This is a genomic window from Dyadobacter pollutisoli (assembly GCF_026625565.1).
Lineage (GTDB): Bacteria > Bacteroidota > Bacteroidia > Cytophagales > Spirosomataceae > Dyadobacter > Dyadobacter pollutisoli.
Genome location: NZ_CP112998.1, coordinates 2,655,390 through 2,713,060, shown reverse-complemented (window position 1 = coordinate 2,713,060; position 57,671 = coordinate 2,655,390). Strand labels below are relative to the sequence as shown.

Annotated in this window: 51 protein-coding genes (2 of these 51 cut by a window edge); 31 read left to right on the top strand and 20 right to left on the bottom strand. The window is 46.3% G+C overall.

Features of this window, described 5'->3' with window-relative positions; all coding sequences use genetic code 11:
• The 3 genes in view from ON006_RS11180 to ON006_RS11170 are tightly spaced (at most 29 nt apart) and all read left to right on the top strand, a layout consistent with a single transcriptional unit that may run on beyond the window.
• Positions 1-931, top strand: the 3' portion of a protein-coding gene (locus tag ON006_RS11180) for a glycosyltransferase (protein ID WP_244819866.1). 389 nt of this gene lie to the left of the window's left edge; only the last 931 of its 1,320 coding nucleotides appear in the window; its start codon lies off the left edge, out of view; the stop codon is at positions 929-931.
• Positions 932-960: 29 nt separating this feature from the next.
• Positions 961-2,853 (top strand): sensor histidine kinase, encoded by a 1,893-nt coding sequence (locus tag ON006_RS11175; RefSeq protein ID WP_244819865.1) that lies wholly within the window; start codon positions 961-963, stop codon positions 2,851-2,853.
• A gap of 2 nt (positions 2,854-2,855) precedes the next feature.
• The gene (locus ON006_RS11170; RefSeq protein ID WP_244819864.1) at positions 2,856-3,494 is read left to right on the top strand and encodes a response regulator; all 639 of its coding nucleotides are present in this window, start codon (positions 2,856-2,858) and stop codon (positions 3,492-3,494) included.
• 3 nt (positions 3,495-3,497) lie between these two features.
• On the opposite strand, the gene ON006_RS11165 is transcribed toward ON006_RS11170, so the two are convergent.
• The 13 genes from ON006_RS11165 to ON006_RS11105 form a co-directional block, all read right to left on the bottom strand.
• On the bottom strand, positions 3,498-4,442 hold the full coding sequence (locus tag ON006_RS11165) for an L-histidine N(alpha)-methyltransferase (protein ID WP_244819863.1): 945 nt from the start codon (positions 4,440-4,442) through the stop codon (positions 3,498-3,500).
• Positions 4,443-4,457: 15 nt separating this feature from the next.
• Positions 4,458-5,615 carry an ergothioneine biosynthesis protein EgtB gene (egtB, locus tag ON006_RS11160; RefSeq protein WP_244819862.1) on the bottom strand — a complete coding sequence of 386 codons (1,158 nt, stop codon included), beginning with the start codon at positions 5,613-5,615 and terminating at the stop codon, positions 4,458-4,460.
• Entirely contained in the window at positions 5,596-7,173 is a 1,578-nt protein-coding gene (locus tag ON006_RS11155) for an ABC transporter permease/substrate-binding protein (RefSeq protein ID WP_244819861.1), read from the bottom strand. The genes egtB and ON006_RS11155 overlap by 20 nt, the downstream gene beginning before the upstream one ends.
• Entirely contained in the window at positions 7,173-8,129 is a 957-nt protein-coding gene (locus ON006_RS11150; protein ID WP_244819860.1) for an ABC transporter ATP-binding protein, read from the bottom strand. Before ON006_RS11150 ends, ON006_RS11155 begins: the two co-directional genes overlap by 1 nt.
• Before the next feature lie 112 nt (positions 8,130-8,241).
• Positions 8,242-9,624: a mercuric reductase gene (locus ON006_RS11145; RefSeq protein ID WP_244819859.1), complete on the bottom strand. Its 1,383-nt coding sequence runs from the start codon at positions 9,622-9,624 to the stop codon at positions 8,242-8,244.
• A gap of 129 nt (positions 9,625-9,753) precedes the next feature.
• Positions 9,754-10,680 carry a bifunctional riboflavin kinase/FAD synthetase gene (locus tag ON006_RS11140; RefSeq protein WP_244819858.1) on the bottom strand — a complete coding sequence of 309 codons (927 nt, stop codon included), beginning with the start codon at positions 10,678-10,680 and terminating at the stop codon, positions 9,754-9,756.
• Positions 10,677-11,378, bottom strand: a complete 702-nt coding sequence (gene truB, locus ON006_RS11135) for a tRNA pseudouridine(55) synthase TruB (RefSeq protein WP_244819857.1) — start codon at positions 11,376-11,378, stop codon at positions 10,677-10,679. Before truB ends, ON006_RS11140 begins: the two co-directional genes overlap by 4 nt.
• A 34-nt stretch (positions 11,379-11,412) precedes the next feature.
• Positions 11,413-12,192, bottom strand: a complete 780-nt coding sequence (locus tag ON006_RS11130; RefSeq protein ID WP_244819856.1) for an undecaprenyl-diphosphate phosphatase — start codon at positions 12,190-12,192, stop codon at positions 11,413-11,415.
• A complete protein-coding gene (locus ON006_RS11125) occupies positions 12,189-12,404 on the bottom strand; it encodes a DUF3098 domain-containing protein (protein ID WP_244819855.1) in 216 nt (71 codons plus the stop codon). The genes ON006_RS11130 and ON006_RS11125 overlap by 4 nt, the downstream gene beginning before the upstream one ends.
• A 55-nt stretch (positions 12,405-12,459) precedes the next feature.
• On the bottom strand, positions 12,460-13,338 hold the full coding sequence (locus ON006_RS11120) for a cell division protein FtsX (protein ID WP_244819854.1): 879 nt from the start codon (positions 13,336-13,338) through the stop codon (positions 12,460-12,462).
• 131 nt (positions 13,339-13,469) lie between these two features.
• Positions 13,470-14,066, bottom strand: a complete 597-nt coding sequence (locus ON006_RS11115; RefSeq protein WP_244819853.1) for a bifunctional nuclease domain-containing protein — start codon at positions 14,064-14,066, stop codon at positions 13,470-13,472.
• 288 nt (positions 14,067-14,354) lie between these two features.
• Positions 14,355-15,329: an electron transfer flavoprotein subunit alpha/FixB family protein gene (locus ON006_RS11110; RefSeq protein WP_244819852.1), complete on the bottom strand. Its 975-nt coding sequence runs from the start codon at positions 15,327-15,329 to the stop codon at positions 14,355-14,357.
• 41 nt (positions 15,330-15,370) lie between these two features.
• Positions 15,371-16,108, bottom strand: a complete 738-nt coding sequence (locus ON006_RS11105; RefSeq protein WP_244819851.1) for an electron transfer flavoprotein subunit beta/FixA family protein — start codon at positions 16,106-16,108, stop codon at positions 15,371-15,373.
• A 94-nt stretch (positions 16,109-16,202) separates the two neighbouring features.
• Here ON006_RS11105 and ON006_RS11100 point away from each other — a divergent pair, with 94 nt between their 5' ends.
• Complete coding sequence (locus tag ON006_RS11100; protein ID WP_244819850.1) at positions 16,203-16,529, top strand: tetratricopeptide repeat protein; 327 nt, start codon at positions 16,203-16,205, stop codon at positions 16,527-16,529.
• Positions 16,530-16,704: 175 nt separating this feature from the next.
• Positions 16,705-17,061: a hypothetical protein gene (locus ON006_RS11095; RefSeq protein ID WP_244819849.1), complete on the top strand. Its 357-nt coding sequence runs from the start codon at positions 16,705-16,707 to the stop codon at positions 17,059-17,061.
• Between the two features lie 361 nt (positions 17,062-17,422).
• On the opposite strand, the gene ON006_RS11090 is transcribed toward ON006_RS11095, so the two are convergent.
• Positions 17,423-18,727 carry a Gfo/Idh/MocA family protein gene (locus ON006_RS11090; RefSeq protein WP_244819848.1) on the bottom strand — a complete coding sequence of 435 codons (1,305 nt, stop codon included), beginning with the start codon at positions 18,725-18,727 and terminating at the stop codon, positions 17,423-17,425.
• A gap of 43 nt (positions 18,728-18,770) precedes the next feature.
• On the bottom strand, positions 18,771-20,069 hold the full coding sequence (locus tag ON006_RS11085) for an acetylxylan esterase (protein ID WP_244819847.1): 1,299 nt from the start codon (positions 20,067-20,069) through the stop codon (positions 18,771-18,773).
• Between the two features lie 163 nt (positions 20,070-20,232).
• Here ON006_RS11085 and rluF point away from each other — a divergent pair, with 163 nt between their 5' ends.
• Genes rluF through ON006_RS11070 form a run of 3 tightly spaced genes read left to right on the top strand, consistent with a single transcriptional unit; the run spans position 20,233 to position 22,953 of the window.
• Positions 20,233-20,979 (top strand): 23S rRNA pseudouridine(2604) synthase RluF, encoded by a 747-nt coding sequence (gene rluF, locus ON006_RS11080; protein WP_244819846.1) that lies wholly within the window; start codon positions 20,233-20,235, stop codon positions 20,977-20,979.
• An 11-nt stretch (positions 20,980-20,990) separates the two neighbouring features.
• The gene (locus ON006_RS11075) at positions 20,991-22,238 is read left to right on the top strand and encodes a serine hydrolase (RefSeq protein WP_244819845.1); all 1,248 of its coding nucleotides are present in this window, start codon (positions 20,991-20,993) and stop codon (positions 22,236-22,238) included.
• A gap of 10 nt (positions 22,239-22,248) precedes the next feature.
• Entirely contained in the window at positions 22,249-22,953 is a 705-nt protein-coding gene (locus ON006_RS11070) for a hypothetical protein (RefSeq protein WP_244819844.1), read from the top strand.
• 34 nt (positions 22,954-22,987) lie between these two features.
• Here the strand turns inward: ON006_RS11070 and ON006_RS11065 are convergent, their stop codons facing one another.
• From ON006_RS11065 to ON006_RS11045, 5 genes are all read right to left on the bottom strand, one after another.
• Complete coding sequence (locus ON006_RS11065) at positions 22,988-23,710, bottom strand: LCIB family protein (protein ID WP_244819843.1); 723 nt, start codon at positions 23,708-23,710, stop codon at positions 22,988-22,990.
• Positions 23,711-23,715: 5 nt separating this feature from the next.
• A complete protein-coding gene (locus tag ON006_RS11060) occupies positions 23,716-24,699 on the bottom strand; it encodes a bestrophin family protein (RefSeq protein WP_244819842.1) in 984 nt (327 codons plus the stop codon).
• Positions 24,700-24,834: 135 nt separating this feature from the next.
• Positions 24,835-25,608 (bottom strand): LytR/AlgR family response regulator transcription factor, encoded by a 774-nt coding sequence (locus tag ON006_RS11055; protein ID WP_244819841.1) that lies wholly within the window; start codon positions 25,606-25,608, stop codon positions 24,835-24,837.
• Complete coding sequence (locus ON006_RS11050) at positions 25,605-26,651, bottom strand: sensor histidine kinase (protein WP_244819840.1); 1,047 nt, start codon at positions 26,649-26,651, stop codon at positions 25,605-25,607. Before ON006_RS11050 ends, ON006_RS11055 begins: the two co-directional genes overlap by 4 nt.
• Entirely contained in the window at positions 26,648-27,613 is a 966-nt protein-coding gene (locus ON006_RS11045; RefSeq protein ID WP_244819839.1) for a GAF domain-containing protein, read from the bottom strand. The genes ON006_RS11050 and ON006_RS11045 overlap by 4 nt, the downstream gene beginning before the upstream one ends.
• 613 nt (positions 27,614-28,226) lie before the next feature.
• Between ON006_RS11045 and ON006_RS11040 the strand changes: the two genes are divergently transcribed.
• The 23 genes from ON006_RS11040 to ON006_RS10930 all read left to right on the top strand — a co-directional run.
• Positions 28,227-29,090, top strand: coding sequence for an ester cyclase (locus ON006_RS11040; RefSeq protein ID WP_244819838.1), 864 nt, complete (start codon positions 28,227-28,229; stop codon positions 29,088-29,090).
• A 15-nt stretch (positions 29,091-29,105) separates the two neighbouring features.
• On the top strand, positions 29,106-29,516 hold the full coding sequence (locus ON006_RS11035) for an ester cyclase (protein WP_244819837.1): 411 nt from the start codon (positions 29,106-29,108) through the stop codon (positions 29,514-29,516).
• A gap of 12 nt (positions 29,517-29,528) precedes the next feature.
• Positions 29,529-30,686, top strand: coding sequence for a nuclear transport factor 2 family protein (locus tag ON006_RS11030; RefSeq protein ID WP_244819836.1), 1,158 nt, complete (start codon positions 29,529-29,531; stop codon positions 30,684-30,686).
• A gap of 112 nt (positions 30,687-30,798) precedes the next feature.
• The gene (locus ON006_RS11025) at positions 30,799-31,236 is read left to right on the top strand and encodes an ester cyclase (protein WP_244819835.1); all 438 of its coding nucleotides are present in this window, start codon (positions 30,799-30,801) and stop codon (positions 31,234-31,236) included.
• Positions 31,237-31,302: 66 nt separating this feature from the next.
• A complete protein-coding gene (locus ON006_RS11020) occupies positions 31,303-32,130 on the top strand; it encodes a type 1 glutamine amidotransferase domain-containing protein (RefSeq protein ID WP_244819834.1) in 828 nt (275 codons plus the stop codon).
• Entirely contained in the window at positions 32,120-33,829 is a 1,710-nt protein-coding gene (locus tag ON006_RS11015) for a thiamine pyrophosphate-binding protein (RefSeq protein ID WP_244819833.1), read from the top strand. Before ON006_RS11020 ends, ON006_RS11015 begins: the two co-directional genes overlap by 11 nt.
• A 27-nt stretch (positions 33,830-33,856) precedes the next feature.
• Entirely contained in the window at positions 33,857-35,392 is a 1,536-nt protein-coding gene (locus ON006_RS11010; protein WP_244819832.1) for a GMC family oxidoreductase, read from the top strand.
• A 46-nt stretch (positions 35,393-35,438) separates the two neighbouring features.
• On the top strand, positions 35,439-35,864 hold the full coding sequence (locus ON006_RS11005; RefSeq protein WP_244819831.1) for a hypothetical protein: 426 nt from the start codon (positions 35,439-35,441) through the stop codon (positions 35,862-35,864).
• Between the two features lie 38 nt (positions 35,865-35,902).
• A complete protein-coding gene (locus ON006_RS11000) occupies positions 35,903-36,295 on the top strand; it encodes a nuclear transport factor 2 family protein (protein ID WP_244819830.1) in 393 nt (130 codons plus the stop codon).
• Positions 36,296-36,326: 31 nt separating this feature from the next.
• Positions 36,327-36,896: a DJ-1/PfpI family protein gene (locus tag ON006_RS10995; RefSeq protein WP_244819829.1), complete on the top strand. Its 570-nt coding sequence runs from the start codon at positions 36,327-36,329 to the stop codon at positions 36,894-36,896.
• 11 nt (positions 36,897-36,907) lie between these two features.
• A complete protein-coding gene (locus ON006_RS10990; protein ID WP_244819828.1) occupies positions 36,908-37,327 on the top strand; it encodes a VOC family protein in 420 nt (139 codons plus the stop codon).
• 42 nt (positions 37,328-37,369) lie between these two features.
• Positions 37,370-39,193, top strand: coding sequence for an AGE family epimerase/isomerase (locus tag ON006_RS10985; protein ID WP_244819827.1), 1,824 nt, complete (start codon positions 37,370-37,372; stop codon positions 39,191-39,193).
• 125 nt (positions 39,194-39,318) lie between these two features.
• Complete coding sequence (locus ON006_RS10980; RefSeq protein ID WP_244819826.1) at positions 39,319-39,657, top strand: STAS domain-containing protein; 339 nt, start codon at positions 39,319-39,321, stop codon at positions 39,655-39,657.
• A gap of 3 nt (positions 39,658-39,660) precedes the next feature.
• A complete protein-coding gene (glgX, locus tag ON006_RS10975) occupies positions 39,661-41,781 on the top strand; it encodes a glycogen debranching protein GlgX (RefSeq protein ID WP_244819825.1) in 2,121 nt (706 codons plus the stop codon).
• A 248-nt stretch (positions 41,782-42,029) separates the two neighbouring features.
• Positions 42,030-42,350 (top strand): anti-sigma factor antagonist, encoded by a 321-nt coding sequence (locus ON006_RS10970; protein ID WP_244819824.1) that lies wholly within the window; start codon positions 42,030-42,032, stop codon positions 42,348-42,350.
• Positions 42,351-42,358: 8 nt separating this feature from the next.
• Positions 42,359-42,787, top strand: coding sequence for an ATP-binding protein (locus tag ON006_RS10965; RefSeq protein ID WP_244819823.1), 429 nt, complete (start codon positions 42,359-42,361; stop codon positions 42,785-42,787).
• A 5-nt stretch (positions 42,788-42,792) separates the two neighbouring features.
• The gene (locus ON006_RS10960) at positions 42,793-45,930 is read left to right on the top strand and encodes an nSTAND1 domain-containing NTPase (RefSeq protein WP_244819822.1); all 3,138 of its coding nucleotides are present in this window, start codon (positions 42,793-42,795) and stop codon (positions 45,928-45,930) included.
• Positions 45,931-45,945: 15 nt separating this feature from the next.
• Positions 45,946-48,624 carry a TonB-dependent receptor plug domain-containing protein gene (locus ON006_RS10955; RefSeq protein ID WP_244819821.1) on the top strand — a complete coding sequence of 893 codons (2,679 nt, stop codon included), beginning with the start codon at positions 45,946-45,948 and terminating at the stop codon, positions 48,622-48,624.
• Between the two features lie 25 nt (positions 48,625-48,649).
• Positions 48,650-49,477, top strand: coding sequence for a class I SAM-dependent methyltransferase (locus ON006_RS10950; protein WP_244819820.1), 828 nt, complete (start codon positions 48,650-48,652; stop codon positions 49,475-49,477).
• 4 nt (positions 49,478-49,481) lie between these two features.
• Positions 49,482-52,019 carry a hypothetical protein gene (locus ON006_RS10945; RefSeq protein ID WP_244819819.1) on the top strand — a complete coding sequence of 846 codons (2,538 nt, stop codon included), beginning with the start codon at positions 49,482-49,484 and terminating at the stop codon, positions 52,017-52,019.
• Positions 52,016-55,717 (top strand): sensor histidine kinase, encoded by a 3,702-nt coding sequence (locus ON006_RS10940; RefSeq protein ID WP_244819818.1) that lies wholly within the window; start codon positions 52,016-52,018, stop codon positions 55,715-55,717. Before ON006_RS10945 ends, ON006_RS10940 begins: the two co-directional genes overlap by 4 nt.
• Positions 55,718-55,756: 39 nt before the next feature.
• Entirely contained in the window at positions 55,757-56,587 is an 831-nt protein-coding gene (locus ON006_RS10935; RefSeq protein WP_244819817.1) for a sensor histidine kinase, read from the top strand.
• A 41-nt stretch (positions 56,588-56,628) separates the two neighbouring features.
• Positions 56,629-57,671 carry the 5' portion of a PP2C family protein-serine/threonine phosphatase gene (locus ON006_RS10930; RefSeq protein ID WP_244819816.1) on the top strand. It continues 139 nt past the right edge of the window, so only the first 1,043 of its 1,182 coding nucleotides appear in the window; the start codon lies at positions 56,629-56,631; its stop codon lies beyond the right edge, outside the window.

Below are 57,671 nucleotides of genomic sequence, written 5' to 3'. Positions count from 1 at the left end.
TAAAAAGGTCGTTGCAATTGGCGTGTTTCCGCTCACAGAAAACTCGAAAGATCTCCCTCCGGCAGGCCTGGGCATGACACCGTCCGATACATTTTTTGGAAGAAGAAAACAGGACTTCCTGCGGATGTTCGCCGATCGGGTTTTGTTTCGGGAGTCAGCGGCGATATTCAGGGAAATGTTCCGGAAATACGGTATCCAGCCTGCTAAGGGCAATGTTTTCGATGTCTTGGGAAAAAAATCGGACCTGTTACTTCAAAGCGGTACGCCTGGGTTTGAATACAAGCGAAGCGATCTGAGCTCTCATATCCGGTATGTTGGTGCTCTGCTTCCTTATTCCGGAAAGCAAATGCCGCTTCCCGACCTGGGCGATAAACTGAATGCCTACGAAAAAGTGATCCTGGTTACGCAGGGGACATTGGAAAAAGATCCGGAAAAAATCATAGTACCGACGCTGAAAGCATTCAAAAACAGCAAACATCTCGTGATCGCCACTACGGGCGGCTCGCAAACAGCCGAACTGCAAAAGCGGTTTCCTGAGGATAATATCGTGATCCGTGACTTTATTCCTTTTAATGATATTATGCCGCATTGCCACGTCTACGTCACCAATGGAGGCTACGGGGGTGTGATGCTGGGCATTGAGAACAAGTTGCCGCTGGTGGTGGCCGGTATTCATGAAGGGAAGAACGAAATCAATGCAAGAGTCGACTATTTTGGCCTGGGTATTGATCTTAAAACAGAATTTCCAAGCCCGGAACAGATCAGTAACAGTGTTCAAAAAGTGCTGTCCAATAGTGCTTTCAGTAACAATGTCAAAAAGCTAAGCATGGAGTTTAAAGATTATAACCCGCAGCAGCTTTGTGAAAAATATATCAATGAACTATTAAATATACCAGCCCAAGGGCCTGACGTGTATTCTGAATATCTTTGAACCACCTACCTCAACAGTTGTTTCTGACAATGAAAAAGTATTGTTACCTGCTTGTGTTTCTGCTGGTTAATTCACTGGGATTAAAGGCAGGTACCATTGCTTTGAAAGACGTGCATGTTTCTTACGACCTTGCCAAAGACATGAAGCTACTGGTGGACGAACCAGGTTCGCTGACATTCCACGATGTATTGAAACGTACGGCAGATTTTAAGAAAATGGAGCAGCCGGTGCTGAACTTCGGGCCTTCGGATGTGGCGGTATGGCTGAGGTTTGTCATTCGCAATGATGCGGGAAAGGAATGGTTCTTGCACATTGGGGCACCGTTTCTGACTGAGATAGACCTTTACAAAACGGACGGAAAGGGTGGTTTTATAAAGTCAGAAATGAGTTCGGCCAGGCCATTTGCCGAAAGGCCTGTTTTGACTACACAGATGATACTACCGCTGAATGCGGCTGGCGGGGAAACAGTGGTGTACTACCTGAGGGTCAGGAGCAATGCGGTGTTGCGCGTTCCGCTGGAAGTAGCTACGATGCAATATCTTTTCGAACAAAGCCAGTCGGTGGATATCTGGAACGGGATGTATTTCGGCCTTATTCTGGCGCTAGTACTTTATAACCTGTTCGTTTTCATCTCGTTGAGAGAGCGTGCGTACCTGTTCTACGTTTTTTACGTTTTTTTCATTGCATTGAACATTGCTTATACCAAAGGTTATTTTCTTCAATTTGTCGTTCCCGGGTTTCCGCAAGCCAATCACTCCAATTTCACCGGCTCGCTTGCCTGTATTTTTCTTCTGCTTTTCGCCAGAACATTTTTGGACACCGGCTTGCGTGTCCGGCATTCATGGAAAATTGAAAACGTGCTATTTTTGCTATGCATTATTTGCATAGCTATATCCCTGAACGGACAAAGACTTGAAGGCTTTGTCCTGATTTGGGTGATATCGTTGCTGGTGATCATATACATTTTGATTGCCAGCACAATCGTGGTGCTTAAAGGATTCCGGCCGGCCAGGTTTTTTAGATTTGGTCCCGGAATTATATCTGAGGAAATGCGTCAATGCGGCTTTAAACCGGCCAGGATTTTTCTATTCGGTTTTTTTATTCTTTCTGCCGGAATCATCATTTATGCATTAAAAGACCAGGCAATTCTCCCCCAGAACTGGTTTACCGAGAATGCTTACATTTTGGGATCAGCCCTGGAAGCCATTATCCTTTCTTATGCATTGGCCAAGAAGCTGCATATTTATAAAAGGGAAAAAGAGGAAAGTCAGCTGGAAGCCCTGGCACAGGCGACTTTGTTTTCTCACCAGCTGATTGAGTCTCAGGAAAATGAAAGAAAAAGAGTGGCCGCCGAACTGCATGATAGCTTGGGACAAAGCCTGGGAATGGTCAAAAACAAGGTACTGATGCTCAAAAGGGATATGGAAAAGCCATTGGCCAAGGAAAAGCACGTTACCGATCTTGAAAAAATGGTAGGGGAGAACATTCAGGAAGTACGTAACATTTCTTATAACCTGAGGCCGCTGCATCTTGATCTTTTGGGCATTACCCAATCGGTAAACAGTCTGCTGGAAGATGTGATGGAGTCGGGGACACTGTATATTGTTACCGACATTGAATTGTTTGACAACCTGCTGTCTAAGTCCAATGAGATCAATGTGTTCCGTATCATTCAGGAATGTTTTAATAATATTGTGAAACATGCACAGGCCACCGAGGCGCGGATCAGTATCAGAAGGGAGCAAAACGAACTGAAAATTACCATTGCTGACAACGGCATCGGGATGCAGCAAGCCGGGCGGGGAAAGAACGGTTTCGGATTGCTAGGCATACGGGAAAGGCTTAACATTCTGAACGGGTACATGGAAATTACGTGCAACCAGCCACACGGCACCATTTTGAATTTTACAATTTTAATTTGATCATGGAAATCAAAATACTGACCGCGGACGATCATCCGATTTTTTTGAAAGGGCTGAAAGAAACGATCGAAACTGATCCGGATTTTAAGGTGACAAAAAGTGCTCAAAACGGGCAGGAAGCATTATTGGCGTTCCAAACGCATTCATTTGACGTGGTCATTCTCGACATTGATATGCCCAAAATGAGTGGTCTCGAAGCGGCTGAAAAGATTCTGCAGATCAAACCCGAGTTTCCTGTGATCATGCTGACGATGCACAAAGAAAAGGCGCCGTTTATGAAGTCACTGGAAATTGGCGTTCTGGGCTATGTTTTGAAAGAAAACGCGGTTTCTGATATCATTCATGCCATTTACAAAGTAATGGAAGGAGAATCGTACCTGAGCCCTGAAATATCGTCCTATCTGCTCAAAAAGGCAACCGCTACCAACAAGCAAGTAAGTACTGACTTGCTGGACCAGCTTACGCCAGCCGAAAAGCAGATTGTCAAAATGATCGCCGAATATAAATCGAGCAAGGAAATCGCTGACGAACTATTTATCAGTGAAAAAACGGTCTTCAATCACAGGACGAATATTGCCAAAAAGCTGAACCTGAACGGTAAAAACAGCCTGTTGCGTTTCGCGCTGGGTAGTGTCCGCTAGCCGCTAAGCTTTTTCCCAGAGGCTGTCCGTGAAATAATGCTTGCAGTCCAGAAAATGCTCTACTACTTGGAAACCATTATTCCGGGCCGTAGTTTCGATCTCGGTTAATGTGTACTTTTTCGAAAGCTCCGTCCAGATCAGTTCGTTTTGTTGAAATGTATAACATTTATCCATTCGCTGAACGTGTACTTTCTGTGGTACCAAACTGACAAGGTAGCTCCGTACTTCGCCGTTCATCGGGTTATAATGGGAGTAAAAGTCAAACTGATTTGTCTTGAAATTGCCTCCGAGCTCGCGGTTGATACGGTGTAACAGATTGATATTGAATTTCTTGGTAATGCCTTTCGGATCGTCGTAGGCGCAGCGTATGGTAGCAGGATTTTTTTGGAGATCGAAACCTGTCAGCAGCTTGTCGCCAGGGCGCATACTTTCGTTGAACCGGGTTAGCAAGTCATTGACCTCATTTACTTCATAGTTACCGATGTTACCGCCCAGAAACAAGTACAGGCTCGGTGTGTGTGCTGCGGACAGCTCCTCGATCATTGAAAAGTAGTTTCCGATCTTAGAATTGATCTTCAATCCGGGCAGATGGTGGAGCATGTTTGTTTCCAGTTCCTCTATCGCCTTTTTGGAAATATCAATGGGCACATAGGAGAAGTCAGTTCCACTGCTAATCAGCTTTTTAAGCAACTGACGCGTCTTAATGCCGTCTCCCGCACCAAATTCGACGATATTGAACGGTTCCTGAAAATGCAGCCGATCGATAATGCGTTCCCCCTGCAAAGACAAAATCTCGAATTCGCAGGCAGTAGGGTAGTACTCAGGCATTTTCATGATATCCTGAAAAATACCGCTGCCGATATCGTCGTAAAAATATTTGGAAGAAATATGCTTCAAAGGAGCGGAAAGGCCTCTGTGAACATCTTTTGCGAAGGTATTGTCTGACATAATGATTGAATCAAGTTACTTCACCAGCCTGATGCCAGTGTACTGCCAACGTTCGTGCGTGTGAAAAAAGTTACGATAAGTCCTTCGGCTGTGCTCCGGCGATGTGGCGACTGACGCGCCACGCAGCACCATTTGGTTGATCATGAATTTGCCATTGTACTCACCCACAGCCCCTTCTGCCTTGGAAAAGCCCGGGTAGGGAAGGTAGGCGCTGTTGGTCCATTCCCAGCGAGCGCCCCAATCCAGGTTCACGGAAGCAATTTCCCACTCCGCCTCGGTAGGTAGCCGCATGCCTTTCCACTGTGCAAAAGCCGAAGCCTCAAAGAAGCTGATATGGCTCAATATTGCCTTAGGATTGACCTTTTGCAGTCCGGCAAGGGTATAATAGTGCCACTCACCGTTTATTTTATGCCAGTACATTGGTGACTGAACAGTGTTAGCATTCACCCACGACCAGCCCTCGTCGAGCCACAGATTGAAATTCTGGTAGCCGCCCGAATTCATAAATTCAATGTATTCTTTATTGATAACCAGTGACTTACTGATCTCAAAATCGTGCAGATAAACCTTGTGACGGCCCAGTTCATTGTCAAAACAGAAACCTTCTCCGGCAAAACCGATGTCGTAAACACCTTCTGGAATTTTGACAAAACCTGTTTCAGTATTTGTCCCGTCAACAAGATTATGGTCAGATTTATAAACCGGAAACAATGGATTGTGGCCCAGAATGTACTTAATGTCCGTCACCAGTAATTCCTGATGTTGCTGCTCGTGATGGAGTCCCAATTCTATCAGTGATAATGCCGCGTCGTCCAGCTCACTTTCAAGCAAATCGTTCATGCAGGCGTCCACATGTTGGCGGTATGCGTACACAGCTTTTGTGGTCGGGCGTGTAACATTTCCCCTGTCTGTACGCAGGGTGCGCTCGCCTACATTGTTGTAATAGCTATTGAACAAATAATTGAAATCCGGGTCAAAAACCTGATAATTTTCAATGAGGTTTTTTAATATAAATGTTTCAAAAAACCAGGTTGAATGCGCCAGGTGCCACTTTGGAGGACTTACAAATGGAACGGGTTGAGGGACATAGTCTTCTGTTTCAAGCGGTGCGCAAATATGTTCGGAATATTTTCTAACACTGTTATATGCTTCCCTAATGCTGGTGGTTTTCATTAGATGAATATCGTTTTAAATCGGAAATGGTTTTAATGTTCAAGGATTGTGCCTGTTCTTTCCGCATCATTAATGCGTAGGCATTATTAAAGCCGATGGGTTTCAGCCATGCAAGCCCGTATTGTTTCGAAAATTCGTTTTTGACATATTCAAACACCCGGTCGCGGTCGCCCGAAAGTTCAATAAGCTGCTTTTTGGTTGGTTTCAGAATAACCAGCAAACCTGTTCCCGTGTATTCCGGGTACATATCAATTTCATTATTTGTCAATGCGTCAAAGCATATTTTGGTGCCTCCCAGGCCTGTTCGCGTCAGCACTTTCAGTTCGGTATTACCCTCGATCAGCTCTTTGTACATATTGATCAGAATGTACTGTTCTGCAAATATTTTAGAACCTAACCGAACTGTTCCTTTGTTCCCGCCGAGTGGTTTTTTGTAAAGTTTTTGCTCTACCAAAAAATCATGTGCAACCTTTTCGGGCACTTGTTTGAGATAGTCCACACGATAATTCAGCTCCGTCATCACGGAGTCGTTGATCCTGCCGGAAAGCTGTTCGAGTACAGGTTGCAGCTCAGGATATTTTATCAAAACCTCTTTTCTGATCAATGGAGAGGCATAGTAAGGCGGAAAAATGTGCTTGTCGTCTTCCAGCGTCAGCAAGTCGTAAGCTTTGAGGCGTCCGTCGGTGCTATATCCGCTGATCACGTCCAGTTTTTTCTCAAATGCGGCCTTGTACATCACGGCATCACTGATCACCACCGTTGGAATGTCCAATTTGTATTGCGATTTGAGGCCCAGGTATCCATCTTCCCGCCCCATAAACTCAGGGGTAAAGCCTCCCAGCATGTTTTGCGCCGAACGCGGGATAATGTAAAAGGAAGACAATGTCAGAAGAATAACTGCGAGTACCGCTGGCATTTTTCGCATTTGCCTTACATTGGTCTTTTGTATCAATGACAGCAAAAAATCCAGCAGAATGGCGAGCAATGCTGCCGGGATCGCCCCGGCGAGTATCATATTGGTGTTGTTAAGTGCTATACCACCGAAAATGAATTCCCCGAGACCGCCAGCAGCAATGTAAGCAGCCAGCGTCGCCACACCCACATTGATCACCGTCGCCGTCCGAATTCCGGCCAGAATCACCGGCATGGCCAGCGGGAGTTCAACACTGAAAAGCACCTGCCATTTGCTCATCCCCATTCCCCGCGCCGACTCGGTAATGGCCGCATCGACGCCCGTAATGCCGGTGTAAGTGTTGCGGATGATAGGCAGCAAAGCATATAAAAACAACGCAGTAATCGCCGGGAGTGGGCCTATTCCGAGCAATGGGATCATAAAACCCAATAATGCAATGCTGGGTATCGTCTGTAAAATTCCGGCAAAACCGAGTACCAGCCAGGCCGCTTTTTTCTTCTGCGCAATCCAGATTCCAAGTGGTAAACCGATGATCACAGCCACGAGCAGGGAAATGCAGGTGAGGCCAATGTGCGAAACCGTCTGGTCCCACAGCTTGTCCGACTGCTGCATCATAAACTCCCACAAGCTCTGTTGTGCTTCCATTAACGACGGTTTTGAATATGGTTAAAAGCAGTTTCGATCACCGCTAGTGTGACTATTTTTTGCTCTGACAATCCGAGATCGCCAACAACGAGTTGCTGCGACTGCTTTTCCGACAATATTTCCATCGCTCCCCAAAGACTTTCATCGCTGGTAATGTCAGCTTTCGAAGCATTAGGAGCGCCAGAAAGCTGGTTCCAGATGGTTTTCAAACTCAATGATTTCAATTGCAGCAACAACCTCTGATCTTTAAAAAATGACCTCGCGAAGTCATTCTCCGGGTTAAATATCAAAGCCTCCGGCGTACCCGATTGAACGATTTGCCCCTTATCCATTAAACAGACGTGATCTCCAAGCTCAAAGGCTTCCTGTACATCATGTGTTACGAGTACGATGGTTTTACTTTTCAGCTCAGGCAACTGCTTGAATTCTTTTCGTATACCCGAGCGCGTGACGGGATCCAGTGCGCCGAAAGGCTCGTCCATTAACAGTACCGGCGGATCGGCAATAAGTGCCCTGGCTAGTGAAACGCGTTGTTTTTGTCCGCCGCTGAGCTCATCGGGATACTTGTTGCCAAACTCATTGAATGGCAATTTCAGCTGGTCTAGCAGTTCGCCCGACCTTTGCAGGATCTTGTCCTTTTTCCACCCTAGTAGCTTCGGAACTACCGCTAGATTTTGAGCAACGGTGAAATGCGGGAACAGGCCGTTGTTTTGCGAAACGTAGCCAATGGTACGTCTGAGGATCTCCGGCTGTTCTTGAAAAATATTTTTACCGTCAATGGTAATGTTGCCCGAAGTGGCGTCAATTAATCGGTTCAGCATTTTCAATGTCGTGGTCTTTCCACAGCCGCTGGTACCTAGGAGCACCATTGTTTCACCTTGTTTTACTTCAAAAGAAATGTTTTTAACCGCCTGAATGTCATTAAAATGTTTGCTGATTTGGTCGGCTATGATCATGATTTTTGGTGGCAGCTGGAAAGTTCAGGAAATGCAGTGATGAACTGCACCTTCTGTTTGTACATAAAATAAGCCGAATTCGATCCATTTATAATCAAAAATGATCGGTTCTTTATTCATCAAGCGTCATAAAAAGGTTATTCAGTGATTCCGCATAAGTGGGATGCGCGAACACGCCATCGCGAATTTTGTCATAGGTAATGCCGCCCATCATGGCCATTTGAAGGATCGCCGCGATTTCACCACCTTGCTCGGCAAGCACCGCGGCGCCCAGGATTTTTTTACTTTTGGCGTCTACAATGACCTTCATCAGCCCCCTTTCGTCACCGGTTTCAATGGACCTGGCGACACTGTCGTTTTTCAATGTCGCTACCTTGAAGTCCAGTCCTTGTTTTTTAGCTTCTTGCTCCGTTATTCCCACACGCCCCAGTTGAGGATCGATGAACATGCAGTAGGGAACGAGCCGGTTGGTAATGGTAGCTTTTCCCTTCCGAATGATATTTTCCTCCAAAATCCGGTAATCGTCAAACGATATATGCGTGAATGCCGGACCGCCTTTGACGTCTCCAAGTACATAAATGTCCTTCGCGGTGGTTTCCAGCTTGTCATTGGCTTTGATAAACCCTTTTTCGTCCGTTTCCACACCCGTTACTTTAAGATTCAGGGCATCGGTTTGAGGTGCGCGCCCCGTTGCTACCAGCATATGGGAACATTCGATTGTGGTCTTTTTATCACCTGACTCAATATTAGCAACGATGTGATTTCCTGTTTTTTCAACTTTAACTGCTTTACTGCCAGTCAACATTTCAATTCTTTCCTCTTTCAAAATATTGGCGACCTCTTCGGCAATATCTTTGTCTTCCTTTTTCAGAATCCTTTCCGAAGCTTCCAGTATCGTCACTTTGCTGCCGAATCTTCGGAACATTTGCCCGAATTCCAGACCAATATAGCCGCTTCCCAGTATCAGCAGGTGTTCCGGGATTTCACTAAGTTCCATGATCGACGTGGAAGTGAGGTACTCGATATTGTCGATGCCTTCAATTTCAGGAATGCGCGGTTTTAACCCGGTATTGATGAAGAATTGATCTGCGGAAAGTACCAGCGGTTTTCCATCGTTTAATGCAATGGTGATTTCCTTTTCAGCTGAAAAACTCGCAGAACCGTAATATAGATCGAGATTGGCAGTTTCATTAATCCCCTTTTCGACATTCTTCCGCATGGACTGCACAATGTCGTTTTTCCTTTTGAGAATGGTTTTAAAATCAATGGTCGTCTTTTCGGAAACAACACCCAGCTTCTTGTTGTGACCTACCGACCAGGCGGCTTTGGCGGATGCTACCATTGCTTTGGTAGGTGAGCAGCCATCGTTCACGCAGGTGCCGCCAACCCAGCGTTGCTCAATCAATGCTGTTTTCAGGCCAGATTGAGCCAGTTTTTTGGAAAGGGGAGTACCTGCCTGGCCGGAGCCAATGACAATCGCATCATAATGTTTCATAAAAGTATTTTCAGTGTGACGAATGCACGAAGACCGTGAAAGTTACGTATAGCCGGTAACAATAAAAGCGTGCCTATCGAGACACGCTTTTATTTCAAAATCCTGATGTAGCCTTTCGGCCCTAGTATTTTATGAGAAGTAATTCAGCGAAGCTGCTTTATCTATGTTAATCTGCTTGACGAGCATATCCAGACTGTCAAATTTTTGTTCCGGGCGCAGGTAATGCAGCAGTTCCAATTTGAGGTCTTCGCCGTAAATTTCCTGATTAAAATCAAACAAATGTGCCTCAATTGTCCGCATGGTACCGTCCACGGTCGGGCGTACGCCAATGTTCAGCATTCCTTTGTACGTTACATCCTGGTGGGTGGCATGAATGACGTAGACGCCATTCATCGGAACCAACTTATAAGATTCGTGCAAATGCAGGTTGGCTGTGGGGAATCCAATAGTGCGTCCAAGCTGTTTGCCTTTCACTACCGTTCCCGACAGGGTATAGTAGCGTCCCAACAGTTCATTCGCTTCATGAATATGTCCGGTCACCAGAGATTTGCGGATTCTTGACGAACTGATTGCCATGTTTTCAATGTCTTCGCGGGGAATTTCTTCCACTTCAAAACCATAGGCAGAGCAGTTCTTTTGAAGGAATTCAAAACTGCCTTCCCGGTTTCGTCCAAAACGATGGTCGTAGCCGATCACCAGTTTTTTGGTGCCGATTTTGTCAACGAGGATCTGCTGAATGAATTCGTCTGACGAAAGTTCTGAGAAAGCGCGGGTGAAAGGGACGATCGCCAGATGCTGAATGCCAAGCTGGGCAAAAAGTTCTATTTTTTCGTCGATCGTGGAAAGTAGCTGCAATCCCTGGCTGTCGTCCGAAACTACCATGCGCGGGTGAGGCCAGAAAGTAAGCACCACGGATTCTCCTCCCGACTGCTCACTAATCTCTTTCAGACGGGAAAGTATTTTTTTATGTCCAAGATGCACCCCGTCAAAAGTACCGCTTGTTACGACGCCATATTCCAGCTTATCAAAGGAATCAAGGCTATGATAAATATTCATTCGTCCACTTCTAACTTCAACTCGACTCTTTTTTGATGAATGAAATCGGTCAGATCCCATGCATTTTTCAGTTCAAAGGCTCCGATCCTCGTCCTGCACAGCGCACTCATATAGGCGCCACTGCCGGCCAACTGACCAAAATCCCGAACCATACTGCGAATATAAGTACCTTTTGAACAAATGATCCTAAAATCAATGGAAGGAAAGTTGGTGGCATCAATTTCAAAAAGTGAAACGGTAACATTCCTTTTTTTGATTTCAACCTCTTCGCCACGTCTCGCTTTTTTGTAAAGACGCTCACCGTCAACACGTACCGCAGAATAAATAGGAGGAACCTGCTCTATATTTCCAACCAGTTTGAGCCGTGCTTCTTCGAGCACTTCGGGCGTAACGTGGTCGGTGGGATATTCGGCGTCGAATTCAGTTTCCAGGTCAATGGACGGTGTCGTTTTACCCAAAACCATGGTGCCGGTATATTCTTTTTCCTGCGCCTGGTAACTATCGATCTGTTTGGTTTTCTTACCGGTACACAGGATCAGCAGGCCGGTAGCGAGTGGATCAAGTGTTCCCGCGTGGCCGATTTTCTTGAACTTGCAAGCTCTTTTCAGCTTGTTGGCCACATCAAATGAAGTCCAGGTCAAAGGCTTGTCGATTAAAATGACTTCGCCTTCGTCTGGTATGTTGTTTTCGTTATTCAAATTCTTGGTGAAAATAAATGGTCAGGCAAGTGGCTTAAACAATGTCCAGCTTGTATCCTGAGGCCAGCAGTCCCAACAATACCAGTCCCAGAATGATACGGTAGTAACCGAACACCTTGAAACCGTATTTGGTCAGAAAGCTGATGAAAAATTTAATGGCCAGCATCGCTACTACAAATGCGACCAGGTTCCCGATCAAAAGCACTTTAATGTCCTCTGCCTGAATGGTGTCATAAGTTTTGAGGAGCTTGTACCCGCCCGCAGCAGCCATAGTAGGCACCGCCAGGAAGAAAGAAAACTCAGCAGCCTGCTTGCGTGACAATCCCTGCAACATTCCTCCGATGATCGTGGAAGCGGATCTGGAAACGCCGGGTATCATGGCAATACATTGAAAAAAACCGATTTTCAATGCATCGAAGTATGATATTTCGCGTTCGCGGGTATTGTCGTTGGCAATGCGGTCTATAAAAACGAGGATAATGCCGCCAACCAATAATGATATGGCTACGACCACGACGTTTTCAAGCATAGAGTCGATAAAATCGTTGAGCAGAAAACCAATAATAGCTGCGGGAAGAAAAGCAACAGCTAGTTTGAAATAAAAATCGGTTGTCTGAAAGAAACGTTTCCAGTAAAGTACCAGTACGGAAAGAATAGCGCCGAACTGAATGTTAACGGTAAACATTTTGGTGAACTCCAAATGACTGATCCCCATGAAGGAGGAAGCAATGATCATGTGGCCGGTGGAAGAAACTGGTAAAAACTCTGTAATCCCTTCAACAATTGCTAAAATAATCGCCTGCCAGATACTCATGAATTAGCGGGTTTACGTAGAATAGCCCAAAACTCAATGATAAAGCCCGTTATTGTCACAAGAGGGCCAAGGGTCAGACCTAAGAAACCAAAACCAAATTCAGCACTGTCGAAGGTCATAATTAAAAAGCCTGCGAGAATAACTGCAATACCGATCAGCATCGTGGTATAGTTCGATGTCGCAAATGGGAGTTCGTTTTTCGTGTTACTCATGTCTTTTGTGGTTTCTTTTATTGTATCGAATAGTCAAAAGGAAATGAAAAATCAATCAGTACAGGTCGTCCAGCGCCATTCTCAGGTAACGGGCCAATGATTGGTAGGTACTGGCGACTCCTATTAAAATGCCAAGTGAAAGTACGGTCAGGACCAGGATTACGATCTTGTCGTATTCCTGCAGCATCGCAAGGCCTTCTACATTACGAACAGCAAGTTGTTGCAACCCGATGAGCATAATGCCTGCCAGTACGCCGCCTACCAGCCCCTGGATCGCACCGCGCATTACATACGGACGCTGGATAAAACCATTGGTAGCACCCACCAGCTGCATACTGCGGATCAGGAACCGCTGCGAATAGATCGCCAGCTTAATAGTATTGTTAACCAGCAAGACGATGATAATGAGCATGATCAATGCGAAGCTGGCCAGTACCACGTATATTTTGGTGACGTTTTTATTAATGTTGTCAGCCAGGTCTTCCTGGTACACGACTTCGTAAACGCCTTTAATCTGTTCGAGCTCTTTTTTGATCAGCTGTAACTTGGCCTCCTCGAAATACTCTTCCTGGATTTTGACACGATAACTGTCGCGCAATGGATTTTCACCGAGGAATGTGGCAAAATCCTCTTTGGTACCTTCGATAAATTCTTTGGCAGCCTCTTCTTTGGAGACAAATGTGATCGGCTTAACGTCCGTTGCAGTCAGCACAAACGGTTTAACCTTAATGATATTCAGAATGGAATCCTGTCCGGCCTTGGTTTCTTCTTTGTTCAGAAAAACCCGGACTTCAATGTTCTGGCGAATAATAGAAACCAGTTTTTTCGATTGTATTACCAGCAATCCGCAAAATCCAATCAGAAATAACGCAGCCGTGAGGCTCATTACGATCATGGCATTGGGGTAACTTCCAATCTTCTTTTTTTTAGGCATAGCAGCGTAAGATTTCGCTTGTCGTTTTGTTCAGCTTTCGAAGTTAACGAACAATGGCAAAAATAAGGATTTAAATTTCAAAAGAGCCGAAATCAGGCTATCCTTAACTATTTTTAACTTAATGAGCTCGATTAGTTCCGTCTGCCCATCTCATCACGGATCTTGGCAGCCTTTTCGTAGTCTTCTTTTGCGAGTGCATCGTCGAGCATTCTTTGCAGCTCGTCGAAGGTAAGGTCGCGCAGCTGATCTTTGGAAGAGCCGGAAGTTTTCAACGTTTCGCGCACTGCATCCTCGTCTTCGTCCTCTTCCTCGGTTAATGAGCTTGAAACGATCCCTGCCTCAGATAAAATCGCCTCGTAGGTAAATATAGGAATGTCAAACCTTAGTCCGATAGCGATGGCGTCGGAAGGGCGGGCATCAATTTCTACTTCTCTGAGACTGTCTGTGCAGACGATCTTGGCGTAAAAAATGCCTTCTTTGAGATCAGAAATGACGATTTCTTTTAATGTATAATTCATCCCGTCAGCAAATGACTTGAACAGGTCATGCGTCATAGGGCGGTTAGGGACGATATTTTCGATCTGAACAGCGATAGCCTGCGCTTCAAACACACCTATAATGATAGGCAGGCGGCGGTTGCCCAATTCTTCTCCGAGAACCAGCGCAAAAGAGCCGGCCTGGGATTGGCTTGGGGATAGCCCCAGGATTTCTAACTTAATTTTTTTCACGTTTAAACTAAATGCGCAAGTATTGTTAACAGTTGTGGTGAATTATGCCTGAATAAGTAGTTATTCTTATGAGTAGGTGACTTTGCCTTGCCGATCCGGATTAGCGGGTCGAAGTTGCAAAAATAAATAACCCGTACTGCATAAAAAAATGCTGTACGGGTGGAAAGGAATCTTAATAACAGTTACGAGTGAAACTGACCGGGTTAAACATCTGATTTCTAAGGATGTTTTTTGACAAACCGTACGGGAAATATTCCGATTAATTTGGAAAACGGCTGTTTTACGAGGTTATTTCAATTTTTTCGCTGCTTCTGTTAATTTCGGCAAGACCTCAAAAACATCTCCAACAATTCCATAATCCGCTGCTTTGAAAAATGGAGCTTCGGGATCTTTATTAATCACTACGATACATTTTGAGCCATTCACACCAGCCAAATGCTGAATAGCACCGGAAATCCCGCAGGCAATGTACAGGCTCGGCGCAACTTTGATGCCCGTTTGCCCGATATGTTCATGATGCGGACGCCAATCCAGGTCGGAAACTGGTTTCGAACATCCCGTTGCGGCACCAAGCGCCTTCGCCAGGTCGAGTAGCGGCTGCCAGTGTTCGGGACCTTTCATACCTCGCCCGCCGGAAACAATGATCTCAGCCTCAGTCAATGATAATTCTGAATCAGCTTTTTCAACATTCTGTACGGTGGCTTTGAAGTCCGAATCACGCAATTGTGGCGAGAAACTTTTGACAGTGGCGGCTGTGCCTGTCAGCTGGGATTCGTCTATTTCAATGGCATTCTTTTTGACCACCAATATTTTAACGTCCGATTTGATTTCGGCTGTCGCGAACGCTTTTCCGGTAAATATGCTCCTTGTAACCTTGAACGCGCCATTGGTGTCAGGCAATGCGGTCACACCAGAAACTACCCCGGCTTTCAACTTCGCCGCCGCGCGGGCAGCCATCGCGTCTCCCAACCCCGATTTACTGAGAATGATCACTTTGCTACCTTCCTGCTGCGCCGCCTGAACGAGCGCGTCGGCATAGGCCAGGCCATTTTCGTGGGACAGTTTTTCGTCAGCCGCGTGCAACACGTTTACTGCGCCATAGCTTCCGGCCTTTTCAAGCTCAGCAGTTTCTGCCTTTCCGACAGCCAGCACGGTTGCTTTTTCGCCTAGTTGTTCTGCGACTCTTGCTCCGTAAGCAACCGCTTCCAGAGATGTCTTTTTGATTGAACCATTATCGAGTTCTACATATATCAGGACCGACATATTTCTAATGTTTTAATGTTTTTGAAAGGATGAAGTGCAGTTTACAGGACCTTGGCCTCGGTTTGCAATAGCCTGATCAGCATCTCTGCCTCACCGGCCGGTATCATTTTGCAGGCACCTTTGGGGGCTGGCAATGAATACTTTTCAGGGACCGTCATGGTTTCAACGCTTACCGGCTCTGTCACATTCAAAGGCTTGGTACGGGCCGTCATGATTCCGCGCATGTTTGGGATTTTCCATTCGGATATCGGCTCCTGGCAGCCTAGCACGAGTGGAAGCGGGGCTTTCAGGATTTCCTTTCCGCCGTCAATTTCCCGGCTGATCGTAGCCGTGCCGCCGTCGATATCCAGCTTCATCACCGGCGAGTAGGAGGGAATGCCCAGCATTTCACCCACCAGTCCATGCACTACACCACTATTATAGTCGATGGATTCGCGGCCCATCAGTATCAGGTCATAATTATTTTGCGAGGCGATATGGGCGATCTGGGTAGCTACAAAATAGGAATCCAGCGGATCGGCATTCACGCGGATCGCATCGTCGGCGCCGATTGCCAGCGCTTTACGGATCTGCGGATCGGCATCGGCTTCGCCAACATGCAATACGGTCAACGTCCCGCCCGACTGTTCTTTCAATTCTACGCCCCGTGCTAGCGCATAGTCGTCATAAGGTCCTATAATATATTGAACACCGTTTTTATTGAGCTTGGTGTCATTGTCGGTGAAGGTTATCTTGGCGGTTGTATCCGGTACATTAGTTATACAAACGAGTATTTTCATGAGCATTTAGTAATGAATCTTAACTTTTATGAGAATAACTTTGTCCGGGCAAATTAGGGAAATCTTAAATAGTATGCAAGCATAATAATATTCAATGAACAACTCACTGCTTCCGGATTTACTGGCATTTTACGAAGAAGATCCAAACGATCCATTTAACATTTACGCGCTCGCAATTGAATATGTAAAGTCCGATTCGAAGAAAGCGGAACAGTTTTTCAAAATACTTTTGACGCAACATCCGGATTATCTGCCAACATACTACCACGCTGGTGCATTTTTTGCTGCCCTCGAAAATGTAGAACAAGCTGAGGAAATTTATCAGAAAGGTGTGGCATTGGCGCTTTCACAAAAGAATGCAAGGGCGCATCAGGAGCTGCAAAGGGCATACAATACGTTTCTCGACGAGCTCGACGACTGAACTGATTTTTTGGCAAAATTTGCGCATTAGGGCAAAAAATCGTACCTTTCATGCTTCGTAAGAATACTACATACCAGACTGCTTTCGGTTAAATACTTTTCCTCTGCTCAGTTTAGTTTGATTTTTATTGTGAGTTCCCAGTAGGATGGGGAAAAAAATTATTCATTATATTATTATGGAAAAGGAATTATTTATTCCACTTGTGGTAAAGTGGGCACAGGCTCATGGGTTTAAGGATATCCAGGCCAACATGGAGGGATATGAGACACCTAAGTCATATGAGCGGGCCGCTGACAATATTAAGTTTACCCCGGACGTAACCGGAGTAAATATGTTCAACAGACACTATCTGGAAGTTTCGGTTAAAACCGATCAGCTTCGCGGAAGCATTTCAAAATGGAAACTGTTGAGCGAACTTGCAGGCATGAAAGGCGCAAAATTGTATCTGATGGCTCCGAGAGGCCACGTCAGGTTTACACGCGAAACTATTGAGCAATATAACATCCCGGCTGAGGTTGTTAAGATTGACTAACTAGGCACTGTTCTTAGTTAGATCCAAGTCATTAATAGTCAGGTGTTGTCACTTATAGTCAAGAAGTCATACAATGTTTTTTAAACAATAAATGACCTCATGACAACAAATGACGACACCTGATTTTTTTATGCTCGTTAATAGTCAGGTGTTGTCATTTGTAGTCATTAATAGTCATTTGTAGTCATATTGAAAACAATAAATGACCTCATGACAACAAATGACAGCACCCGATTTTTTTTACAGTCATTAATAGTCAGGTGTTGTCATTTGTAGTCATTAATAGTCATTTGTAGTCATATTGAAAACAATAAATGACCTCATGACAACAAATGACACCTTCAAGCTACCCTGTACCTTCCTACACCTTCGGATATTTCCACTCCCCGCGGTACTCTCTGCTCAGCAATTTATTCGCTTCCGCATCTCCCTCGATTACTTCTTTCTCACCGTCCCAGATAATGCTTCTGCCAAGCTTGTAAGATAGCATTCCGAGCAAAGCTACATTGGTTGAGCGTTGGCCTACTTCGATTTCGCAGATCGGTGGCTTGTTGGTTTTAATGGATTCCAGGAAATTGGCCCATAGCTGCTGAATATTCTGGTCATCGGGCTTGTTCAGTTGAGCGTCCTGGTGAATGACAGGTTTGTTTGGATTGGTAGGATAAAATGTCCAGCCGTCGAGCCAGCCCATGTGGAATGTGCCTTCTGTCCCGTAAAAATAAACACCTACTGCCTGCTGTGGATGTGTTTTTTCAGCATTATTGGCCGCGAAATTGCGGTGTTCCCATTCTAATGTAAATCCGTCGAAATCGTAAACTGCTACCTGATGGTCTGGCGCGTCGGTATTGTCCTGCCGTATAGCCCGGCCACCGGTTGAATAGATTTTCTTTGGATACTTCTGCTCCGACCACCACAGTACCTGGTCAAGCCAGTGGATTCCCCAATCGCCTAGCGTACCGTTTGCGAAATTGAGATAACCCCGGAAACCGCGTGGATGAATGGTTTTATTATAAGGTACCAACTGGGCAGGACCGCAATAGAAATCCCAGTCCAATCCTTGCGGCGGTTCTTCATTGGCTACTTTTTGGCCAGGACCACCGCCATAATGTACAAATGCGCGGGCCATTCCAATTTTCCCCGCTTTTCCTGATTTGAGAAATTCCATTCCGGAAACATTGTGCGGTGATACGCGCCTATGCGTTCCCACCTGCACGATCTTTCCATGCTTGCGCGTCGCATTGACCATCGCCCGACCTTCTTTAATGGTATGCGAGATCGGTTTTTCCACGTACACATGCGCGCCCGACTCGATCGCGGCGATGCAGCAGAGCGGATGCCAGTGATCGGGCGTCGCGACTATTACGATTTCCGGTTTTTCCTTGGCCAGCATTTCGCGAAAATCTTTGTACAGCTTCGGCTTGTCCGGCGTCAGTTTCCCCATTTCCGCTGAGCAAACTTTGAGTTGATTTTCATCAACATCGCACAATGCTACCAGTTTGTTTTCACCGGATTGTATCGCGCAGCGCAGAATATTGGTACCCCACCAGCCGGTCCCGATCAATGCTGTCCGGTAAGGTGCTGCCCGTTTCAGGGCGGAGAGGAGCGGGAGGGACGAAAACGCCGCCCCCGCCAATGCCGACTTTTCAATAAAGGTTCTACGATCCATAAGAATGATCTTGAATGTCTTGTTAAGCGTTTGTAGTCTCTGTTTACTTGCCTTTTAGCTTGTCAATCAGCCAGTTGTTCATGATATCTCTTTCCTCCTGGTAAGTCCAGTGACCTGTGTCCAGGTAAAGTTTTAACTCTTTCGGTGCCGTTAGGACGTTGTAAGCGGAGTACATGGAAGTCGGTGGGCAAGTTTCGTCATTAAAACCCCACATATAATAGCCTGGCTGTTTTACTCTTCTTGCAAAATTCACAACATCATAGTAGGCAATGGTAGCTAGCTTCTCTTTGGTGTTGTTCACCTTGACACCGTTTTTGTCGAAGTAATGAGGCCAACCTCCCGCACGTCCATGCAGGTAACCCGTTACGTCGCTCAATGCGGGATAGAATGCGCCAAGCCATTTCACACGGGGATCGAGACCAGCCGTGATGATCGACAATGCGCCACCCTGGCTGCCACCGGTCACTGCCAGATTTTTACCGTCGTATTGGGGAAGGCTTGTCAGGAAATCGTTGGCACGCACACATCCCAGATACACTCTCTTATAGTAAAATTTGTCTTTATCATCCATATTGTAAGCCGGATAACCATTCAGTACCCCTGCGCCCATATCGGTATAAACGGACGGATCCATAATGACCGGGATTCCGTGGATACCAATTTCAAGCGTGATAATTTCTTTATCGGCGGTGGTCACATCCCCGTAATAGGCACGCACGCCCGCACCCGGTACACGTAGCAATGCGGGATATTTTCCTTCTTTCTTGGGCACGCTGAGAATGCCGTAGACGCGCGCTCCTACTCTGTTATTTTGTAGGTTCAAATGGTAGACGTTTGTTTTTTCGGTGCAGCGTTCTGGAAGCAGGGTCATTTTGGCGTCCATCGGAATGGTAGCCAGCTCTTTTTTTGCATTGTCCCAAAATGTGTCGAAGTCCTCGGGATTGGATACGGTGGGTTGTATTTTCAATGGTTCAAAACCTGCTGTGGCCAGGCCGCGGTATTCGCCGCCGTCTACATTGGCCCAGGCGATGCATCTCAGAAAGCCTGGCGTTTTCAATGTTCCGCCGTCGATCGTGATTTTGCCGTCGGGAGCTGTTTTAGTTTCCTTAATGGTCGGGTCCAGTTTTTCTAAACCAATTTCGTAGCGTATGGAGGCATTTTTTACGAGATTTCCGTTGCGCATCACATAAACAGTGTACTGCACTTTTTCACCGGTTTTGTAAGTCCAGTCGTCATGATCGGTCGTTACGATTACTTCAATAGGCCTGCGGACCGGCTGCGCATGAATGGCTATAATGGTTAACCAGAAGAAAAAATGGGTAAGCAAAAATCGGTTTTTCATATAACGTTAAAGGATCTGTCTTGAAATTGAATAGATTTAGAATTGTCAGTTAAAGAGGCAAATCGGCCGAATCTTTAATTATTGCGGGATAATTTTTATGATTTGCTGTAATTTGCCGATGGTTTTTTAATTTTTACAATGATTACCTGTTGGTTTAAGTAACTTGGATTTGACCAGAATTAACAAATTTATAAGCGAGACCGGCTTTTGTTCCAGACGCGAGGCAGACAGGCTCGTGGAGCAGGGAAGGGTCACATTGAATGGCAAGCAGGCTGTGTTGGGTGATAAAGCGTCCGACGCGGACGACGTGCGGGTGGACGGAAAGCCATTGAAAGCAAAAAAGGCAGGTGTCTACATTGCTTTCAACAAACCCGTTGGCATCACCTGTACTACCGAAAGGAATGTAAAGGGCAATATTATTGACTATATCCGCCACGCCGGACGTATTTTCCCGATCGGCCGCCTTGACAAACCTTCGGAAGGACTGATTTTCCTGACCAGTGACGGCGACATTGTGAACAAGATTTTACGGGCCGGTAACAATCACGAAAAAGAATATGTAGTAACGGTCGACAAACCGATCACACCGGAATTTGTAAGAAAAATGTCGTCGGGCGTGCCGATTCTCGATACGATTACCAAAAAGTGCTTGGTAAAAAAGGAAAGCAGCTACGTATTTACCATTGTGCTGACGCAGGGTTTGAACAGACAAATCCGGAGAATGTGCGAATACCTGGGATATAAGGTTACCAAACTGAAACGGGTGAGGATTATGAATGTGTCGCTGCAAAACCTGCCGACGGGTAAATGGCGCGATTTGACGGCTGAGGAAATGAAAGAAATCAATGCAGCGGTGGAAAGTTCGGTAAAAACCGAGGAAGGATCTTATATGCCTGAGTGGGAAGAGTAAAACTAAGCGTTATGACCAGATTTTATATAGTTTGTTTTCTGCTTTGTATAACATTGAATGGTCTGGCGCAGCAAACGGATACCTTGTTGCTCGAAAAACTGCTGCGTAGCAAACCCAAGCTGTTTTCCGGAATTTTAAATCATCCACAGAAAAATCAGGTACAAATTCTCTACACGCAGATTGACCGGGACAAAAGCAATATTCCGCATTTCAGAACATTCAGCTACAATCTGGACGACCTGCATTATTTTTTTCCGGCCAGTACCGTGAAGCTGCCGACCGTGATTTTTGCTTTGGAAAAAATGAATGAGCTGAATGTAGCAGGCCTGACCAAGCAGAGCACGATGATCACCGGGGCAGATTTTGCCAAACAGACAATGGTTGATCATGATAGCTCTTCCACCAGCGGGCTCCCTTCATTGGAACATTATATCAAAAAAATATTGCTCGTCAGCGATAATGATGCTTACAATCGTCTGTACGAGTTCATTGGCCGCGAGGAGATTAATGAAAGACTACAAAAGCACAAGCTGACAACCAGTCGCATCCTGAACCGATATGCCGTGCGGGACACTGAGGAAACCTCCCGGCACACTAACCCGGTGACGTTCTACCAGAACGGGCAATCCGTATATACACAAGCGGGGCAATTTGATCCTAAGAATTATCCCTTGAACCTGTCCAACACGCTGATGGGCAAGGCTTATATGGACAGTTCGGACCGGTATGTGGAGCGCCCGTTCAATATGGCCAATAAAAATGCATTCAGCCTCACGGATCAGCAGTCGGTTATGAAGAAACTGCTGTTCCCGGAAGCATTCCCAGCCAGCGAACGGTTTCATTTGAAGGAGGATGATTACCGGCTGATTTATACCTACATGAGCAAGTACCCGACCGAAAGTGACTATCCACATTATGATTCAGGTGAGTTCTGGCCTGTGTACGCGAAGTTCCTTTTCTATGGTGCGGATAAGGCGACAGTGCCGAAGCCTAATGTGCGGATTTTCAACAAGTACGGCGATTCTTACGGCTTTATTATTGACAATGCCTATATCGTTGATTTTGAAAATAAGGTCGAATTTATGCTCTCAGCGGTAGTTCAATCCAATGAAGACGGTGTTTTCAACGATGATAAATATGAGTATAAGGAAGTTTGCTATCCCTTTATGAAGAACCTTGGACAGGTAATTTATCAATTTGAATTGAGCCGAAAAAGGAAATATCTCCCGGATTTGTCTAAATTTATAATGAAATATTAAAGGTTAGCCAATGAAATCAATATATGCTTTTGCATTGCTCAGTTTAATATGCGGAAATCTGTTTGCACAGGCCTCCAAAGACGTTTATCGATTCAAGAACGGTAGCGACATCAGCAAAATCATGTCATATAGGGACAGGTTCCAATTCGAGAAATTTGAGGACGGGGCAGTTATGTTCAGGGGCGGGAAAGTAACGAAAGCCAAGTTGAATTACAGCGTAGTGCACGGAGAAGTGATGTTTATTGGTAATAACCGAGATACCATGCTGCTGAATGACAAGGAATTTATCAAGAATATTATGGTAGGTCAAACCCCTTTTATTTATCACAAAGGGCATGGACATATGGAGATCGCGGGAGACTACGGACGGGCGAGGTTGGGTAGAAAACTGTTCCTGACAAGAATGGGAAATGAGCGCTACGCAGCCTATGACCAGTATTCTTCCAGTTCTGCAATAACAAGTTTTTCGTCTTTTACCAACGTCGACGGCAGGGTTCAAGTTCTGGAAGGGAACGACAGGGTTATTCTCCGGCGCAGGACCAATTTTTATTTAATAGATAAAAACGATCATATTTATCCCGCTACAAAGGGGCGTCTTCTTCGGCTCTATTCTTCCCACAAACGCAAAGTCAACGAATTCATGAAAGCCAATAACACCAATCTTGAAAAAGAGACCGATGTGATGAAATTGATGGCATTTTGCGGCTCCTTATAAGTATTTTTTGATTTACCCAGGGGTTCGTGGCTGGTTATGGAGTAATCAGGTCCCTGATTTTCTGACCGGTTTTGATGTCCCATTCTTCAAAACGGCGAAGTTCAAGGAAGGAACCGTACTTCCAGTCTGTGTTAATGATAATGGCCCCGATCACAAAAAGGTACCGTCCCGAGAAGCTTGTTTTGGGAATCAGGCGATCGATTGTTAGCCCTGATTCTTCAAAAATGACTTCCGTGGCTTCCTTAATAGGATGAGCGGATGAGAGTACCCGCTGTTTTTTGTTGTACAAAAACTCTTGAAGACAGTGTTGCTGATAGTCGTCGACGGGTTTGTCGCCGGGTACTATTTCGTTGTTTTTTAGTCTGTTGAGCGCCAGTACTGCGGCACCACAGCAGCTGGATTCTTCTTCCTGCCCGACGCGGATGATCTTGCCGAGCTCCCCGCTTTCGCTTACGCCAATGTGAGGGGCGTAAAAAACCATGGCAGCGCCTTCTTCCGGTACGTGATGCGCAAAAGCGCTCATACCTGTAAGACCTGTGAATGGGTATCCATTCAAACCACCCATATTAAACGGCCCCAGCATCTGACGGCCTTCTTCGGGGTATTCGATCGCATTCACATCGTCTGAGCAGATCGAGTGGGCGAGCATGATCTGGTGAGGCGCGAGGGCGTAGCTTTCCAGGGATTTGTAAATATTCATTACAAAATCGTTGGATGAAACAGCCTTGGGGAAATACCTGCGTACTTGTTCGAGCATAATGGTTACATTAAAATATTGTGAACTGGTGTTATCGCGGCCGGTACCGAATCTTCGTCAAGCATTTCGCGGAGATCGATTTCAATGGTACGGCATATGGCCGTCATAGGGATATCATTGATCGCGTTTTCAAAAGGGTTCTCGCTGGTATCGCCCACTACTTCCATGGTATTGAAAACCCAGCCGATGATGATGTAACTTGGAATTGCCAGCCAGATCAGGTTAGGCCCCAGTTTTGCAAATTCATTGATTAGCCCGAATGGTAGTACCAGAATAAAAAGCCATACGAAAATCTTGCTGAAATAGGCGTATTGACGTGGGAAAGGAAAGTTTTTAATGCGTTCAGCGGCTCCTTGCTGATTATAAAATTCCTGGACGACATTCATCATATGGAAATAAAACAGCTCATTGATCTCGCCTTTTTTGAAGATCTCTTCCAGCTGTCTCGCCTGGGCCTTCATGATGTGGGTGGCGGGGTTCTTCTTGGACAAAACGTAAGCAGTTTCTTTCTCTGACAGAAAATAGGGCAACAGATCCTGTAATGAAGAATTGTCACCTGTATGATGATCCTGCACGACCGTATGCGCAGTGGAACTCGTACTGTTCCAGACGCTTCTGGACCGCAGTTGTATCCTCAGTGCATTCACGTAGGCGATCTGTCGGTGTAGCAATGCAGTTTTAGCGACACCGCCATCCTGCGTCTGCACGTAGGTGCTGGCCAATGTTCCCCAGGTGCGGCTCGCATTCACAATAGAACCCCATATCCTGCGCGCTTCCCACAAACGCTCATAAGAAGAATTGTTTTTGAAACCCACATAAAATGCCACTGCGGTACCAATGAGGCCTATTGGAACAAATGAAATGCCCAATGTGACACCAGTGTAGTAGCTCACGCCGCAGAGTATGGCGGAGTAAAAGAAAAAGAATAGGAGGGTTTGCCATGCAAAGGATAGAATGATCCCCAGCTTGATTTCACGGGCGGTATACATTGCGGTCTCGGTAAAAAGAAAAAGTTTTGAAGCCCCAAGATTTTAAATTGGCTTCAAAACTTTTTTCAATGTTTGGCGAAACAGAAAATATGAAGGATCAAACCGATAAAAACGGAGTTGGAAGATTTGCCGTACCTATGCCTGTTCTTCAAACCACTTCTTGAAAACCGGTACCCGTTCCTTGCTGATCAGTATCTGGTTGGACGATGAGGGAGACGTGCGGACCAGCAGCCTGCCATTAAAGTACAGTTCAATTTCAGTAATGCATTGGCGTGAAATAATGAACTGTCGGTTGGCCCTGAAAAAGTTGGCGGGGTCCAGCTGATTTTCCAGTTCTTCGAGTGATTTGTCCAGTACAAAATTCCTGTCGTCGTGAAGCGTCGTGACTACCACACTGTTACGGATCGTGAGCCAGGCAAAATCAATGTCTTTGAGGGGGATCAGTTTGTCGCGGTACGGCACCAGGAAGCTCCTTCTGGGATTTTTGCGATTTAAAATCTGCGAATGCATTAGCTCTTCGAGGTACCGTACTTTGGTGATCGCATTCTCTTCATTCAATTGGTAGTACTTGTCGAGACTGAATTTCAGGGCCTCCTGCCGGATTGGTTTAAGGAGGTAGTCAATGCTGTTGAGTTTAAAAGCACGCATCGCGTACTCATCGTGAGCTGTGGTGAAAATGACAGGACAGCCGATAGAAATTTGTTCAAAAATCTGAAAACAGGTACCGTCTCCGAGTTGTACGTCGAGGAAAATCAGGTCCGGCACAGGATTGTTTCCGAGCCAGCATACAGCGTTTTCAACGCTTTCCAGTACATCCAGAATTTCCGTTTTCGGGTCAATTTTTTGAATAAGTTGAGTTAAATACTGCCCGGCTGGCTCTTCATCCTCAATAATTAGAATTCTTGTCATGGAGCTTCAATCAAAGGTACTTTTACGGTAAATTGTTGTTCGTCTGCAACCAGGGAAGGTTTTTGGCCCGTCTGGATCTTGTAGCGTTTGTCCAGGTTTTGCAGGCCGATGCCGGTTCCCGGCGAATTCAGTTTTTTGTTGACCGTGTTCATCACCATCACCTGCTTTTCGGTTTCAATAAGCCTTACTTCGATCATCAGAACCTGGTGGGAGGAAATCACATTATGTTTGATTGCATTTTCAATAAGTATTTGCAGCGACAATGGAATGATGTACCATTGTTTTGAAGTTTCTGTATCAATAAATTCAAAAGCCATTTTCTCGCCAAACCGGGCTTTATATAGATCCAGATAAGCTTTCGCGGCGGCCAGTTCATCAGTCAAAAGGATCAGGCTCTGGTTCTGTACTTTCAGGTTATACCTTAATATATCCGACAAATCGAGCACGATCCGCTGCGCCAAATCAGGATTTGTAGAGATCGATATGTTGAGAATGTTCAATGCATTAAAAAGGAAATGCGGGTTCAGCTGATTTCGGAGCGCTTCCAGTTGCGCTTTGAGCTGCTCACGTTTGAGCTGCTCATTTTCGAGGCCGATCCTGTGGTTTTCCTGGGTGGTCAGTAAAAAATTCCTGAAACCCAGAATGGCCAGCAACAGCAGAACATGGTATAGATAGTACACAACCCGGAAGATCACAATATCCGAATTATCATCGTCCAGGGCCAGTTTTAGCTGGAAAAGAATTTCATTGATCCCCAGAAAAAGAACAAGAAGCAGGAAGAGCTGTACCCAGGCATTTTGCCGGTTGAACCAGCTCGGCATTTCATAGGTATAATGCAGGCAGATGTAGACAAAAATCCAGGCGAATTCGAAACTGATAATGAATTGTATGCAAATGTCGAGAATTCCTGAACCGATATCGGACTGGTGGAAAAGCGACGGCCACGCGAATATCAGCCGTGGAATGGTCGCGAACAGGCTAAGTATGAAACAGAGACGCCAACCTAATGACATCCCATTCCGGTAATTCAAATCAGCGGTCATACCTGGCTGGTCAGTAATTCATTAGTAAGCCGGGATGATTTTTTTTGCAACAAGTTCTTTTTTTGAATGATAGCAGCGATTGCTCCGATCAGCGAGATCTCGGCGTCCGTCCATTCTCTGGAATTCAGGGTATCTTCCAGCGCAATGTATCCGGCCCAACCGCCATTTTCCACAATAGGAACGGCCAGTAAGGATTGAATGTCGTGACGACCGAACAGTTGTTGTTCCGCGACTGTAAGGAATGAAGAAAATTCAATGACAGGCTTGCCGGAAGAAAGCAATGTGTTCCATCTTTTGAAATACGGGATTTCCGACGGGCTTTTGGAAAAATGTGCTTTGGGAGTAACGCCGGGAGCCGCCAGTTCAGCACGTTTGCTTATGTGATGCGTGCCATCTTCGCTCACGCTTTGGGTACACAGATAGATCCTGCTCAGGTCCATTACTTCAAGCAGAACGGCGAATGCATTCAGGAACAACTCATCAATTTTTTTGCCGGCGTGGCCTGCCGATAATTCCTCTTCGCAACGCGCCAGTACTTTCTTATACAGGTTGCCATTGTTCTGATTATGCTGGTCTATTTTCTGCTGTGCGCTGTTGCGCCATTTGGTCAGTGTATTTTCAAGAGCAGGGATCCAGCCCAGTTTATTAGAGCAATTGATATAATAATTGGTTTCTGTAACCGCCAACACTCTTTCTGCCGTAACCGGGCAGTGGCCTTCCGTCATCACAAGGCATGGTAACTGGCTTCCCAGCACATTGGCCAGGTCGGTGATTTTACCATCAGGCAGAAGGCAATTAGAGATCAGCAGATCGTATTTTGATTCATGAAAAGCTTTGATAGCTGACTGCTTCGAGTTGACCTGTTTAATCTGAAAATGGTACCCAGCATAACTAAGAGAATCTTCCAGGAGGCTCAGCCACTCACTTCGAATTGCAACAATCAAGAGGTTTAAAGGTTTCATAGAAGAGAATGATTTAGTTGTGAAAGGTAGTTGTAACCGTTAAAATACTCAAACCGAATAGTAAAAAATACCTAATGGTAAACCCGGACATGACAATATACCTTTTACCAGTGTGGCAGGAAATTCAAAACGACGTGTTTGCAAAGAGCTTTCAGAGCGTGTGTAAGCCTGAAAATTACTACTCGAACGAGCTAAGCGGACCTTGTTACCATTATACCGAATTAAGTAGAAATTATACTACTTGCAAAATGTAAAATAATATAAAAGGGACAATTGAGAATGAGGATCAAATATATACAAAATATTTCTCGGCAGCATGCTCTGAGTTGTTTTTGTACTATTTATTGAAAATTTTGTAGCGAATTCCCGGCTTGCCTGTGCGATTTCCTTGACAAGCAATATCTGCCATTCAGTTCGGCACCTCCATTTGGGGCTTCACCTGTTTTCAGTCGGTTCGAGGTCACGAATCAACCGGTTCACCTCTGTTTTTTTCAGTTTCAATAATTATTTAAAAGCCTGACGCCGGGCTTATGGAGATATTTATAGCACAAAAGGAATAAAAAGTGAAACAATATAATTTCTAAACCATCCTTCAACAGGTAAATCAACTACGATGAATTCGAATAAGGTACTCTCGCGACGTTATTTTTATCAGATCATGAATGGAATGAATGAGCAGGTTGCTCATGAGATCCTGTCTGAGGATTTTGTTTTCACATTGCCAACCCACCCCGAGCCATTTCACGGGCCTGACGGGTTTATGGGACTTGTTCGTATGCTACACGGCTCATTCCCGGATTTTTATATCAATCCTCAGGAAATGGTTGCCGGTGGTGACTGGGTTATAACACGCTGGCGTGGAGGTGGTACCCACACAGGCGGACCACTATTGACAGTAAAAGGAGATGTAAATGCGACAGGCAAATATTTTGAAATTGACGGGATGACCTGGCATACCATTAAAGATGGTAAGATCACCGAATCCATTGGTCACGAAGATACCCTTGGCCTGATGCTTCAGCTGGGAGTTTTGCCATCAGATGCACCTGCTGTAACACTGGACCTTGATCACAATCAACTACTTGCCACGCGTTATTTTGAAGAAATCATGAGCCAGGGCAAGTTGGAAGTAGTGGAAGAAATTCTGGATCCTGAATTTGCTTTCATCATTCCTACACAGCCAGAACCGATCGCCGGTTTCCCAGCTTTCAAAGGATTTGTTACCTACCTCAGAAACGCATTTCCTGATATCAAATTCACTGTTATGCGCCAGACAGCCGAGGGTAACAAGGTAGCTTCTCGCTGGAATATCGAAGGTACACATTTGGGCGAATTCCTGGGGGCACCAGCTACGGGTAACCACGTAAAGGATTATGGCATTGACATTTTTACAATTAAAAACGGAAAGATTGTTTCTGTGCATGTGAACGAAAATGATTTTGGCCTCATGCAGCAGCTTGGCGCAATACCTTCCTGAAAACCTTAATGAATTATGAATCAGACAGAAGATAATAAGGCCATTGTACGTCGCTATTGGTTTGAATTGTGGAACGACAAAAAACTCGAAGTACTGGATGAGATAGCTGTTGAAGATGTCACATTTCACTTCCCGCCCGGGCAGGCACACCAGCCTCCCACGTTGAGAAAATGGTTTGAAACAGCGCTGATAGCATTTCCGGACGTTCATTTCACTTTGCACGATGAGCTAGCAGAAGGCGACAAAGTAGTAAGCCGCTGGTCATATGAAGCGACGAATACAGGTAATTTTCTCGGAAGGGATACCACGCAATTGAAAGTGAAAGATCTGGGAATCGATATTTTCAGGATTGAAGAAGGAAAAATAGTCGAAATGTGGGTAGCCCAGGATAGTCTGGGGTTATTACAACAATTGAAAGTGCTTTAAAAACACCATTTTATGGAAGGCAAAGGAGTTCGACATTTTGAGATAGCCAACGGACAGCTGGCGGCAGCAGCAGTATTGATCGATGATTTCAATACCGATAATGATGTCCTGGTTATTGCTGATCCCGAATTGTGCAGAAAAGACCTTTGCTTTTTACAAAATGAAAATGATACAGTTGTTCAGCTTACCGAGCTTGGAAAAGAGCTCGCAGTGCTGAAAAACGTGAACGCACTCGATCTTGACCCCGTAGCTTTGTTGAAAAGATTTTACGCGGCATTTGAAAAAAATGACCTGGCAGATATCCTGACCTTTCTTTCCGAGGATGTTTTTTGGGAAGTAGCCGGGCCTACCGACATTATGCCGTGGGCAGGAGGCTGGAATGGACATCTCGGGGTTGCAAAGTTTTTTGTTTTACTCAGCGAAGGTCTGGCATTTGAGAAGCTGGTACCAACCCGTTACATAGCACAAGGCAACACAGTTGCCGTTGTGCTTGATGGGCACGGCCAGTCAAAATACGGAGTACCTTTTAGCGGAGGAGTGGTACATTGGGTTACGGTCAGAAACGGCAAGATCAGCCATCTGCAGTACTACCGCGACACTTATCCGATCATCGAAGCGATCTATGGCGGGCGGCCATTTACAGTGCAGCCAAGCCACATTGACTCGCATTATCACGTGATCAAACCCGTAGCCGTAGCGCGGGATACTGATAGCGTCGTGTTCGATGCGGCGGTGTTCGGAACTCCGACGGGAACTGTGAAAACGGTCCGTGCCATGTATGCCGCATTGCAGGGGCTCAATGTACCGGAAGTACGCAAAGTATTCGCAGACAATGTGGTTTGGGACATTTTTGGGCCGCCGGACTTGCTTGCCTGGGCGGGAGAGCGGATTGGCCCGGATGCCGCCGCTGAGTCTGCCAATCAGATCATTGCGACCATGCATTTTGATCATTTCAAACCTACGCGACTGATTTACGATGGCGATACCGCCGCCATTGTCATTGATGAAGCGGGAACTTCCACAGTAACCGGGTTACCATTTAAAACCAGCGTGGTACATGTGGTAGTCGCCAACGAGGAAGGCAAAGTGACTTTATTCAAAAATTACATTAACACCGCCTGGATAGTAGAAGCGTTTCTCGGCGGCCGACCTTTTACCGTAAACAAGTAGAAAGGCGACTAATGACCATGAATGACCATTGCCTGACCAATAATTGATTGCCGAAAGCCGAAAGCCGACGGCCCAGAATTAACCAAATATCAACCCTTAAAAATAAAAAACCATGTCATTATCAGCAGAACAAAACAATGCTATTTGTGTCGAATTTTTTGAAGCAGCCTGGAATACAGGAGTGGTAAGAGAAGACCTGTTGGCTTCCGATGCGATTGACCACTCGCAGGTTGGCGGTAAAACAGTTTCAGAACCGGGTTCAGCAAGTTTCAAAGGGATCATCGGAATGTTCCGCGGTGCTATGCCTGATGTAAAGCTTTCCATTGAAGATCAGATATATGTTGCCGACAAAGTTGTGCACCGTTGGAGACTGAATGGAACGGACACTGGCGGCGTAATGGGCATGCCGCCATCGGGCAAATCGCTTTCGATGACTGGTACTTCCACTGTCCGCATGAAAGATGGCAAGATCGCCGAACGCTGGGCCAATGTGGATGAACTAGGCTTGTTACAACAGCTTGGTGTGGTTCCTCCTCCTCCCGGACACTGACAGTCAGTGAGTTAAATCCTCCTCTCATTTAGTAACCATTTGATATTCCTGTAAATCCAAAATTTTATGTCAAAAAAAATACTCGCCGTTTTATCAGAATACGGATACTGGGGCATCGAGCTGGTAGGCCCTCTTGAAAAGCTTGAAGAGGCAGGTTACACCGTCGAATTTATTACGCCAAACGGCAAAAAAGCGGAAGCGCTGCCGCCAAGCTACGACACCACTTATGTGGATCCTCCGCTGGGAACTTGTGTGACCACGCCACTGGCAGCCGAAAAAGTGAAAGCTTTTGAAGCATCCAACCGCCTGGAAGTACGTCAGAACTTGTCGGAAGTAATTCCACAGCGCCCGTACTTCTCAACGCCTGATTTTCTGAGGGTTTTTGAAAAATATTATGCAGACCTTAAAATCGCTCAGGAGAAAGTAACCGAAGAATATGCTGCGGTACTCCTGGTAGGAGGTAGCGGCCCGATCATTGATATGGTCAACAATCAGCGTGTTCACGATCTGGTTTTGGCTTTTTATAACAAAAAAATGCCTGTTGCCGGAATCTGCTACGGAGTTGCTCCATTGGTTTTTGCAAGAGATTTTAACGAGCGCAATTCTATTATCAAAGGCAAGCACGTTACAGGACATTGCATTGAATACGATTACCACGACGGTACCGGCTTCCTGAACACCGATCTTAACATGGGGCCACCTCCTTACGTGCTGGAATACATCCTTTCCGATGCAGTAGGTCCGGAAGGCCAGTACCATGGCAATTTTGGAAAAGAAACCTCAGTAATTGTTGACTATCCATTTATTACAGCACGTTCATTACAATGTTCTTTCGAATTCGGAGAGCAGTTTGTGAATGTTCTTGACAAAGGTCTCACGCGTTATGGCTGGTAAAACCGGAAATCAGAAGATCATTGAACAGTTCCTTGCCGACGGCATGGACTTCATGTTCGGGAATCCGGGCACGGTAGAACAAGGCTTCCTTGACGCCCTGGCCGAGTATCCCGACATGAAATACATCCTCACATTGCAGGAAACCATTGCGGTGATGGCAGGTGACGGCTACGCAAGGGCCACGCAAAAACCTACTTTGGTACAGCTGCACAGCTCACCGGGTATTGGAAATGCGGTAGGGGCTGTGTATCAGGCCAAAAGGGGGCACGCTCCGCTGGTTGTGATCGGTTCTGATGCTGGTGTGCAATATATGAACATGGATGCGCAAATGGCCAATGACCTCGTGGCCATGATGGCACCGGTGACGAAGTACGCCACGATGGCTACTTCCTCCAAATCATTGCTCAGAACATTGCGCCGCGCGGTCAAGATCGCGACAACCGCGCCCATGGGTCCTGTGTATGTATGCCTGCCTATGGATGTGCTCGACGAGATCAATGACGAACCTGTGTTCCCGAGCTGCATTCCGTCTACAAGGGTTGTTCCCTCCAAGGAGCTGATCTCGCAGTCGGCGGAAATGTTGCTGGCAGCAGAGAAACCGATGATCTTTATCGGAGACGGCGTTGCTTATTCAGGCGCTATTGAAGAACTGACAAAAGTGGCTGAAATACTGGGCGCAGAAGTGTACGGCGTAGAGTTTGGTGATCTGGTGATGGATAATACCCATCCACTTTACCAGGGTACTACCGGCCACATGTTCGGCTCATATAGCAAACCCATTACTTCCAAAGGCGATGTAAACCTGGTTGTAGGTACTTATATGCTTCCCGAAGTTTTTCCTGATCTGGGAGAGATTTATGCACCCGATGCAAAAGTGATCCATTATGATCTCAATGCATATGAGATCGCCAAAAATCACCGGGTTGATCTCGGCGTCGTATGTGATCCCAAGGTTTCGCTAGCTGAATTGCTACAAGCCATTGAATCGCTGATCACACCGGAACAGAGAGCAGTTGCGAACGAACGTATAGAGCAGATCGGTAACACCAAAAAGCAAAAGTTGGCCAGCGAAAAAGAACTGGACGACAAGCAAAAAGGCAATGCACCGCTGCATATGGCACAGTTCACGAGTGTACTGGCCGAAAAACTGAATCAGGACGAAACGATCATATTTGACGAAGCGCTCACCAACTCGCCGGCGTTGAGCAGGTACATTCCACCGAGATTGGCGGGACAGTACTTTTTCACAAGGGGCGGCTCATTGGGCGTAGGATTTCCCGGAGCGATAGGCGCTAAGCTGGCGCATCCTGAAAAAACAGTGATCGGATTTTCGGGAGATGGTGGCAGCATGTACACTATTCAGGCGCTTTGGTCGGCAGTAAGGCATCAGACAGGTGCGAAATTCGTGGTCTGCAACAATGGTTCCTATAAGCTTTTGCAGCTCAATATTGACCAGTACTGGCAGGAAAGGGAGATTCCCAAGCACGATCACCCGCTTCCTTTTGACCTATCATACCCGGCCATCAGGTTCGACCTTCTGGCACAATCAATGGGTGTGGATGCGGTGCGCGTGGAAAAAGAAGAAGACATTTTGCCGGCTATCGAAAGAATGCTGGCCGACGATAAGCCGTTTCTGATTGATCTGGTGCTGGAAGGCGACCACCGGTCAGACTGGGTAAAGGTAAATTGTTCACATTAGCTGACTAATTAACTCTCCGCCAATAAGATGCTGAATAATCAGATATACGATTACGTCATTGTGGGAGCAGGTGCTTCGGGCAGTGTTTTGGCCAATCGTTTAAGTGCCGATCCTGCCAACAGCGTTTTGCTGATTGAAGCGGGCAAGGAAGATCAGGAGCCTAACATCAAAGATCCCGGAGGATTTGTAAGTCTTTGGGGATCAGAGCTGGACTGGCAACTGGAAACTACCCGGCAGGATGGCCTGGGTGGTCGGCAGATCGTGATCAACCAGGGGAAGGTGCTCGGGGGCAGTACCTCGCTCAATGCGATGATGTATGTGCGGGGCAATCCCGGCAACTACGAGGAATGGAAGGCGTTGGGCGCCGAAGGATGGGGATACAGGGATGTTTTGCCCTATTTCAAAAAATCGGAAAGCTTTGAAAACGGCGCCTCTGAATACCATCATGACGGTGGTGAGCTGAGTATCCGCGATTGCCCCGACGAAGTAATGCGTTCCGAACACTTTCTGGTAGGCGCTACTGAGCTGGGTTATGACGGCCCGAACTGGGATTACAATGGTGAGCGTCAGGAAAATGGCGCCGGTCTTTTACAATTTCACATTGATGAAAATGGCAACCGGGACAGCGGCGCATCCGCGTTTCTTGACCCAGCCAGAAAAAGAGATAATTTGACCATTATTACCAATGCACAGGTTTTAAAGATACTTATCCAGGACCAGGCTGCATTCGGTGTAGAATTTTTTACTGAAAATGAAAACTGGCATGCGCTGGCAACCAAGGAAGTGATCATTTCGGCAGGGGCGCTGGCTTCACCGAAGTTGCTTTTACTGTCCGGGATCGGGCCTGCGAACGAGCTTTCTGCATTGCAAATTCCGGTAGTAAATGATTTGCCAGGCGTCGGGAAAAATTTGCAGGACCATTTGCAGCTGCCGATGATTTTCAGGTCAAAAATTCCAATGCCCAATACGACATTGCTGACCGGTAACGCGCTTTTTGTGTGTACCAAAGACGATAGCACCCAGGTGGATTTGCAGATTAATTTTACGCCGAGCCTGCCACAGCCACTTGCACCGATATTGCCTGATCTGGGCGGTCCTGTTTGTATTTTTCTTCCAATCCTGGTTCAGCCGGAAAGCAGGGGAGAAGTATCATTAAGGTCTAAAAACCCGCTTGACGCCCCATTGGTCAATCCCAATTATTTGAACAGCGAAGCAGATATCCGCGTGCTATCCAAAGCTGTGGAACTGGTCAGGGAACTGGCAAACACGCCGAAATTCCTTGAATTGAATGGTGGGGAAATGGTACCGGGACAAGGAGCGGATATTTCAACCTTTATCCGTAACCAAAGCACGACGATCTGGCACCCGGCTGGCACATGCCGCATAGGTCAAGATCCTGACGCAGTGGTGGATCCGAGGCTCAGGGTCCACGGAATTCAAAAGCTGCGTGTCGCTGATGCTTCGGTTATGCCCACCGTTACAAGTGGTAATACCGTCGCTGCCTGCTTCATGATCGGCGAGAAGGCGGCAGACATGATTTTGGAAGATAATCGAAATAACTAGTTGGTTTTTAACTGACTAATTCTAAACACTTAACTCAAAACATACCATGTTAACACAGGAAGCGATACGATCATTAGCCGAAGATTGGTACAAGAAACTGGACGTCCACGTTCCGATGGTGGAAGTGTTGCCGCTGCTGGCCGACGCTGAACTTGAAATGGTTTTCCCGGAAGTGACCATTTATGGCCACGCCGGATTTGAAGGCTGGTTTCAGCGTGTTATCCGCATCTTTTTCGACGAAGTTCACACGGTTAAAAGTGTGGAGTCCCAGATCAATGGTGATACTGCGACTTCGAAAGTGGTGGTACAATGGGAAGCCAGCGTGTGGAACGCGCCAGAGCCATTCAGCAAACGTATCAAATGCGATGCTTTCCAGACCTGGGAGGTGAAGCTGAATGATGCTGGTAAAGTGATCATTACCAAATATATCGTGGACGGCCTGGAATATCACGAAGGTTCAGCCACACTTTAAAAAACATTCCGTCAATCCCCTTTATCTCTTTCAATATTATGAAAAATGTACCCGATACCAAGCTTGGTAAAATGTATAAAGAGCATATCCAGCACATTCTGGACAAGAACATTGAGGCTCTTCTGGACCAATATACTGACGACGCCACGTTGATCAGTAGTTTTTCCAAATCGCCCGTGATCTACAAAGGCCGCGAGCAGGTGAATGAGCATATGCAGGGAATTCTGGGCATTGACGGGCTTGAAACCGAGATCATTTTCTGGGCTGAAACTGAAAATCCGGAAACACTGATGATCACCGAACAGATCACGATGACAGTAGGAGGGGAAAAAAGCGAAATGCGCTTCGCAGACAGCTGGGTTCTGGAAAACGGCCGGATCGCTATTCACTTCGCCGGTATGGTTCAGCATCCTGACGGTTCCCTGGCATAAACAATCTATCAATTAGCTAAACTCAGTTACCATGAAACTCGCGGGAAAGAAGATCGGCGTTTTGTTTGAAGCCGATTATTTTGAAAATGAAATCTTCTATTACAAATTCCGCTTTCCCGAAGAAGGGGCTGAAATCCACTTTCTAAGCCGGCTTTGGGGGCAGGATAAACTTACGTTTCTCGGGCATGAGCACCGTGCGCCGATGGATTGCTGGGAGACTTTTGAAAACATGAGCGACGAGGAACTGAGAAGCTATGATGCGATCATTGTTCCGTCGGGGATGGTTTCTGACCGGCTTCGCTATACGGAGGATGTTGAGAAAATTCCGCCGGCGACTGAGTTTTTGAAACGCGTTTTCGCAGAGCCAGGTATTTTGAAAGGCATCATTTGCCACGGATTGTGGTTGACGGCGCCTGCCACGGAACTGGTCCGGGGACGCAGATTGGTTTGCCACAACAACCTGATCGGCGACGCCAAGGCATACGGGGCGATTTATGTGAATGAAGATGTGGTGGTGGATGGCGACCTGATCACAGGACGGTCGGGTGGTCATGCGCATTTGTTTGCGAAAAAAATCATTGAGACCCTGTCATCAGATTAACCCCTACTACTATGGACGCTACATTTTTTCATTTGGCACTAACCGTTAAGAACCTTCCAAAGTTTGAATCATTTTATGCGCGGCATTTTGGTTTTAAGCGGGCAAGAGTGATCAGTTTGGGAGACGATGCAGAACTGATTTTCCTCAAAAATGCGCATAATTTCTATTTCGAGATTTTTCCGCCCGAAGAAGAACGTCCCTGCCCGATGTCGGAGGCCGACGGCCCGCATTACCCGGGATTACGCCACATTGCTTTTTCCGTAGATGACATTGATGCGAAAGTCGAATCAATGGGGGAAGATGCCGTGATCACGCTCGGGCCGCTGCATTTCGACGATGTGATCGAAGGCTGGAAAACCGTCTGGCTGAAAGATCCCGAAGGCAATATCATCGAAATCACCCAAGGCTACCGCGACCAGGAAGACCTATAATTTCTCTATCAGTTTTTTGTAAAACACCTTAACTATTGAAGCATGAATATAAATTTCACTTTTTCAGATACCATTGCAGGGTATATCACGGGATATAATGCACAGGAACGCTGGTTTACGCTGGAAACCTCGGACAAAAGGCCTTTCAAGGTTAACCTGATCGCTTCTACATACGCCCGCAGCGTACAAAATTTGACCGAAGGATGGCAAGATCCGGGGGATATCACTGCTTTTTTGGCTACCAACGGTCAGTACGTTTTTGCTTACGGAACGTTTTATCCGAACGCAGGTGGCGACGAGGCGGCATTTGAAGCACAGCAACTGATATTCCCAGGCAAGGAACCCAAAGTTTACCGTCACGAAGAGCAAAACTGGTGGATCACACAGATTAGCTCCATTGCGTCCAGCTACCTGAAATGGCAGTTTGACTATCCGAAAGAGGAAATTAATTATAAAAATTACCGTACCATGCTCCATTTGGGAGGAGCGAAAAAGGGCGATTATTTGCAGGAAACAGATACAATTTCCCGGATGGTGTACGGTTTTGCATCAGCCTACCTGCTGACTGGAAAGGATGAATTCCTGGAAGGCGCCGAGCTGGGAACGGAATATCTCCGCGACCACTTGCGTTTCTTTGATCAGGACGATGACCTGGTGTACTGGTACCACGGACTAAAAGTGGAAGGCCAGAAAGAGACTAAGCTCCTTACTTCCGAATTTGGCGATGACCTGGACTCGCTTCCTATGTACGAGCAGATCTACGCACTGGCGGGACCTACGCAAACGTACCGCATTACGGGTGACAAACGCATTCGTGAGGACATTGACAAAACCATTGATCTTTTTGAAAAATACTTCAAAGACCCTAATGGAATAGGCTACTACTCTCACTTGCACCCGATTACGCTGGATGCGCACGAAGAGTCACTGGCGCACAACAAGGCACGTAAAAACTGGAACTCAGTGGGTGACCATGCACCGGCTTACCTGATCAACCTGTACCTGGCGAGCGGTGAGAAAAAACATGCCGACTTCCTGGAATATACATTTGATACCATTACCAAATACTTCCCTGATTACGAGAACAGCCCGTTTGTTCAGGAGAAATTTTTCGAGGATTGGAGCAAAGACCAAACCTGGGGATGGCAGCAAAACCGTGCGGTAGTAGGCCACAACCTGAAAATCGCATGGAACCTGATCCGTCAGCAGTCATTGACGCCGAAAGATGAATACCTCGAATTTGCCAAGAAAATAGCTGAACTGATGCCCGCAGCAGGTTCCGATCAGCAGCGCGGCGGCTGGTACGACGTGGTAGAACGCGTGACCAAAACCGGTGGCAAACATCAGTTTGTATGGCACGACCGCAAGGCATGGTGGCAGCAGGAGCAGGCGATTCTTGCTTACCTGATCATGTACGGTGTGTTGGGCGACAAAGAATACGAAAAACAAGCACGTGAAGCAGCTGCATTCTACAATGCATTCTTCCTTGATAATGATGATGGTGGTGTGTATTTCAACGTGTTTGGCAATGGTATGCCTTACCTGCTGGGTACCGAGCGCTACAAGGGAAGTCACTCCATGAGCGCCTACCATAGTACTGAATTGTGCTATCTGTCAGCGGTTTATATTAACCTGTTGATCACCAAGCAACCAACCTATTTCTACTTCAAGCCTTATCCGAACAGCTGGACCGACAATATCCTGCGTGTATCACCGGATATCCTGCCTGCCGGTAGCATTTACATTAGCGAGGTGTTTATCAATGATCAGCCTTATACCGACTTCGATGCATACGGGTTAACTGTGAAGCTTCCAGAAGCAGAAGAAAGCATTCGTGTGAAAGTACAGATCAGCCCGGCAAAATAGGGCAAGTGGCTTTCGGCAATCGGCGGTCGGCTTTCGGTGATGATATTTTATGTTGTAAAAAAACAATAAAATAACGATAGCCAAAGGCCGACAGCCAATTGCCTACAATTAAATCGCAAGGAACTATGAAAGTAACAATTACAGACCACGAGGATATTTCGGTTGTCGAGGTATCCGGGGACATTGACAGCAAAACAGCTCCCGAATTTGAAAAAAATGCCAGACTGGCGACGGACAAAAGCCAAAAGATCGCTATTGATCTGACGGCCGTTGGGTTCATGTCCAGTGCCGGGCTGCGTGTGTTGCTGATGGTTTACCGGAACATCAAGGGGCAAAACGGGAAGGTAGTACTGGTGGGGGTTTCGGAAGATATCCAGGATGTCATGTCCACGACCGGGTTTATCAACTTTTTTACCATTGTTGATAAACTGGATGAAGCACTCGTCATTCTAAAACAGGACTAGCCCATGGCAACAGACATCAGGATAGATTATTACCCCACGCACGAGCAGCAGGGGATCAAGTTCAGGCGGGGACACGTGCTGCCATTTGGCGCGACGATGGTTCCGAATGGTATCAATTTCAGTATTTATTCCAGCGAGGCGATCGATTGTACATTGGTACTGTTCGAACGTGGCGAAGCACAGCCATTTGCGGAGATCCGTTTTCCGGAAGAGTTCCGGACGGGCAATGTGTATTCCATGATCGTTTTCGATCTGGATTACGAGCGCCTGGAATACGGGTACCGGATGGATGGCCCATTCAAACCGGAAGAAGGACACCGGTTCGACAAAAGCATTATTCTGAGCGATCCTTATGCCAAAGCAATCGGCGGAAGGGATTCGTGGCTGGCCACACCGAACTGGGACAACATTTATCCATACCGTTCCAGGCTGGTATTCGAGGATTTTGACTGGGAAACCGACCATCCGCTGGAAACACCGATTGAAGATCTGGTGATCTACGAAATGCACGTAAGAGGATTCACACAGCATCCTTCATCCAAAGTTAAAAACCCGGGTACCTTCGCCGCTATCAGAAGCAAGATCGCTTACCTGAAAGAGCTGGGTATCAATTGCGTGGAGCTCATGCCGATTTATGAGTTTGACGAATGGGAAAACAGCAAGGAAAACCCGGTGACCGGCGGACTGATCGTCAATTTCTGGGGATACAGCACTGTCAATTTCTTCTCTCCAAAAGCAGGTTATGCTGCCACAGGAAAGTTTGGAATGCAGGTTGACGAGCTGAAAACGCTGGTGAAGGAGCTGCACAAGAATGGTATCGAAGTGATGCTGGATGTGGTGTTTAACCATACGGCCGAGGGCGACCATCGCGGCCATACCATTTCTTTCCGCGGTATTGATAACAAAACTTATTACATGCTGACGCCTGAGGGTTATTATTTCAATTTCTCAGGAACCGGAAATACATTGAACTGTAACAATCCGGTGGTACGTAATATGGTACTCGACTGCCTGCGTTACTGGGCGGCTGACTACCATATTGACGGCTTCCGTTTTGACCTCGCTGCCATTCTCGGTCGTGACCAGAACGGTGCCCCGCTCAGCAATCCGCCACTTTTGGAATCACTGGCCTATGATCCTATCCTTGCCAAATGCAAGCTGGTAGCCGAGGCCTGGGATGCGGGAGGATTGTACCAGGTAGGCTCATTTCCGGCTTATGGCCGTTGGGCCGAATGGAACGGAAAGTACCGCGACTCGATCCGTAAGTTCCTGAAAGGCGATGAAGGATTGATCGGGGAACTTGCCCAATGTATTCAGGGATGGCCGGACTTGTACCACTATCGCGGACCGACTGCAAGTATCAATTTCATTTCCTGTCATGACGGTTTTACCCTCTATGACCTTTTTGCTTACAATGAGAAACACAACGAAGCGAACGGAGAAAATAATAATGACGGCGGTAATGATAATCATTCATGGAATTGTGGGGTGGAAGGTGAAACAGATGATGCGTTCATTAATCAACTCCGTCACAAGCAGATAAAGAATGCGCTGTCGATCCTGATGGTGAGCCAGGGCGTACCGATGATCCTGTCGGGCGATGAAGTGGGCGTTACCAAATCCGGTAACAACAATACCTATTGCCACGATAACGAGCTGAACTGGATGGATTGGGGGCTTCTCGAAAAGAATGCTGACATCTATTATTTCGCTCAGCGCATCACCAGGTTCCGCCGTGCGCACCCTGTTCTCAGAAGCCGGACGCATTTTCAGCACCGGGATTATGTTGGCAGCGGGTATCCGGACATCAGTTTCCACGGCACGCAAGCCTGGCACGCCGACTTCTCAGCATCAAGCCGTTGCCTGGCATTTATGCTCGACGGCGCCCATGCAAAAAGCGGTACCATTGAAGACGATTCGGTATATGTAGCGATGAACTCCTACTGGGATGCATTGTACTACGAGTTACCGATACTCCCCAATGGAAGAAGCTGGTACCTGGCAGTAAACACCGACATGCCGACGGGTCAAGATATCTACGATATCGGAAAAGAACCGAAACTGGACGATCAGGGCAGGTTCCTGGTTGGCGGCAGGGCGACGGTGATATTGATTGGGAAGTAGCCCTTCGGCTCCGCTCAGGACGACAACCTAGCTAGTTGTCAGGAGCGAATCGGGCGGCCGGGCGGTCGAAGGGCTACTCAAGCTTTTGTCCATCTAACTCTGCCTGCCAGCGCCCTACCCTTGTCCGCCTGAGCGGAGACGAAGGCACTGGCACGAACTCCCCCAACCACCCGGCTCCCGCTCAGCTTGACAGCTGGGCCGAAAGAATACATTAAATATTTTGTAAAACTCTAAACGTATTAAATCAAATGGCATTTCAAATAGAGTCTGTAGTCGAAAACCAAATTGCCAAATTGACGCTTCATGGCGAGCTGGATTCCCTTTCTGCGAGGGTGTTTCAAACTGAAATTGAAAAAATTGCCAATCAATCTATTGATTCATTGGTACTTGATATGGAGAACCTTAACTTTATGTCATCCGCAGGACTGAGAGTGCTTATTTATTCCAAGCAAAAAATAGGGCCAAAATTATCCATTTACATTGTGAAGCCACAGGAGCTGATCGTTGACACCCTGGTTAAAACAGGTCTGCAGCACAGCGTAACTATCGTAGATCAATATCCCGTTTAACATGAACCATGATGGAAACGAAAAGTTTTCCCGGGGTTGTTGACTCTCTGGATCCCCTGCGGGATTACATTGGTGAACTTGCTCAAAAGGCTGGACTGGTCAAAAAGGCCACGTACAGCCTCACGCTGGCCATTGATGAAATTGCTACCAACATCATTTTATACGGTTATCAGAGGGCGGGGATCGAAGCGGATTTCAATGTATTGAGTGAGATCACTGAACATGAGCTCATCATTATCCTGGAAGATCAGGGAGCTGCTTTTGACCCGTTGGCGAGAGAAATGCCCGATTCAGAATACCTGTCAATGCCTTTGGAAGACAGGGATATTGGCGGGCTGGGTATTTTTCTGACCGTCAACGGTGTCGATGACTTTTCCTATGAATATGCCGATGGCAAAAACCGTAACAAGTTTATCATGAAAATCGCCGGGACCTGAGTTATATGGTCGATAAATCTACACTAGCTAATCCTTTTCCGGGCCTGAGAAGTTATGAGTATGAAGATCATGCACTGTTCTTCGGAAGGGATTCGCATATTCGTGCGCTAAAAAACAAACTTCTGGAAAGTCGCTTTCTGGCACTGATCGGTTCGTCGGGAAGTGGAAAGTCGTCGCTGATCAAAGCCGGCCTGATACCTTCGCTCGAAGTATCGGCAGGGCATGATGATTGGAGCGTTGTTCTTTTCAAACCGGGAGCATATCCGGTGAAAAATTTGCTAACAGCGTTAAAAACCAGGCTTAGGAAGGATAAAGGCATATCAGCCGGTGTAGACCTGATGAGTTCCGAATGGTCTGAGGATACGATTATGAATACAGTGAAGGAGCTTATTTCTGCTTTCGGCAGGAGTAAGCTCTTACTTGTTATAGATCAGTTTGAAGAGATATTTCGCTATGATCTGGATGGCGGAGCTCAAAAGGAAGCAAGAAGCGAAGCCTCAATTTTTATCCAGATCATATTAAACCACATTAACCAACCGGGAGAACAATCGTACGCTGCCATTACCATGCGTTCGGATTATCTGGACCATTGTACTGAATTCAAGGGCCTTACCGAGGCGATCAACCGAGGATATTACCTGTTGCCAAAAATGACAATGGAGGAAGTGCGGGAGGTGATCACCAAACCCGTAGAGGTATCAGGAGCAAAGATTTCTACTGATCTGGTGGATACGCTGCTGGATGAAATCACTGCCAATCCCGATTCGCTTCCTATTCTTCAGCACGCCCTGCTGCGTACCTGGGGCAAATGGGCGGAGATACCGGCGAACCCGGAAATGATCACGCTAGCCGAATATGAGGCTATTGGTACCATGAAAAACTCCATTAACATTCATGCCGAGGAGCTTTTTATTCAAAATCTGGACGACAGAAGGAAGATAGCGGCAGAAAAATTATTCAAGACATTAATCGTATCCGGTGCCAGCGACACGCCGGTGTTGCATCCGATCACACTGGCGGAAATTGTAAAAATTACCGGCATTCCCGACTACCAGCTACTGGATGTTATTCAGGTTTTCAGGGCAAGGGGTGTTTCGTTTCTGAGTCCGAATTCCAATATCCGCCTGAACAATGATTCGGTGATAGATGTGACGGTTGAAAAAATCCTGGTACTGTGGACACGGCTCAGCCGCTGGATCAAGGAAGAACTTGACTCGGCGAAGTTGTACAAACAGCTCAGCGCTACTGCACAGGTCTATCAGGATGGACGGGCCGGCCTTTGGGTGAACCCGGAGTTACAGCTCGGATTGAAATGGCAAAAGGACAACCAGCCAACCAAAGAATGGGCGAAGAGATACGATCCGTATTTTGAAAGAGCAATCAACTTTCTTGATTACAGCCGAAAACAACATGAATTTGATCTGCAAAGCCAGGAGGAAAAGCAACAGAAAGCTTTAAGACAAAGTCGTTATTTCGCGATTTTAGGTGTGGGTATCGGTATGGTCGCGACCGTTGCCGTATTGTATCTGACATTACTTCAGGCGGAAACCCGACAGGCGCTGAGAGAGTCCGATACGAAGGAACAGGCGGCGCAAACTGAGCGTAAACGCGCCGAGGAGCAGTCGAAAGAAGCAACGGTACAAAGCAAGATCGCAGAACAGCAGCAGGAAATTGCCGAGCAACAGCGATTGCTAACCGATGAACAAAGACGAATTGCAGTACAACAAAAGGCCATAGCAGAGAAGAAAACGGATGAGGCGATCCTGGCCAAACAGTCGGCTAACCTGAGTGCGGAAATCGCCGGGAAGGCATTGCTGGAAACACAGGAACAAAAGGAAATTGTCGAAAACGAGAAAAAGGAAGTGCTTCGGCAGAAAGTGAAAGTGGATACGCTGATCGTGGTAGCTAACAAGCAGCGCGAAAAAGCCGACGCTGCAACCGAAAAGGAAAAGAAACTCAGGCTGTTGGCAGTGGCCCGATCCATTGCTATTCAGTCGTATCAAATGCCTGATAGCAAGGATGATATATCAGCTTTGCTCGCCATTCAGGCTTATAAGTTTAATGATAAGGATTCTCCGGACATCTTTAACGCATTGTCGAAAGTAGCAGACTCTAAAACAGTTATGAGGGGGCACAGCGACGTGGTTCGCGCGGTGACGATCAATGCGGCACACACCAAGCTGGCTTCCGGCAGTGATGATGGTACATTGAAGATCTGGAACCTCAATGACCTGACGCTACGTCCGGAAAGTTACGGGCTTCCGAAAGGCATACGGCAGGACCTGCGCTCGGTTTTATTCAGTCAGGACGATAAGAGTGTGATTGCCGGCAGTGATATGGGTTATATTTTTAAATGGAAAGATGAAACGGGCAATGCATCACCGGACGTGATCCGTGCTCACAAAACCTCCATTCATTCACTACTCAACATTAAAAATATATTGATTTCGGTCAGTTCGGACGGGGCTATCCGTACCTGGAAAATGACGGACCGTTCACTGGATTCGGTACAACATATCAAAGCGGCCTTCCCGATTTTATGCGCCAAAGTTAGTCCTGATAACAAGGTACTCATGTGCGGTTCGACGAACGGAAAGGTATTGTCTTTCGATCTTGATAACCTGAAAAAGGCCCCAACGGTTTACACTTTTCTTCAATTTGGCACTCAGGTTTCGTCGCTGGCATTCAGTCCGGATGGTGCGAAACTTATCACAAGCAATAATTACGGCTCGCTGCACGCGTGGACATTAGCCGACAATGCATTGACGGGAGCAGTTAATACAGTTACCGGACGACATACTTCACCCGTAAACAGCATTATTTTCTCACCCAACGGGAAGCTGATGGCAACGTGCAGTTACGACGGCTCTGTTCACATTTGGAATTATAAAGACATTCTGTTGCAACAGCAGCCCATTGTCATCCGCGATTACGATAACTGGGTAATGGGGCTGTGCTTTACGGCCGACAGCAACCGACTCATTTCCTGCGGTGCCGACAAGTCCGTCAGGATTTGGGACATTAATACGGACCAGCTTTATGCCAAGATTTTTAAAACAGTAAAAAGGAATTTCACAACCGATGAATGGAATACCTATATCGGTAAAGACATTGATTATCAGAAGATTTTGCCAACAGAATAACCAGAACAGCCGGGTATGAAACGAGTTATTTACATGCTGTCAGTCTTGATGTTGCTGCTTGCCATTCTGGTAACGGGCGAGGTGCGCGCGCAGGAAAATTGCGGAGAGTTCAAGATCACGGAGGCGCAGCGGAGATATACCAATGGTAATTTTCAGGATGTTTTTGCATTGCTGAACCCTTGTCTGGAAAATGGATTTACTACCAATGAGAAAGCAGTTGCATACAAACTGATTGCACAGAGCTACCTGGCGGTCGATTCGCTGGAAGGAGCTACAATTTCGATACGCCAAATGTTGCTGGCAAACCCTTCTTATGAGCCGGACGGCGACCTGTCCGTATCGACGAAATTCGCAAGGATAGTCAATTTCCTCAAAAATGCTACGGACCGTGTCATTCAGGTAAGTTCGGTTTCCAAAAAATTGGAAGACATTAACAAAGCGCCGGCTACCGTCATGGTGCTGACTGCCGAAGATATTGTTCAAAGAGGCTACATTGACATGGAAGCACTTTTCAATGATCTGCCGGGCTTCGATGTTTCACGTACTTATGGTTCGACGTATTCCAATATTTATCAGCGGGGCTACCGGTCGAGCAATACGGACAGGACGCTTTTCATGATCAATGGCATTGAGGAGAATGACTTCTGGGGAAATTTTGTGTACTGGAACCGCCAGTTCCCGATTACCAATGTCAGCAGGATTGAGATCGTATATGGGCCAGCGTCGACCATGTATGGGGCTAATGCATTCCTGGGCGTAGTGAACGTAATCACGAAGCAACCTACCGACGTGATCAGGAACAATAAGAATTTTGGTATGAAGGCCGACCTTGGATACGGCAGCTACAAGACCCGCTATGCTGATGTGACGACCGGCGCGAAATTCAAGAACATAGTGTTTTCATTGACCGGCAGGGCTTATTTTTCAAGAGAACACGACCTGTCGAAGTACGAAGAGTATAATTTCAATCCGGATTATTACGACAAGGTCAACTACAAAAAGATCCTGAGTGTGACGTCAAATGCCGCCACTTTTGTAAAAGTTAACAAGATTGGCGACGACAATGCATACTACAGTCTCACGAAAGTGAATGGTGAAGTAACCGCCGCGAACCTGACTGACCAGGGCGAGACCGTTGCAAGAAATATGGATAAGGCTGCATTGAAAGGCAATCTCAATGGCAACCCGATCGGCTATTCCAATTTGCTGGAACATTATTATATCAAAGGCAGCCTGAAAGTGAGCGACTTTACGCTCGGTTTTCAGAACTGGCAGAATATTCAGGGTTCGCTCAATTATTCCAACGATAACTCGCGCGCGGGCTCTTCCAATGGCAATATCTGGGAGCCGCGGCAGTCGCTTTACTATGTTGTTTATGAAAAAGAGATCATTCCGGATAAGCTGGCGATCATTAACACGGCTCAGTACCGCACCACGCAAATCAATGATCAATCTCGCATTGTGACAGTCCGTAATTACTCCAACAAAGGATTGACGCCGACCAATTTGCTAAACAACAAGCAGCCTTTCTGGCGGACACAGTTTTATTATCAGCAGTCACAACAATACCGTGATGAGCTCAAAATCCTGTACACGCCATCGCCCAGGCTGGACATTGTGGGCGGTATTGAAATCCGTAACAGCCTTATTCAGGGTGATTACAAGAAATATACGATCGATTCCACACTGGTTGCCGATTACTATATAAGCGCCACAGAGCGAGGAAAAAGTGATTTTGACACTGTCTCGGGTGGTAACCTCTTCGAGCATCGCAACATCGGTGCCTATGCGCAAGGTACGTTCGAGGCGAGCAAAGCGTTACGCATTACGCTGGGTGGCAGGTTTGACCATAATCGTATCAGAAAAACCGGTGGATATGGTAACCAGTTTAACCCAAGAATGGCGGTCGTGTATGCGCCTGGCAGGTTTGTGGTGAAAGCGATTTACGCTCAGGCATTTCAGGACGCGTCGAGCCGTGACCGTTACTCTACTTCCGCTCCCACGAGGCTGATTGCGAATCCGGGTCTTCGTCCTGAGCAGGTGAACAATTTTGAAGTATCGTTCAATTTTGCGCCAATGAAAGGGGCTCGGCTGGACGTGAGCGCGTATTATGCGATTTATAAAGACATTATCGAAGAGATCACAGTACCTTATAAGAATGGCGTCACATTGCAAAAAAACAACACGGGCAAGTCTTATGTGACAGGTGTACAGGCTGTTTTTGATTATAAAATCTCTAAAAACTTTAACCTTTTCAGCAATTATACATTCACGGATGCTAAGAAGGATTCCATAGCTGGAACAGTAGTGACAGACGTGGTGACGAACAAAAAACTGATCGTGGGAGATATTGCCAAGCATCATTTTAATGTAGGCGTGAATGGTGTTTTCTTGAAAAGCGAAAAGCTGAATATCAATCTCAGGTTCAACTATGTGAGTGGCCGCAGAGTGGGTCGGGGTACTTCGGTTCCGCTCAATCCGCAACCTAATGGCTTGTTTCCGGCTTATAAAATTTTCAATACCGCCATCACTTACACCATCAGCAATGCGATTCAGGTGCAGGCAATCGTCAATAATATTCTCAACGAAAAATATTCAGATCCGGGGATCAGAAGTGCCAATGGTATCGACCAGGCGTACCGGACTCCCCAAAAAGGCACCAATGCCATGTTACGCGTACTCCTAAATTTTTGAAAAAATGACAAACCCTGCTACTATCATGAAGAATTCTTACGACGACAGAGTGATCCGGTACGAAACGGTCACCAATTTCAGTGACGACATGTTCGATGAACTTGTCAGGCTCATTAACCCAAGAGACGGGCAGGCCATTCTCGACTGCGGCGCAGGCTATGCGCCAGTGACTCAGGCAATTATCAGCAGGCATCCGTCGCTGGATGTGGACTATTGTATTCTGGAATACAGTGAGATACAGTTGCAGCGGGCGAGGAAAGAGGTAACGCAGTTGCTGCAATTACTTGGAGAAACGAAATGCGTCGCCTACCAGCAAAACAGCGCTGCCGCCATGGAATACGATGATAATTCGTTCGATACGGTGGTTACCAAAATGGTTTTGCACGAGTTGCCGGCGGAAGATCAGGTAAAAATGATCAGCGAGATTTACAGAATATTGAAGCCCGGCGGCAAATTCATTCTCTGGCAAACCATTCTGGATGATAGCACTGTGGAGTTTTACCGAAACATGTTCAGAAAAAAAGACAGTCTTGCCGGTTATGAATCTCTGGTTGAAAACAGGAATTTCATCACCCAGGACGCATTCTATTTTCTGCTCAGCGAGGCGCGTTTTCACGAGTATGAACTCGCCAGGTCATTTACCTATAACTTCAACAGCAAGTACCGGCTCTACTCCGAGTTGCAGGGCGACTGGAACAAGCTGCGCATGTTGAATGAGTATTTGGTAAGCCTCGTCATTGACGAAGGAGCGGGTTTTTCCGAAAAAACGAAATTTACTTTTGAAGACGATAATGTAAGTCTCTTTTTCAAACAAGGCGTGTACCTGGCCAAAAAGCCATTGACAAACGAATAATATCATGCTGTCGAAACAGTCTGCATATGCCGCACTCAATATAAAGCCGGAAGAGGAAAAACCTGTTCTGCTGATGCTCTGCTATTCATTTTTCAGCGGTGTATCGATCTATATATTCTATCTGGTGGCCAATGCGTTGTTTCTGGTCAATTACGACAAATTCATGCTTCCGGTGGCTTACATTGGTGGCGGGGTTTTGCTTTTTTTTATTGGTAAAATCAACGTTTCATTTCAGAGGAAGGTCAATTTTTCGCGGCTGTCAGTAATTCTGATCCTGTTTCAGCTGGCTGCGGTGGCCGCTATGATGTTTTCCTATGAGGCGACGGCCTTAAAATGGATCACGCTGGTGATGTTTATCTGGAACAGGGTTTCGGTTTACGTCAATAATGTGACTTTCTGGACTTCCTCCTCCAAGATCTTTAACCTGGAACAGGCAAAACGTATTTTCAGTCTCATCGCTACCGGCGATGTGGTGGCTTCCATTGTCAGTTATTTCTCGGTTAACGTGCTGCTCAACAGCAAGGTAATGCGTACCGAGGAGCTGCTTTACATTTGCATGGCAGCCCTTGTGATCTCCCTCGGGTTCATGCTGGTGATTATCGCGAACTATAACCAAAAGCTGGCGGTAACGACGAGCGACCCTGGCGGCGAAGGCGAAGATATATCAGAAGGCCAGCCTATTTTCAAAAATGACTACCAGATGTTATTGCTTTTGCTGGGTATGTTGCCGGTTTTGGGCGTTTACTTTGGCGAATTCATATTCTCGGTAGAAGTAAAGCGGCAATTTCCTGTGAAGGATCAACTGACATTGTTTCTGGGGCAGTTCTTCTTTATTTCCGCCATTATTGAGCTTTTGGTCAAAGTGTTTTTCTACCGCTTTGCGATACGGACGTTCGGTCTGGTTTCGGGGATTATCATTTTGCCGGTCGCATTGATCGTCGTATTAAGTCTCGCGATCCTGTTTACGAGCCTCGATTTTTCAGTCTTTTTTTACATTCTGCTGAGCCGGTTTCTCTGCATTTCAATTAAAAAATCATTCAGCGATACCTCGTTTCAGATTTTGTATCAACCGCTTTCAAAAACGGAAAGCCATGCGCTGCAAAACAAGGTGGAAATCTACGCCAAGCCACTGGGCTACATTCTTGCAGGGGTCATTTTATTGATACTGATGCGCGTAGGACTGGGTGAACCCGTTCAGATCATGTCTGTTTTTGTTTTGATCCTGATTGGCTGGACATTCGCTTCGTTCCGAATGCAGTCGGCCTACCAAACGATGCTCGGCAACCTGTTTTCAGGGCTATCAGGTGTCTTTCAAACTAAAAATGCCGTAGAAGAACCTGCGCTAATTCAGCCCGATACAGCCGTTAGGCCACGGCCTCTGCCATTTGAAGAAATAGTCAAAAAGGCAACATCGCCGTTTTTTGAAGACAGGCTGGAAGCGATTGAATTGCTGGGACAGTCCAAAAGATTTCTTGCATTCAAATACCTCATTCCTTTTTTACAGGATAAAAACGATGGGCTAAAAACTGCCGCGATCAAAGCCGCAGCCACCAATGGTAACCCGGAATTATGGCCATATCTGTTTGAAAACATTTGTTCGGATATTTTTCACGCACCCACAGCACACGCGCTCGTGAGCATGGGAGACCGCATACTGCCTGCATTGAATGATTTTTTCGATAAGTCAGGCGATCAGATTGAAACACAACTGCACGTCATCGGCATTGTGAAGCAAATCGAATCGGAACAGGCTCTGCGGTTTTTGAGACAAAAATTAACGCACCCTGTGCTGGCCATCAGGCATAAGGTTTTCGACGCGCTTGCATCCAGGGGCTATGGTGTAAAGTTGAATGAAAGACCGGGCGTCATTCAGGAAGTAGGGCAGCATATTGCATTCATGGTATGGATCATAGCGGCCCAAAAAGACCTTATCAGAAGCAGGTTCCTGCATAGCGAGGTGCTGCAGGACGCATTGACCAACGAGTATCAGGATGCTGTGTCCGAGCTGATTAACATGCTTACTATTCTGACCAAAGAGAGGAGATTGTACTTCATTCAGGACTCCGTGCGCTCCCGCGATGAAAATACGAGGAGCTATCTGCTGGAAATTCTCAATATGGCCATTCCGCTGGAACACAAAAGCCGGGTACTGCCGCTTTTTGAAGACATTCCACTGACAGACAGGCTGGTGAAATTGCAGAGTTTATATCCGCAGCAAAAGCTATCGGGTGAGGAAAGGCTGCATGACATTATCAACAAGGATTTTTCCAGACTCGGAGTGGCTACAAAAGCGCTGGCGATCAGAGAATTGAATAATTTTCCGTCCGAAGAAACGTCCTTTACATTGGCCGCGAATGCAGTGTCACCCGTAAAGGCAATTGCCGAGGCAGCCCTGGATGTTTTGCACAAAACCGATCCAAAACGATTTGAAGAATTGTACCAGACAATGCAATGGAGCGAAGACGATTTCCATTGTTCGGTCTGTCGCACCATTGAAGCCGCGAAAATAGAAAATCAACTTCTTAACCCGGCAAACTCATGAGATACCTCGCATATATATGTTGTCTGGTAGTGCTCACGGTCACGGCTGCAGTCGGGCAGAGTACGTCGTCACAGCTGAAAATATACACTTCGAAGGATTACAAGGCGCATAGCCAGAACTTCGCGATTGTTCAAAACAAACAGGGAGTACTCTATTTCGGAAATTTCTCGGGGGTGCTGGAATACGATGGTGTGTTTTGGAAAACCATTCCTACGGCAGATATCTCCAAAGTTTCGGCTTTGTTTCTGGACAAGAACGATCGGCTGTATGTGGGTGGTAAAGATGAATTTGGCTATCTGTCCACCAGCAAAACGGGAGGATCGGTTTTCAAAAGCCTGAATGGTAAACTGGATGGCTTCGGTGCTGTTCTAAACATTTTCGAGACTTATCAGGGTGTTTATTTTGTGACGAAAAACAAGTTTTTTCGCTGGGATGGACGGCAGCTGAAACAATGGAAGTCAGTACAGGACATTACGAGCGCTTTTTTTGTAAATGGTACCATTTATACATTTCAAAAGGGCCACGGCCTCGCTACATTCAATGAAGGCGTGTTCGCTACTGTGCCGACGTCCAATGGACTGACTGCTCTGCAGGATGTGAACTCGATGATGTATGCGGATAAAAAGATATTCATTCTGACCAGTAACCAGGGACTTTTTGTCTTGGAAGACAATGTTATTACCCGTTTTTCCAAAGAGGTCAATGGGTTTTTGGCGGACAAAGAGGCTTTCAGCGGTAAGCTTTTGAAAAATGGGACGATTGCTATTTTCGCTGAGGACGGACAAATCCTGCTGGTTTATCCGCAAAGCGGGCTGATGAAGCAATTGGTGAAAGAGAATTATCGCCTTGCTGATGAACATGTCAACTATTGGATTGAGGACAGGTCCGGGAGTCTGTGGCTTGCGCTCAATAATGGCATTGCACAGCTGGATATTTCCTCTCCCATTACCGAGTTTGGAGAGGACAATAACCTGAGAGGCCAGGTGAATGACGTCGTTCGCTTCAATAACACGATTTATACGGGTACCAGCAATGGTCTCTATTTTCTGGATCACGAGATTTTTCGAGCTGTAAAATCCTTCCGGCTCGCTGTTTGGTCGCTGTGCGAGTGGAATGGTTCGCTTTACGTGGCAACGAGCAAAGGGGTGTTCAGGGTCGATAAGAACCATCAGGTTTCTGAGCTTTCGAATGAAATGGCCCTTTTTGTTTTCGCGTCCCAAGCACGTCCGGGAATGCTTTATGTAGGCCTGGAACGTGGTATTGAGCGAATTAACATTGGTGGCGGGTCCGGCAAACCGGTGCGTTTGAATGGAATTAGCGAGCAAATCGAGAAGATAGCGGAGGATGGAGACGGGAACCTGTGGCTCGAAACGCAAAAGGCCGGCGTGATCCGCGTTTTGCCGGATGGTAGCAGTTTGGTACGTTACCACGAAGGAAATGGTTTGCCTACATTGAGTTTGAACCACCTCACGAGTACTTCGGCGGGGCTGCTGGTGAGTAATTCCAAAGGCATTTACCGGTATGAAAAATCGGTTGACCAATTTACACCATTTTCCGCTTTTACGCCTAAATCAGGTAACGTTTGGAAAGGCGAGCTGACCGAGGATTCGGAGAAAAATATCTGGACTACCAACGGTGATTCGAGATTTATTTCAATGTATGTGAAGCTTGGAGAGGGATATGAGGAAATTCTCAAACCATTTTTGCCTCTTTCCGACCGGACGATCAATGTCATTTACCCGGATGCCGACAATGTGGTCTGGTTTGGCGGCAGCGAAGGTCTGGTGCGTTTTGACCGGAAAATTAAAAAGGATTATGCGCAGGAATATCCGGCTTTTATTAGAGAAATAACTGTAAAAGGCGACAGCGTTTTGTTCGATGGCTTCATTGGCGGACTGGATAGCAGCGCCGCGCAGGCGCGATCCTTACAGCTGCAATACAAGTTCAATGATGTCAGTTTTGAGTTTTCAGCGACCAGCCTGGTGCCACAGGATAATCTGGAATTTCAGTTTTACCTTGAAAATTTTGACAATACTTGGAGTGCGTGGACCAATAAGAACCAAAAAGAATACACCAACATTCCGCCGGGCAACTATCGATTTTTGGTGAGAGCAAGGAATATTTACCATAATGAAAGCAAACAGGCCTCATATAGTTTTACGATCATTGCACCAGTTTATCAGCGCTGGTGGGCATTTATCCTGTACGCGATCCTGATCGTTGCCGCTATTTATTTTATCAGCCGAAAAAGGCGTGCATTTATTCTTAAAAAGACCCGCGATCTCGAAAACATGATCCGTGAGCGGACTGAGGAAGTGGTGAATCAGAAAGAGGAACTGGAACAGCAGTCGGAGCAGCTTTCGGCTACCAATGACCAGCTGGAAAGGATTGATGATTTTGTGAAATCCATTAACAGTGAGGTTAATACCGGTAAATTGTTTCAGCTGGTACTCGAACGCCTTTGTCTTTTCCAAAACGTTGACAGCGCATCGGCATTGATCCATAATAAGGTTACCGATACCTACCAGTTCATTGCGATCACCGGTGGAATCGAGCTGACGGACCTGGAAAATGTATCGATGACTTTCGACCAGGCCGAGCAACGCTACATGGAAAACGGGACGGAAGTTTATGAGGATATTTTCCTAAAAAATGATTTCCGGTCCGAAAACCTGAATGGTACGATCGAGGATATTTATGCTCCTAAGTCGTTGATAACCATTTTGATCAGGGTGGAAGGACAGGTGAAGAGCTTTATCACGCTCGAAAATACGGATCATGAGAATGCATTCGGAGAGCGGGATTTTATCATGGTCAGGAACCTGAAAGAACATTTGATCGGTGCATACATTAAAACAGATATTCTTGAAAACCTCGAAAACACGCTCTCGAACCTCAAATCGGCACAGGAAGAACTGATCCGGCAGGAAAGACTTGCTTCGGTGGGCAGCCTTACAAAGGGTATTGTCGACCGGATTCTGAACCCGTTGAACTACATTAATAATTTTTCTCAGTCATCGGGGAGTTTGCTGAAGGAGATCACGGAAGTAACCGAGAAGCACCAGGATACGCTGTCAGAAGACGAGCGCGATGATCTTGATAGCGGTTTTTCAATGCTCAAAAAGAACCTGGAAAAGATTTACGAGCATGGAAACAGCACGACGAGGATTGTAAAAGACATGCAGAAATTGCTAAAAGGAAAGTCTACCGAATTTTTTGTCACGGAGCTGAACCCGTTTCTGGAATCCAAGGCAAGATCCGCGATCCAGGAGGTTTTGAATGAGTACAAGGATTTTTCGGTAAAGTCGACGATCACGCTGGATACGATGCCGGTGAAAGTGAGCCTGCTGCCCTTTGAATTCGCACAGGTAATTACGAATCTGGTCAGTAATGCGTGCTATGCATTGTTTGAAAGAACCAAAACGGACAAGGTATTTGCACCGGAAATCATCATTACGACGGCGACTGTGGACGGTACCATTTGCATTCGGCTGAGAGACAACGGAATGGGAATTCCGAAGAAGGAAACAGAACAGCTTTTCAATCCATTTTTTACAACAAAACCCACGTCTAAGGGTACAGGGCTGGGTTTGTACATGAGTAAAGATATCATTGAATACCATAAAGGCAGAATGTCGGTCAGTTCAAAGGAAGGAGAATTCACCGAAGTTGAGATTATTCTTCCGGTTGTCAGTTAACCCATTAATGTCACTATACCATTTTTAAATTTTATGAATATGGGGCCAGAAACTACCGATAAGGAAATTGAGATTTACCAGCAACGGATCCTCGAACTGAACAAATTAGCCGAAATTGGACAGCTGAGCGCAGGTATTTTGCATGAGATAAAGAATCCGGTGAGCTTCGTCAACAACTTTTCGAGATTGTCGCAGGGACTGGTAGAGGAAATGAAAGACATTGTTCAGAAGGAATTGGCAGACATCAGCGAAGACGACCTGGCGGACGAGAAAGAGATGCTGGAAACTTTGTCTCAAAACCTGTTGAAAATCAATGAGAACGGTAAGCGTATTGAACGTATTATTCAAGGAATGCTCGCGCAGACGCGGTCGGATAGTGCCGTGCTGGAACCTGTGGACCTGAACCAGTTACTGGAAGAGTACAGTAAACTGGCCTATCAAAGTGTGCGTGCCGAAGACCGTGAATTCAATGTGACATTGAAATACAATCTGGATCCGGCAGTTGGCGATGTCATGCTTTCAAAGGGAGAGTTTGGCCGGGTGGTACTGAACCTCACCAACAATGCCTGCTATGCCGTCAATGAGAAACGAAAACAGGAAATAGAATCCTACGACCCTGTGATTGAGATCATTACATTAAAGCAAGATCACGAAGTAGTGATCAGGGTTTGTGATAATGGAATCGGCATCCCGGAAGAAATTGTGTCCAAGTTGTTTGATGCTTTCTTCACGACCAAGCCGCAGGGCAAAGGTACGGGCCTCGGGCTTGCACTCACGTATACGAGCGTCGTTAACACCCATAAAGGACAGATTTCGGTGACGTCGGTGTTTGGCGAAAAGACTGAATTTAAAATCATTTTGCCGGTTTGAGACCGGAAATTATCAAAATATTAACCTAAAAAAGAAAGGTAATGGCTATCAGAATATTAAGCGTTGACGATGAACAGGACATGGAAATGCTCATTCTCCAATTGTTCAGGAAACAGATCAGGGATAAAAAATACGAGTTTGTATTCGCTAATAATGGTGTCGAGGCTTTGGAACGGCTGGAAGAATCTGGGGACATAACGCTTATTCTTTCGGACATTAACATGCCGGGAATGGACGGGCTGACCTTTCTTTCAAAGATCAATGAAAAGCAGAATCCGCTGTTGAAGGCCATCATGGTGTCGGCCTATGGGGACATGGACAACATTCGCACGGCCATGAACCGCGGTGCTTTTGACTTTGTGACCAAGCCGGTCAATTTCGAGGATTTGGAAATTACCATAGCCAAAACGGTAGAGCACATTGAAATGCTGACTAATCTGGAAAAGGGTAGGGAGCAATTGATTGCAATCCAGAATGACCTCAGTGTTGCGAAAGAAATCCAAAGCAGTATGTTACCGAAAACGGTACCCGCCAATATCGGTAAAGCTGGGGTAGACCTTCACGCATTTATCCATCCGGCCAAAGTAGTGGGAGGGGATTTGTATGATTATTTCATGATGGACTCAGAGCATTTGTTTTTCATGATCGGTGATGTTTCGGACAAGGGCATACCAGCCGCGTTGTTTATGGCAATCAGTAAGGCGATTTTCAAGAGTCAGTTTTCAAACCGGAACGGAGATAGCATTGTCGAGAAAGTAAGGATCGTCAATGAGTTTTTAAGTGAAGACAATTCATCATTTATGTTCGTGACGGCATTTGTATGTATTTTGAATGTCAAAACGGGCGTGATTGAATATGTGGATGCGGGACATGAGCCACCGCTGATCATTCGTGCGAATGGTGAAACAGAGCTTATCAAAAAAGAGGGTGGGATGGCGCTTTGCTTCGACAGCACATTCGTATTCGAATCGCATACCACTACACTATTTCCAGGTGACAAGTTTGTACTTTATACAGATGGTGTTACGGACGCTAATAATTTGACAGGCGCAAGATATGGCCTTCATTATCTGCAGGATTTTTT

Coding starts and splice junctions, on each gene's coding strand:
- ON006_RS11175 (WP_244819865.1), top strand. CDS start 961: ATGAAAAAGTATTGTTACCTGCTTGTGTTTCTGCTGGTTAATTCACTG.
- ON006_RS11170 (WP_244819864.1), top strand. CDS start 2,856: ATGGAAATCAAAATACTGACCGCGGACGATCATCCGATTTTTTTGAAA.
- ON006_RS11165 (WP_244819863.1), bottom strand. CDS start 4,442: ATGTCAGACAATACCTTCGCAAAAGATGTTCACAGAGGCCTTTCCGCT.
- egtB (WP_244819862.1), bottom strand. CDS start 5,615: ATGAAAACCACCAGCATTAGGGAAGCATATAACAGTGTTAGAAAATAT.
- ON006_RS11155 (WP_244819861.1), bottom strand. CDS start 7,173: ATGGAAGCACAACAGAGCTTGTGGGAGTTTATGATGCAGCAGTCGGAC.
- ON006_RS11150 (WP_244819860.1), bottom strand. CDS start 8,129: ATGATCATAGCCGACCAAATCAGCAAACATTTTAATGACATTCAGGCG.
- ON006_RS11145 (WP_244819859.1), bottom strand. CDS start 9,624: ATGAAACATTATGATGCGATTGTCATTGGCTCCGGCCAGGCAGGTACT.
- ON006_RS11140 (WP_244819858.1), bottom strand. CDS start 10,680: ATGAATATTTATCATAGCCTTGATTCCTTTGATAAGCTGGAATATGGC.
- ON006_RS11130 (WP_244819856.1), bottom strand. CDS start 12,192: ATGAGTATCTGGCAGGCGATTATTTTAGCAATTGTTGAAGGGATTACA.
- ON006_RS11125 (WP_244819855.1), bottom strand. CDS start 12,404: ATGAGTAACACGAAAAACGAACTCCCATTTGCGACATCGAACTATACC.
- ON006_RS11120 (WP_244819854.1), bottom strand. CDS start 13,338: ATGCCTAAAAAAAAGAAGATTGGAAGTTACCCCAATGCCATGATCGTA.
- ON006_RS11110 (WP_244819852.1), bottom strand. CDS start 15,329: ATGTCGGTCCTGATATATGTAGAACTCGATAATGGTTCAATCAAAAAG.
- ON006_RS11105 (WP_244819851.1), bottom strand. CDS start 16,108: ATGAAAATACTCGTTTGTATAACTAATGTACCGGATACAACCGCCAAG.
- ON006_RS11100 (WP_244819850.1), top strand. CDS start 16,203: ATGAACAACTCACTGCTTCCGGATTTACTGGCATTTTACGAAGAAGAT.
- ON006_RS11095 (WP_244819849.1), top strand. CDS start 16,705: ATGGAAAAGGAATTATTTATTCCACTTGTGGTAAAGTGGGCACAGGCT.
- ON006_RS11090 (WP_244819848.1), bottom strand. CDS start 18,727: ATGGATCGTAGAACCTTTATTGAAAAGTCGGCATTGGCGGGGGCGGCG.
- ON006_RS11085 (WP_244819847.1), bottom strand. CDS start 20,069: ATGAAAAACCGATTTTTGCTTACCCATTTTTTCTTCTGGTTAACCATT.
- ON006_RS11075 (WP_244819845.1), top strand. CDS start 20,991: ATGACCAGATTTTATATAGTTTGTTTTCTGCTTTGTATAACATTGAAT.
- ON006_RS11070 (WP_244819844.1), top strand. CDS start 22,249: ATGAAATCAATATATGCTTTTGCATTGCTCAGTTTAATATGCGGAAAT.
- ON006_RS11065 (WP_244819843.1), bottom strand. CDS start 23,710: ATGCTCGAACAAGTACGCAGGTATTTCCCCAAGGCTGTTTCATCCAAC.
- ON006_RS11060 (WP_244819842.1), bottom strand. CDS start 24,699: ATGTATACCGCCCGTGAAATCAAGCTGGGGATCATTCTATCCTTTGCA.
- ON006_RS11055 (WP_244819841.1), bottom strand. CDS start 25,608: ATGACAAGAATTCTAATTATTGAGGATGAAGAGCCAGCCGGGCAGTAT.
- ON006_RS11050 (WP_244819840.1), bottom strand. CDS start 26,651: ATGACCGCTGATTTGAATTACCGGAATGGGATGTCATTAGGTTGGCGT.
- ON006_RS11045 (WP_244819839.1), bottom strand. CDS start 27,613: ATGAAACCTTTAAACCTCTTGATTGTTGCAATTCGAAGTGAGTGGCTG.
- ON006_RS11040 (WP_244819838.1), top strand. CDS start 28,227: ATGAATTCGAATAAGGTACTCTCGCGACGTTATTTTTATCAGATCATG.
- ON006_RS11035 (WP_244819837.1), top strand. CDS start 29,106: ATGAATCAGACAGAAGATAATAAGGCCATTGTACGTCGCTATTGGTTT.
- ON006_RS11030 (WP_244819836.1), top strand. CDS start 29,529: ATGGAAGGCAAAGGAGTTCGACATTTTGAGATAGCCAACGGACAGCTG.
- ON006_RS11025 (WP_244819835.1), top strand. CDS start 30,799: ATGTCATTATCAGCAGAACAAAACAATGCTATTTGTGTCGAATTTTTT.
- ON006_RS11020 (WP_244819834.1), top strand. CDS start 31,303: ATGTCAAAAAAAATACTCGCCGTTTTATCAGAATACGGATACTGGGGC.
- ON006_RS11015 (WP_244819833.1), top strand. CDS start 32,120: ATGGCTGGTAAAACCGGAAATCAGAAGATCATTGAACAGTTCCTTGCC.
- ON006_RS11010 (WP_244819832.1), top strand. CDS start 33,857: ATGCTGAATAATCAGATATACGATTACGTCATTGTGGGAGCAGGTGCT.
- ON006_RS11005 (WP_244819831.1), top strand. CDS start 35,439: ATGTTAACACAGGAAGCGATACGATCATTAGCCGAAGATTGGTACAAG.
- ON006_RS11000 (WP_244819830.1), top strand. CDS start 35,903: ATGAAAAATGTACCCGATACCAAGCTTGGTAAAATGTATAAAGAGCAT.
- ON006_RS10995 (WP_244819829.1), top strand. CDS start 36,327: ATGAAACTCGCGGGAAAGAAGATCGGCGTTTTGTTTGAAGCCGATTAT.
- ON006_RS10990 (WP_244819828.1), top strand. CDS start 36,908: ATGGACGCTACATTTTTTCATTTGGCACTAACCGTTAAGAACCTTCCA.
- ON006_RS10985 (WP_244819827.1), top strand. CDS start 37,370: ATGAATATAAATTTCACTTTTTCAGATACCATTGCAGGGTATATCACG.
- ON006_RS10980 (WP_244819826.1), top strand. CDS start 39,319: ATGAAAGTAACAATTACAGACCACGAGGATATTTCGGTTGTCGAGGTA.
- glgX (WP_244819825.1), top strand. CDS start 39,661: ATGGCAACAGACATCAGGATAGATTATTACCCCACGCACGAGCAGCAG.
- ON006_RS10970 (WP_244819824.1), top strand. CDS start 42,030: ATGGCATTTCAAATAGAGTCTGTAGTCGAAAACCAAATTGCCAAATTG.
- ON006_RS10965 (WP_244819823.1), top strand. CDS start 42,359: ATGATGGAAACGAAAAGTTTTCCCGGGGTTGTTGACTCTCTGGATCCC.
- ON006_RS10960 (WP_244819822.1), top strand. CDS start 42,793: ATGGTCGATAAATCTACACTAGCTAATCCTTTTCCGGGCCTGAGAAGT.
- ON006_RS10955 (WP_244819821.1), top strand. CDS start 45,946: ATGAAACGAGTTATTTACATGCTGTCAGTCTTGATGTTGCTGCTTGCC.
- ON006_RS10950 (WP_244819820.1), top strand. CDS start 48,650: ATGAAGAATTCTTACGACGACAGAGTGATCCGGTACGAAACGGTCACC.
- ON006_RS10945 (WP_244819819.1), top strand. CDS start 49,482: ATGCTGTCGAAACAGTCTGCATATGCCGCACTCAATATAAAGCCGGAA.
- ON006_RS10940 (WP_244819818.1), top strand. CDS start 52,016: ATGAGATACCTCGCATATATATGTTGTCTGGTAGTGCTCACGGTCACG.
- ON006_RS10935 (WP_244819817.1), top strand. CDS start 55,757: ATGGGGCCAGAAACTACCGATAAGGAAATTGAGATTTACCAGCAACGG.